General features: G+C 63.2%; 55 protein-coding genes and 2 pseudogenes (2 of these 57 only partly in view). 30 read left to right on the top strand and 27 right to left on the bottom strand.

What is annotated here, in order from left to right:
• The 11 genes from KIO74_RS27605 to KIO74_RS27555 all read right to left on the bottom strand — a co-directional run.
• On the bottom strand, positions 1-89 hold the start of the coding sequence (locus KIO74_RS27605) for an aspartate/glutamate racemase family protein (RefSeq protein WP_213338412.1). 625 nt of this gene lie to the left of the window's left edge; the window shows 89 of its 714 coding nt (coding positions 1-89); the start codon lies at positions 87-89; the stop codon falls past the left edge of the window.
• A gap of 8 nt (positions 90-97) precedes the next feature.
• Entirely contained in the window at positions 98-1,402 is a 1,305-nt protein-coding gene (locus tag KIO74_RS27600; protein ID WP_213338411.1) for a TRAP transporter large permease, read from the bottom strand.
• Positions 1,399-2,019 (bottom strand): TRAP transporter small permease subunit, encoded by a 621-nt coding sequence (locus KIO74_RS27595; RefSeq protein WP_213338409.1) that lies wholly within the window; start codon positions 2,017-2,019, stop codon positions 1,399-1,401. Before KIO74_RS27595 ends, KIO74_RS27600 begins: the two co-directional genes overlap by 4 nt.
• A 24-nt stretch (positions 2,020-2,043) precedes the next feature.
• Positions 2,044-3,075, bottom strand: a complete 1,032-nt coding sequence (locus KIO74_RS27590; RefSeq protein ID WP_213338407.1) for a TRAP transporter substrate-binding protein — start codon at positions 3,073-3,075, stop codon at positions 2,044-2,046.
• 251 nt (positions 3,076-3,326) lie between these two features.
• Positions 3,327-4,169, bottom strand: coding sequence for a MurR/RpiR family transcriptional regulator (locus tag KIO74_RS27585; RefSeq protein WP_213338406.1), 843 nt, complete (start codon positions 4,167-4,169; stop codon positions 3,327-3,329).
• Positions 4,170-4,527: 358 nt separating this feature from the next.
• Entirely contained in the window at positions 4,528-4,887 is a 360-nt protein-coding gene (locus KIO74_RS27580; protein ID WP_213338404.1) for a cupin domain-containing protein, read from the bottom strand.
• An 11-nt stretch (positions 4,888-4,898) separates the two neighbouring features.
• Entirely contained in the window at positions 4,899-5,669 is a 771-nt protein-coding gene (gene kduD, locus KIO74_RS27575; protein WP_213338401.1) for a 2-dehydro-3-deoxy-D-gluconate 5-dehydrogenase KduD, read from the bottom strand.
• Positions 5,669-6,505, bottom strand: a complete 837-nt coding sequence (kduI, locus tag KIO74_RS27570) for a 5-dehydro-4-deoxy-D-glucuronate isomerase (RefSeq protein WP_213338400.1) — start codon at positions 6,503-6,505, stop codon at positions 5,669-5,671. The genes kduD and kduI overlap by 1 nt, the downstream gene beginning before the upstream one ends.
• Before the next feature lie 10 nt (positions 6,506-6,515).
• Entirely contained in the window at positions 6,516-7,796 is a 1,281-nt protein-coding gene (locus KIO74_RS27565) for a TRAP transporter large permease (protein ID WP_213338392.1), read from the bottom strand.
• 3 nt (positions 7,797-7,799) lie between these two features.
• Positions 7,800-8,333, bottom strand: a complete 534-nt coding sequence (locus KIO74_RS27560; RefSeq protein ID WP_213338391.1) for a TRAP transporter small permease — start codon at positions 8,331-8,333, stop codon at positions 7,800-7,802.
• A gap of 69 nt (positions 8,334-8,402) precedes the next feature.
• A complete protein-coding gene (locus KIO74_RS27555; protein WP_213338390.1) occupies positions 8,403-9,389 on the bottom strand; it encodes a TRAP transporter substrate-binding protein in 987 nt (328 codons plus the stop codon).
• A gap of 157 nt (positions 9,390-9,546) precedes the next feature.
• Between KIO74_RS27555 and KIO74_RS27550 the strand changes: the two genes are divergently transcribed.
• The 20 genes from KIO74_RS27550 (at position 9,547) to KIO74_RS27455 (ending at position 35,289) form a co-directional block, all read left to right on the top strand.
• Positions 9,547-10,236: a GntR family transcriptional regulator gene (locus tag KIO74_RS27550; RefSeq protein ID WP_249731498.1), complete on the top strand. Its 690-nt coding sequence runs from the start codon at positions 9,547-9,549 to the stop codon at positions 10,234-10,236.
• Positions 10,237-10,771: 535 nt separating this feature from the next.
• Positions 10,772-11,749 carry a phosphate acetyltransferase gene (locus tag KIO74_RS27545; protein WP_213338388.1) on the top strand — a complete coding sequence of 326 codons (978 nt, stop codon included), beginning with the start codon at positions 10,772-10,774 and terminating at the stop codon, positions 11,747-11,749.
• Position 11,750: 1 nt separating this feature from the next.
• Positions 11,751-12,953 (top strand): acetate/propionate family kinase, encoded by a 1,203-nt coding sequence (locus KIO74_RS27540; protein WP_213338387.1) that lies wholly within the window; start codon positions 11,751-11,753, stop codon positions 12,951-12,953.
• Positions 12,954-13,136: 183 nt separating this feature from the next.
• Positions 13,137-15,494 (top strand): DUF3141 domain-containing protein, encoded by a 2,358-nt coding sequence (locus KIO74_RS27535; protein WP_249731497.1) that lies wholly within the window; start codon positions 13,137-13,139, stop codon positions 15,492-15,494.
• A gap of 8 nt (positions 15,495-15,502) precedes the next feature.
• Complete coding sequence (gene fabI, locus KIO74_RS27530; RefSeq protein WP_213338385.1) at positions 15,503-16,297, top strand: enoyl-ACP reductase FabI; 795 nt, start codon at positions 15,503-15,505, stop codon at positions 16,295-16,297.
• A gap of 576 nt (positions 16,298-16,873) precedes the next feature.
• On the top strand, positions 16,874-17,779 hold the full coding sequence (locus tag KIO74_RS27525) for a LysR substrate-binding domain-containing protein (protein WP_213338383.1): 906 nt from the start codon (positions 16,874-16,876) through the stop codon (positions 17,777-17,779).
• A 198-nt stretch (positions 17,780-17,977) separates the two neighbouring features.
• Positions 17,978-18,919 (top strand): dihydrodipicolinate synthase family protein, encoded by a 942-nt coding sequence (locus KIO74_RS27520; protein WP_213338381.1) that lies wholly within the window; start codon positions 17,978-17,980, stop codon positions 18,917-18,919.
• A 4-nt stretch (positions 18,920-18,923) separates the two neighbouring features.
• Entirely contained in the window at positions 18,924-21,185 is a 2,262-nt protein-coding gene (locus KIO74_RS27515; protein WP_213338379.1) for a molybdopterin-dependent oxidoreductase, read from the top strand.
• Positions 21,186-21,234: 49 nt separating this feature from the next.
• The gene (locus KIO74_RS27510; protein WP_213338377.1) at positions 21,235-22,236 is read left to right on the top strand and encodes a substrate-binding domain-containing protein; all 1,002 of its coding nucleotides are present in this window, start codon (positions 21,235-21,237) and stop codon (positions 22,234-22,236) included.
• A 42-nt stretch (positions 22,237-22,278) separates the two neighbouring features.
• Positions 22,279-23,907, top strand: coding sequence for an ABC transporter substrate-binding protein (locus KIO74_RS27505; protein ID WP_213338375.1), 1,629 nt, complete (start codon positions 22,279-22,281; stop codon positions 23,905-23,907).
• Between the two features lie 109 nt (positions 23,908-24,016).
• Complete coding sequence (locus KIO74_RS27500; RefSeq protein WP_213338373.1) at positions 24,017-24,994, top strand: ABC transporter permease; 978 nt, start codon at positions 24,017-24,019, stop codon at positions 24,992-24,994.
• A 1-nt stretch (position 24,995) separates the two neighbouring features.
• A complete protein-coding gene (locus tag KIO74_RS27495) occupies positions 24,996-25,841 on the top strand; it encodes an ABC transporter permease (RefSeq protein ID WP_213338372.1) in 846 nt (281 codons plus the stop codon).
• A gap of 123 nt (positions 25,842-25,964) precedes the next feature.
• Positions 25,965-28,307, top strand: a complete 2,343-nt coding sequence (locus KIO74_RS27490) for a xanthine dehydrogenase family protein molybdopterin-binding subunit (RefSeq protein ID WP_213338370.1) — start codon at positions 25,965-25,967, stop codon at positions 28,305-28,307.
• Positions 28,304-30,088, top strand: a complete 1,785-nt coding sequence (locus KIO74_RS27485; protein ID WP_213338368.1) for a thiamine pyrophosphate-binding protein — start codon at positions 28,304-28,306, stop codon at positions 30,086-30,088. Before KIO74_RS27490 ends, KIO74_RS27485 begins: the two co-directional genes overlap by 4 nt.
• A gap of 87 nt (positions 30,089-30,175) precedes the next feature.
• Complete coding sequence (locus KIO74_RS27480) at positions 30,176-30,646, top strand: (2Fe-2S)-binding protein (RefSeq protein ID WP_213339285.1); 471 nt, start codon at positions 30,176-30,178, stop codon at positions 30,644-30,646.
• Positions 30,643-31,401, top strand: coding sequence for an SDR family NAD(P)-dependent oxidoreductase (locus tag KIO74_RS27475; protein WP_213338366.1), 759 nt, complete (start codon positions 30,643-30,645; stop codon positions 31,399-31,401). Before KIO74_RS27480 ends, KIO74_RS27475 begins: the two co-directional genes overlap by 4 nt.
• Positions 31,402-31,513: 112 nt before the next feature.
• Positions 31,514-31,828, top strand: a complete 315-nt coding sequence (locus KIO74_RS27470; RefSeq protein WP_213338364.1) for a carboxymuconolactone decarboxylase family protein — start codon at positions 31,514-31,516, stop codon at positions 31,826-31,828.
• 4 nt (positions 31,829-31,832) lie between these two features.
• Positions 31,833-32,639: an FAD binding domain-containing protein gene (locus KIO74_RS27465; protein WP_213338360.1), complete on the top strand. Its 807-nt coding sequence runs from the start codon at positions 31,833-31,835 to the stop codon at positions 32,637-32,639.
• Between the two features lie 250 nt (positions 32,640-32,889).
• A complete protein-coding gene (locus KIO74_RS27460) occupies positions 32,890-33,966 on the top strand; it encodes a helix-turn-helix transcriptional regulator (RefSeq protein WP_213338359.1) in 1,077 nt (358 codons plus the stop codon).
• Positions 33,967-34,323: 357 nt separating this feature from the next.
• Positions 34,324-35,289 carry a DMT family transporter gene (locus KIO74_RS27455; protein ID WP_213338358.1) on the top strand — a complete coding sequence of 322 codons (966 nt, stop codon included), beginning with the start codon at positions 34,324-34,326 and terminating at the stop codon, positions 35,287-35,289.
• Positions 35,290-35,403: 114 nt separating this feature from the next.
• On the opposite strand, the gene KIO74_RS27450 is transcribed toward KIO74_RS27455, so the two are convergent.
• A complete protein-coding gene (locus KIO74_RS27450; RefSeq protein ID WP_213338356.1) occupies positions 35,404-36,345 on the bottom strand; it encodes a LysR family transcriptional regulator in 942 nt (313 codons plus the stop codon).
• Positions 36,346-36,447: 102 nt separating this feature from the next.
• Between KIO74_RS27450 and KIO74_RS27445 the strand changes: the two genes are divergently transcribed.
• Together KIO74_RS27445 and KIO74_RS27440 are read left to right on the top strand one after the other, a co-directional pair.
• Entirely contained in the window at positions 36,448-37,119 is a 672-nt protein-coding gene (locus tag KIO74_RS27445) for a L,D-transpeptidase (protein WP_213339284.1), read from the top strand.
• 230 nt (positions 37,120-37,349) lie between these two features.
• Positions 37,350-37,742 carry a RidA family protein gene (locus KIO74_RS27440; RefSeq protein ID WP_213338354.1) on the top strand — a complete coding sequence of 131 codons (393 nt, stop codon included), beginning with the start codon at positions 37,350-37,352 and terminating at the stop codon, positions 37,740-37,742.
• A gap of 174 nt (positions 37,743-37,916) precedes the next feature.
• On the opposite strand, the gene KIO74_RS27435 is transcribed toward KIO74_RS27440, so the two are convergent.
• Together KIO74_RS27435 and KIO74_RS32010 are read right to left on the bottom strand one after the other, a co-directional pair.
• Positions 37,917-38,678 (bottom strand): AraC family transcriptional regulator, encoded by a 762-nt coding sequence (locus KIO74_RS27435; protein WP_249731620.1) that lies wholly within the window; start codon positions 38,676-38,678, stop codon positions 37,917-37,919.
• A gap of 5 nt (positions 38,679-38,683) precedes the next feature.
• Complete coding sequence (locus KIO74_RS32010) at positions 38,684-38,860, bottom strand: AraC family transcriptional regulator (protein WP_249731652.1); 177 nt, start codon at positions 38,858-38,860, stop codon at positions 38,684-38,686.
• Between KIO74_RS32010 and KIO74_RS32335 the strand changes: the two genes are divergently transcribed.
• Positions 38,859-38,984, top strand: a complete 126-nt coding sequence (locus KIO74_RS32335) for a hypothetical protein (protein ID WP_283772225.1) — start codon at positions 38,859-38,861, stop codon at positions 38,982-38,984. The genes KIO74_RS32010 and KIO74_RS32335 overlap by 2 nt on opposite strands.
• 28 nt (positions 38,985-39,012) lie before the next feature.
• Here the strand turns inward: KIO74_RS32335 and KIO74_RS32560 are convergent.
• Positions 39,013-39,315: pseudogene (locus KIO74_RS32560) on the bottom strand (2Fe-2S iron-sulfur cluster-binding protein); the annotation flags it as partial.
• 225 nt (positions 39,316-39,540) lie between these two features.
• On the opposite strand from KIO74_RS32560, the pseudogene KIO74_RS32000 reads away from it, so the two are divergent.
• Positions 39,541-39,660 (top strand): annotated as a pseudogene (locus tag KIO74_RS32000) (NADP oxidoreductase); the annotation flags it as partial.
• A gap of 192 nt (positions 39,661-39,852) precedes the next feature.
• On the opposite strand, the gene KIO74_RS27425 reads toward KIO74_RS32000, so the two are convergent.
• On the bottom strand, positions 39,853-40,638 hold the full coding sequence (locus KIO74_RS27425; RefSeq protein ID WP_213338352.1) for a GGDEF domain-containing protein: 786 nt from the start codon (positions 40,636-40,638) through the stop codon (positions 39,853-39,855).
• Positions 40,639-41,305: 667 nt separating this feature from the next.
• Between KIO74_RS27425 and KIO74_RS27420 the strand changes: the two genes are divergently transcribed.
• Positions 41,306-41,515 carry a cold-shock protein gene (locus tag KIO74_RS27420; protein WP_213338351.1) on the top strand — a complete coding sequence of 70 codons (210 nt, stop codon included), beginning with the start codon at positions 41,306-41,308 and terminating at the stop codon, positions 41,513-41,515.
• Positions 41,516-41,620: 105 nt separating this feature from the next.
• Positions 41,621-41,866 (top strand): hypothetical protein, encoded by a 246-nt coding sequence (locus KIO74_RS27415; RefSeq protein ID WP_213338350.1) that lies wholly within the window; start codon positions 41,621-41,623, stop codon positions 41,864-41,866.
• A gap of 46 nt (positions 41,867-41,912) precedes the next feature.
• Here the strand turns inward: KIO74_RS27415 and rpsU are convergent, their stop codons facing one another.
• The 5 genes from rpsU to KIO74_RS27390 form a co-directional block, all read right to left on the bottom strand.
• Positions 41,913-42,170, bottom strand: a complete 258-nt coding sequence (rpsU, locus tag KIO74_RS27410; protein ID WP_213338349.1) for a 30S ribosomal protein S21 — start codon at positions 42,168-42,170, stop codon at positions 41,913-41,915.
• Positions 42,171-42,417: 247 nt separating this feature from the next.
• Positions 42,418-43,191, bottom strand: coding sequence for an enoyl-CoA hydratase (locus KIO74_RS27405; protein ID WP_213338347.1), 774 nt, complete (start codon positions 43,189-43,191; stop codon positions 42,418-42,420).
• A gap of 1 nt (position 43,192) precedes the next feature.
• The gene (gene mmsB / locus KIO74_RS27400; protein WP_213338345.1) at positions 43,193-44,095 is read right to left on the bottom strand and encodes a 3-hydroxyisobutyrate dehydrogenase; all 903 of its coding nucleotides are present in this window, start codon (positions 44,093-44,095) and stop codon (positions 43,193-43,195) included.
• A gap of 150 nt (positions 44,096-44,245) precedes the next feature.
• Entirely contained in the window at positions 44,246-45,322 is a 1,077-nt protein-coding gene (locus KIO74_RS27395) for an enoyl-CoA hydratase/isomerase family protein (RefSeq protein ID WP_213338334.1), read from the bottom strand.
• Complete coding sequence (locus KIO74_RS27390) at positions 45,319-46,464, bottom strand: isobutyryl-CoA dehydrogenase (protein WP_213338333.1); 1,146 nt, start codon at positions 46,462-46,464, stop codon at positions 45,319-45,321. The genes KIO74_RS27395 and KIO74_RS27390 overlap by 4 nt, the downstream gene beginning before the upstream one ends.
• A 137-nt stretch (positions 46,465-46,601) precedes the next feature.
• Between KIO74_RS27390 and KIO74_RS27385 the strand changes: the two genes are divergently transcribed.
• The 4 genes from KIO74_RS27385 (at position 46,602) to KIO74_RS27370 (ending at position 51,163) form a co-directional block, all read left to right on the top strand.
• Entirely contained in the window at positions 46,602-47,522 is a 921-nt protein-coding gene (locus KIO74_RS27385) for a LysR family transcriptional regulator (RefSeq protein WP_213338331.1), read from the top strand.
• 193 nt (positions 47,523-47,715) lie between these two features.
• Positions 47,716-48,957, top strand: coding sequence for an ABC transporter substrate-binding protein (locus KIO74_RS27380; RefSeq protein WP_213338329.1), 1,242 nt, complete (start codon positions 47,716-47,718; stop codon positions 48,955-48,957).
• 70 nt (positions 48,958-49,027) lie between these two features.
• Complete coding sequence (locus KIO74_RS27375; protein WP_213338327.1) at positions 49,028-50,206, top strand: epoxide hydrolase family protein; 1,179 nt, start codon at positions 49,028-49,030, stop codon at positions 50,204-50,206.
• 204 nt (positions 50,207-50,410) lie between these two features.
• Positions 50,411-51,163 (top strand): SDR family NAD(P)-dependent oxidoreductase, encoded by a 753-nt coding sequence (locus tag KIO74_RS27370; RefSeq protein WP_213338325.1) that lies wholly within the window; start codon positions 50,411-50,413, stop codon positions 51,161-51,163.
• A gap of 27 nt (positions 51,164-51,190) precedes the next feature.
• Here KIO74_RS27370 and KIO74_RS27365 read toward each other — a convergent pair whose 3' ends face one another.
• The 6 genes from KIO74_RS27365 to KIO74_RS27340 form a co-directional block, all read right to left on the bottom strand.
• Positions 51,191-52,087 carry an alpha/beta fold hydrolase gene (locus KIO74_RS27365; RefSeq protein WP_213338323.1) on the bottom strand — a complete coding sequence of 299 codons (897 nt, stop codon included), beginning with the start codon at positions 52,085-52,087 and terminating at the stop codon, positions 51,191-51,193.
• 160 nt (positions 52,088-52,247) lie between these two features.
• A complete protein-coding gene (locus KIO74_RS27360) occupies positions 52,248-52,727 on the bottom strand; it encodes a VOC family protein (protein ID WP_213338321.1) in 480 nt (159 codons plus the stop codon).
• A gap of 41 nt (positions 52,728-52,768) precedes the next feature.
• Entirely contained in the window at positions 52,769-53,176 is a 408-nt protein-coding gene (locus KIO74_RS27355; protein ID WP_213338319.1) for a MaoC family dehydratase, read from the bottom strand.
• The gene (locus KIO74_RS27350; RefSeq protein ID WP_213338318.1) at positions 53,173-53,616 is read right to left on the bottom strand and encodes a hypothetical protein; all 444 of its coding nucleotides are present in this window, start codon (positions 53,614-53,616) and stop codon (positions 53,173-53,175) included. Before KIO74_RS27350 ends, KIO74_RS27355 begins: the two co-directional genes overlap by 4 nt.
• A gap of 139 nt (positions 53,617-53,755) precedes the next feature.
• The gene (locus tag KIO74_RS27345) at positions 53,756-54,757 is read right to left on the bottom strand and encodes a zinc-dependent alcohol dehydrogenase family protein (RefSeq protein ID WP_213338316.1); all 1,002 of its coding nucleotides are present in this window, start codon (positions 54,755-54,757) and stop codon (positions 53,756-53,758) included.
• A 123-nt stretch (positions 54,758-54,880) separates the two neighbouring features.
• Positions 54,881-56,917: the 3' portion of a 3-hydroxyacyl-CoA dehydrogenase NAD-binding domain-containing protein gene (locus KIO74_RS27340; protein ID WP_213338314.1), read on the bottom strand. Its footprint extends 93 nt past the window's final position; the window shows 2,037 of its 2,130 coding nt (coding positions 94-2,130); its start codon lies beyond the right edge, outside the window; the stop codon is at positions 54,881-54,883.

Below are 56,917 nucleotides of genomic sequence, written 5' to 3'. Positions count from 1 at the left end.
GCGCGTATGTTGTCCGTCACCCGCACGTTGGTGTTCGGGTTGATGATCAGGAGGCTCGTCGCGCGAGCCGCCTGCCCGACTGTCCCCATATCACCCATCATCGCCCCGCCAGCATGTCGGGCAACCACATGACGAGCTGCGGGAAGGCGATGAGGAGAATGGTGAACAGCATCATCACCGCGACATAAGGCCAGGAGCCGCGCGTCACATCCGAATAGCTGCCGCCATCGGTGCGCACGCCGTGCACGACGAACAGATTCATGCCCACGGGCGGCGTGATGAGCGCGATCTCGCACATGATGACGATGAAGATGCCGAACCAGATGGGGTCAATGCCAGCCGCCACTACGACTGGAATGACGATCGGCACGGTGAGCACCAGCATGGACATGGCATCCATGAAAGTCCCCAGCAGCACATAGAACACCAGCAGCACCAGCAACAGCGAGAACTGTGTCAGGTCAAATGCGGCGATCCATTGCGTCATCGCCTGCGCCGCGCCTGTCATGGAGATCGTCACGTTGAGCAGCAGTGAGCACACCAGCACGATGATCACCATGCCGCTCGTCTTGGCGGACTGGATTGAGCAGTTGATCAACAGGTCCCAGGTCAACCTGCCGTTCAGCGCGACGAAACCCAGCGCCATCATGACGCCGATGGCAGCCGACTCCGTCGGCGTGGCGAGGCCGCCATAGATCGACCCCATCACCACGCCGAAGATCACGAGCGGCGGAATGAGGTATTTGCCGAGCGCCAGCTTCTGGCGCAATGGCATGTCTATGAGTTCGGTTGCCTGTGCGCCGGCCTTGCCGTGGAAGATGAAGATGTAGATCGAGAAGCTGAGCGCCAGCAGAAGGCCGGGTATAACGCCGCCCGCGAAGAGCTGGCCGACAGAGGTGTTCGCCAGCGAGCCATAGACCAGGAGATTCACGCTGGGCGGAATGAGAATGCCGAGCGTACCGCCCGCCGCCAGCGAGCCGAGGGCAGGCGACATCGGGTATTTGTACTGCTGCAATGCCGGAAGGGCGATGGTGCCGACGGTAGCGGCGGTCGCCACAGACGAGCCGGATGTCGCCGAGAAGAGCGTGCAGGTGGCAATGTTCGTGTGCAGCAGCCCGCCCGGCAGACGCGCCAGCCACACCGCCATGGCATCATACATCCGGTCGGCGATGCCCCCGCGCAGGAGGAGTTCGCCGAGCAGCATGAACAGGGGAATGGCTAGGATCGCGGGGCTGTTGACGCTGGACCAGATCACCCCGCCCATCATGTCGACGAGCGGCATGCCGTACATCAGGTAACCACCATAGGCCCCTACGGCGATGATGGTGACGGCCACCGGAATGCTGAGGAACATCAGCAGCAGCATGACCGCGAAACCGGCCCCTACAATGGCGATGCTCATCGTGTTGCTCCTTCCTGAACGAGAGGCTCGTCGGAAGCGAGCATCTCCCGATGGGCGGCCTTCTCGCGTTTCTTCAGATCGTCCAGCTCGGCCTGCAACTCCTCCTCGGGCGTTGCCGGACCAAAGCGGCGCATCAGGGAGCGCCAGTCGCCGCGCATCATGAGGCGTAGCGCCTGGACGGTCAGGATAATCGCCGCGATCGGAAAGGTCACACTGGCGAGTAGCCAGACCATCTGCGGGTAGATCAGCGGCGTCGCCCAGGGTGTCGGCGCGATCGACTGATACTGATAGGTATCGATCACTGTCTCTATGGTAAAAAAGAAGAAATAGCCCGCCAGAACGGCCATCGAGACCACGGACAACGCGTCAAGCACTGCCTGGACCGGTTTGGAAAACAGCGTCGTCAGCTGATTGATGCGGATATGCGCATTTTCGACGAGTGCGACGGTGAAGGCGAGCGGGGCGGCGACCGCGATTGCGTAGCCGCCCAATTCGTCAATACCTCCCAGCGTGAAGGAGAAGAACTTACGCAACAACGTCTCGGCCGTGATCGCCACGGAGAGAACTATCATCAAGGCCCCGAACAGGATGCCGAGGAAGCGTGAATAGGTTTGCATGGCTCTTCTCCGGGCAAGGCGGGATCAGAGGCCGAGCTGCGAGCCGACGGCCGCGCGCCAGGTTTCCTCGCATTTGGGAGCGACAGTGTTGCACTGCTTGGCCCAGATCGGCAGTGACACCTCGCCGACCGCGGCAGCGACCGCCTTGAGGTCGCTTTCAGAGGGGTCTGCTTGCTTCAGCTTGTAGGAAACACCGCGCTCGCAAGGCTTCGCGCCCGTATTGCAGCGCATGGCGTCCTCATAGAGCGCCTCGGAGAATGCCCAGATGTCCGTCGTGAGTTCGCCGATGGCGGCCGCGAGTTTCTCCTGCTGCTCGGGCGTGAATTTCCTCAGGCTGTTCTTGTTGATGGCGTAGCCGTTGACGGCGAGCTGGAGCGCAACCGGCAGAACAGTCGTCGTGGCCTCGGGCCAGCCGCCTGAATTGGCGGAAGCGGGACCGGTTATGGCGCAGTCAACGACGCCGCGCGCCAGCGACTGCTGCACCTCGCCGAACGGCATGGAAATGCCGGTGGCGCCGAGCTTGGTCACGAAATTGGCGGCGCTCTGGTCGCCCACGCGGACCTTCAGACCCTTGAGGCCGGCAAGGCTCGCCACCTCCGGCTTGCAGAAGATGACCTGGGGCCCCGCGGGCCAGACCCCGAGCAGCTTGGCGTTGAACTGCGCCTGAAGCCGGCTGTCGACAAAAGGCATGAAGGCGGCGATATGCTTCTTGCCCGCGTCGTAGGATGTGTTCAGGCCGACGAGATCAAGGCCGAGCACGGAGGGTTCATCACGGCTGACCTGCGGGCCGCGGATGGACACGATGTCGAACAGACCTGATTTGAGGATACGTAACCCGTCTGTGTCCGGGATGCCGGCGACATCGACGGGCAGATACTCGACCTTGATGTCGAGCCCGGTCTTACTCGCGAGTTTTTCGAAGAAGGGCTGTTCCTTCTGCTGCGCGATGAGGCCGGAGCCTGAGGGCTGGCCGAGCACACGTAACGTAATGGTTTCCGCGCTCGCGGGGGCAATCATGAGAGCGGACAAGGCGGCGAAAATGAACATCCTGGGCATGCGGGTAGCCTTTCGTGGCAATTGAGCGTGTGAAGGGTTCCTGCGTACGCTGTGGAAGCGCCGTCGAGGGCAAAGCCCGCCGCACTTCCTCGACAAAGGGAATACAGATTTCATGCCAGTTTATATGAAACTATGATTTCATATCATTTATCAGTTATTTAGTTAAAAATCTACACTTTGGAGGCCTGTGAAATCCAAGCTCGCGTGACTGAATAATGGCGCCCGGTTTCGGGCAAATGCTCAAAGATCAGTCACAGCTCGTCGAGGGCATCGTTCAGCGTCTCGATCCCTCGCAGTCGCGTGCGGCCGGCGGAAGCCGCTCGTTCTATGCAGCGCGTGGCGAGCAGGTGGCACAGCGCCATCACGGACACATGGCTGAACAGCGGGCCTGGCGCCAACGTCTGGCAGCGCAGGTGCCAGTTCGCGCTGGACAGGAAGTTCTCCCCTTCATCGGTCACGTAGAGCAGCTTGGCCCCACTTTTCTGGATTTGCTCAAGGATCAGCGGCAGCCGCGCGATCCGCCGCCGCAGGCCAAATACGATCACCACATCCTCGGGCCCTATGCTGACCATGTGCTCGCCCAATGTCTGCCCGGCCCCGGGAATGGCGACGATGTTTTCGACCACCTGGGTGAGTTGCCATTGCAGATAACTCGCGAACGAAGCATTCGCGCGAAACCCGACCACCCAGCTCTTGCGCGCGCCGAGGATGGCGTCGGCGATGGCACTGACCTGCGCATCCGTGATGGCGAGAAACGTTGCTTCCAGATTGGCGACGGCCTGAGCCGTATGGGCGGCAACCGATTGCTCAGCGGCGGAATCGACATTTGCGGAGAGGAACAGTCGCGAGCCGGTCTGCTTCTCGGCACGGGCATGGCGCCGTGCCGCCTCATAGTTCTCGTAGCCGAGGCGCTGGACGAAGCGTGAGACCGTCGCCTTCGAAACATGGGCGAGCGCGGCAAGCTCCTGCGCCGAATAGCTGGCAAGTTCGCCTGGAAAATCGCACACGAAGTCCCCAAGCCGGCGTTCGGCCGGATGGAGTGACGGGAGAGCTTGTCGCACACGGGTAAGGAAGGAACGGTCTCTCGACTTCATAGTGACTCGCATGAAACTTCAGTTTCACGAGAGTCATGCAATCCTCCATGGAACACAATAGTCTATCGTTACCTGGAACACGGTAATGCCGTTGGTGATACCTCATGGGGTGGGCGAACGATTCCCCCGCCACCATTCTGCTCAAGCCACACTTCCGACGTTACGGCTCCCCGCGAACGACAGGGTAATGATAGCAGGAGGGGCAAATCGGGGACGTTGCAGCGTTCGTCCGGGGTCTGGTGACGAAGGCGATTAGGGACATTCTCGCCCTGTCCGGATCTGAGGCGAAATCTGATTGTGGCGTTATGTTTTACCCGGGGCATTTCCGGGACAATGCCGAGCGCAACGGATCGGTTAATCAGCCGCGATCATCAGGGAGCATCACGAAATCCCGCCGCATGGGCGTGAAGACATCGACAAGGGTGCCGGCTTGGACATTCACGGCGCCGTGGATCGCATCGGGCGGCACGGTGAAGCTATCGCCGGCGACAAGCCGTTCGGTGTGGCCGGCGATGGTGATGTCGAAGACGCCGGTTTCGACAAGCGAGCACTGGATATGCGGATGGCTGTGCGCGGGGCCGATGGCGCCCGCCTCGAACCGCACGCGCACCATCATGACCTCGTCGCGATAGGTCAGAATCTTGCGCGTCACGCCTTCGCCGGCGGGCTCCCAGGCGAGATCTGCATCACGGGCGAAAGGTTCGTTCTTGCGGTCCATGTTGCTCCCCTTCAGCGTGCGAGCCAGCCACCGTCGACCGGCAGGACGACGCCGTGGACATAGGCGGCGGCATCGGACGCGAGAAAAACGGCCGCCCCGCCGAGCTCCTGCGGCTGGCCCCAATGCCCGGCCGGAATTCGCGCGAGGATCGCGTCATTGCGCTCGGGATCAGCGCGAAGGGCGGCCGTGTTGTTCGTGACGAAATACCCCGGCGCGATCGCGTTGACGTTGATTCCCTTCCCCGCCCATTCACAGGCGAGCAACCGCGTGAGCCCGGCCAGCCCACTCTTCGAGGCTGTGTAGGAGGGGATGCGGATGCCGCCCTGGAAGGATAGCAGCGAGGCGATATTGATGATCTTGCCACCCTTGCCGTCGGCGAGCATGCGCTTCGCAACGCTCTGCGTCAGGAAGAAGGTGGACTTCAGGTTGACGTCCATGACCGCGTCCCAATCGGCCTCGGTGAAGTCGATGGCGTCGGCCCGGCGGATGATGCCGGCATTGTTGACGAGAATGTCGAGCCGCGAGCCATCGGCGTTTGCAGCGGTTTCGGCCTCCTCGACGATACGGCTTATCGGCGCCAACGTAGCGAGGTCGGCCTTGATCTCATGGAAGGGGCGGCCTGTCTCTGCAACCAGCGCCTTCGTCTCGGCCATGCCCGAACGGCCGACCGCGGCGATCCCCGCCCCCGCGGCAGCCAGCGCCACCGCGATAGCCTGACCGAGCCCGGTGTTGGCGCCGGTGACGATGGCGGTGCGCCCACTCAGATCAAACGGTGTTCGCATCAGCGCAGATCTCCCGTCGCAACCATGTCCATGTCGGTATAGTCAACATTGTCGCCGCCCATGCCCCAGATGAAAGAATAGGCCTTGGTGCCGACGCCGGAATGGATCGACCAGCCCGGCGAAAGGATCGCCTGCTCATTGGTGACGACAAGATGGCGGGTCTCCTGCGGCTCGCCCATCAGATGGAAGACGCGGGCATCGGCGGGAAGATCGAAATAGAGGTAGATCTCACAGCGACGGTCATGTGTGTGGGAGGGCATGGTGTTCCATATGCTGCCCTCTTCCAGTGTGGTCACGCCCATGACGAGCTGACAGGTCTCGCAGATGCCGGGGATGATGTACTGGCGGATCGTGCGCCTGTTGGCGGTTTCCTGCTCGCCAAGCGCGAGCGTCTTGGCGTCGGCTTCCCGGATCACGCTGGTCGGATGCACGGCATGCGCGGGCGTCGAGAGCAGGTAGAACTTAGCCGGTTCCGCCGCATCGTCGCTGGCAAACGAGACATCGCCAGCTTCCTTGCCGACGTAAAGCGCGTCGCGCTTGGCGAGCGCGTAATCCTTGCCGTCGACCGAAACCTTGCCGGGAGCGCCGACATTGACGATGCCGAGTTCGCGGCGTTTGAGGAATGCATCGGTGCCGACCGCCTTAGGCGTCGGCAGAACGACCGGCTCAGCCGTCGGCATGGCACCGCCGACCACGACGCGGTCGAGATGGCTGTATGTCAGCTTCACCTCTCCGGGGACGAAGAGCGCCTCGATCAGGAAGTGGCGCCGCAGCTCCGCCGTGTCGAAGCCCCTTACGGTCTCAGGGTGCGAAACCTGGCGAATCTCGATGGTCATGATGTGTCCTTTAGTGGAACAGGCGCGGTAGCCAGAGCGACAGGCCGGGCACATAGGTGACGAGCAGGAGCACCGCGACGCTGGCGCCGTAGAAAGGCCAGATTGTGCGCATGGACTCGCCGATGGAAATCCGGCCGATAGCGCAGGCAACGAACTGCACCGAGCCCACCGGCGGAGTGTTGAGGCCGATGCCGGCGTTAAGGATCAGGATCACGCCGAAATGGATCGGATCGACGCCAAAGGCTTTCACCACCGGCAGGAAGATCGGCGTGCAGATGATGATCATCGGCGCCATGTCCATGAAGGTGCCGAGCACCAGGAGGATCAGGTTGATCATCAGCAGGATGACAATCGGGTTGTCGGAGACCGCCTTCATGGCCGCGATGGTCGCCTGCGGCACCTGCAGGAAGGCCATCAGCCAGCCAAAGGCGCCGGCCGTGCCGATCACCAGCAGCACCATCGCCGTGGTGCGCACCGCACCGAGCGTCGCCTCGACGAAGGCGGTCCAGGTGAGCTGACGGTAGACGATGATGGTGACAAGGATGGCGTAGACCACGGCGACACAGGAGGATTCAGTCGCCGTAAAGACGCCGGAACGGACGCCGCCGAAGATGATACCGATCAGCAGGATGCCGGGGAGCGCCAGCACGACGTAGCGGCCGACGGTGGCGAAGCCGGGGAAGGGCTCGCGCGGATAGCCGCGCTTCACCGCGACCGCCCAGGCGGCAACCATCAGCGCGGCGCAGAGCAACAGGCCAGGCACGACGCCGGCCGTGAACAGATCCGCGATCGAGAGATTGCCCCCTGCCGAGAGCGAGTAGATGATCATGTTGTGCGAGGGCGGGATCAGCAGCGCGATGATCGCCGCGTTCGCTGTGACATTGACAGCGTAGTCGGCGTCGTAGCCGCGCTTCTTCATCTGCGGGATCATCAGCCCGCCAACCGCAGAGGCGTCGGCCACCGCGGAGCCGGAGATGCCGCCGAAGAGCGTGCAGGTCACGACATTGACCTGGCCGAGCCCCCCGCGCAGATGGCCGACAAGGCTCGCCGCCATCTGGATGAGGCGCTCGGCGATGCCGCCACGGATCATCAGGTCGCCAGCATAGATGAAGAACGGGATCGCCATCATGGCGAAGGCGTTCATGCCGGAATTCATCTGCTGGAAGACGACGACGGGCGGCAGGCCCATATAGACGACGGTCGCGACCGAAGCGATGCCGAGGCAGAAGGCGACGGGGACGCCAATGAGCAGCAGAACCGCGAAGACGCCGAACAGAATCCAGAGTTCCATGGATCAGGCCTCCTGGCTTTCGCCGAAATGGACGAAGCCGAGCGGCGCCTGCTGCTGGCTGGTGACGAAGAGCAGGATCTTTTCGAGCGCGAACAGCGCGATCAGCGCGCCGCCCGCCGCAATCGGCACATAGTCCCAGCCACGCGAAATACCGATGATCGGCATCCGGTCGGCCCAGGTGCCGGCCGCGAGCTGCCAGCCATAGCCGAGCATGGCGAGGCCGAAGGCGCAGACGAGGGCCTCGCCCAGCACGATCAGAGCCGCGCGCAAAGGCGGTGGCGACATCACGAGCCCGACCTCGAAACCGAGATGATCGCTCTCACGGACGCCGACGGCTGCGCCAAGCAAGATGAACCAGGACATCAGGAAAAGCGAGCCGGCCTCGACCCAGATCGGTGTGTCGTTGAGGACATAACGGCCGAACACGCCCCAGGCGACCATCATGGTCATCAGGACGAGGCCGATCCCGGCGGCGATCAGCGCGATAAGGCTGAGCTTGGCGTCGAGGCGTGTTAGGAAGGCGGTGAAGGCATGCATGTCATTTGCCCGGGCTGGCAAGGGGCCGAAGGCGCGGCGGCCACCCGGGCCGCCTTGCCTGATCGAGGCTCAGTTCACCGCCTGGATGGCGGCGACCATCTCCTTCAGCTTCGGATCGGTGACAAACTTGTCGTAGACCGGCTTCATCGCGTCGATGAACGGCTTCTTGTCGACCTGATTGATCTGCGCGCCGCCGGCCTTGACCTTGGCCTCGGACGCTTTCTCGCGCGCATCCCAGAGCTCGCGCATCTTGAGCACGGACTCCTTCGCCGCAGCCTTGATCAGCGCTTGGTCGGCGGCGTTGAACTTGTCGAAGCTTTTCTTCGACATTACCAACGCTTCCGGCGAAAGCGAGTGTTCGGTCACCGAATAGAACTTGGCGACCTCGAAATGGCGGGTCGACTCATAGGACGGCCAGTTGTTCTCGGCGCCGTCGATCACGCCGGTCTGAAGTGCGGAATAGACCTCGCCGAAAGGCATAGGAGTGGCATTCGCGCCGAGCGCCGAGACAAGCGCGACGAACATGTCGGACTGCTGGACGCGGATCTTCATGCCTTTCATGTCGGCCGGACTATTGATCGGACGCTTGGAATTGTAGAAGGAGCGCGATCCGGAATCGTAAAGCGCGAGGCCGATCAGGTCGTGTTTCTCAAACTCTTTCAGCAGGTTGTCGCCGATCTGCCCATCCATCGCCTTCCGCATGTGATCGACTGAGCGGAAAATAAACGGAAGGGACGGGACGTTGGTCGCCGGTATCAGATTGTTGAACGGCGCCATGTTGATGCGATTGATGTCGATGACGCCGAAGCGGGTTTGGTCGATCGTGTCTTTCTCCTGGCCGAGTTGGGCGGAGTGAAAGACGTTGATCTTGATACGGCCCTGGCTGCGCTCCTCGAGAAGCTTGCCCATGTAGCGGACAGCCTCGACGGTGGGGTAATCGCTCGGATGGATATCAGCCGAGCGTAGTGTCACGCTCTGGGCGGAGGCTGAGGGCGCGACAGCGACCGAGAATGCGAGCGCTGCCGCGTAGGCAAGGAATGTTCGACGTGTGGTCATGTGGTGTGTCCTCCCATGGATTCGAGCGCCATGCTGCTTCCGGCTTGTTTGCTGGCGCGCCGAACGTAAGCTTGGTGTCCGCGCCCATCGGTTGCGGCATGAATTGTATGGTAGTATGTTGTCGTATGGTAGGCAACAGGCCTTGGAGGTTTTTGATTTGAGCCTTTCGTTGGCGTCTCACGCCCTCGCTCCGGGTGCTTCGGCAGCCGGCCGCGTCGAAGCCGAACTACGCCGGGCGATCGTCGCGCTCGAACTGCCGCCGGGCACACGCCTCTCGGAGCAGGAGATCGCGCTAAAATATGGCGTCTCACGCCAGCCGGTGCGCGAGGCGCTCATCGCGCTTGCGCGGACGCGGCTCGTCGATGTGCAGCCGCAGCGCGGCACGGTCGTCGTCAAATTCTCTGTCCGTAAGATGATGGAGGCTCGCTTCGTGCGCGAGGCGGTCGAGGTCGCGATCGTGCGCGAGGCCTGCGCGGCGTTCTCGCCCCAGAGCCGGCAGCGGATATCCGACCTGCTCGAAGTCCAGGAGAACGCGGCGCGGCGCGACGACCATGACACCTTCCAACGCTATGACGAACTCTTCCATGTCGAGCTGACGGAAGGGGTCGGCATGCCTCTCGCATGGGAAGCCATCCGGGACATCAAGGCTCATATGGATCGTGTCTGCCAACTGACCCTGCCCGGGGCCGAGGTGATGCTGCCGTTGGTGGAGCAGCACCGGAGGATCATGGCCGCGATCGATGCGCAAGATCCGGCACAGGCCGAAAACGCCATGCGCCACCACCTCACAGAGATCCTTCGCGCCCTGCCGAAGACGGAAGCAAATCATCCGGATTTGTTCGAATGAGCGTGTGAGGGCGCCGGGGAATTTCTCGCCCCCTATCCAAAGGACTTGACGCGCGTCCCCTCGCCGCGCGGCGATCACGTGCGAGCTGGCATTGGGTCCATATCGAAACCCATGGCGGCCTCCCATCGATCAAGAGCTTGACATCGCGCGCGGGGTCTTCGAGACCGGACTGACACCAGCCTGGACACGGTTTTGAGGCTGGCTATGCGCGACGACCCTTTGAATCCGCGCGATGTCATCACCGCGGGTCGCTGCGCTTGTCGATATCCCGATTGCCGGGACGATACATCCCACGCACGGCAGCCCACTCACTTGGCGCACGAGGTCGCGCGCCTGCTCGAGCGCAAAGCCCGCCATCACCTCCCGATGGCATCACGCCAGAACTGTCAAATCGATGGCTCAAACGGTCAAGCAACGTGGCCGTCCGAAACTATATCCTCAAGGTGTTAAGCCTTGTTTTATGCTGGTCTTGTGAGCACCGAGCCACTCTGTCTGCCGTCGATGGCAGGCCGTCGTTCATAACGCGGAGGGGAGAATGAGGAATGCCGGTTCCTCGTCAGACGCAGCCTCGCAAGCGCGTTCGCATGAAAGATACGACCGACTTCTGACATCCGCCCGTTCCCTTCCGCCTTTGCGTGTTGCGGTAGCCCATCCCTGCGATGATGCCTCGCTCGGAGCCGTTTTCGAGGCGGCGGAACTCGGCCTGATCGAGCCGCTGCTCGTCGGCCCGACGGCCAGGATCGAAGCGGTGGCGGAGAAGCTCGGGACAAGGGCAAAAGGCCTCGCCATCATCGACGCGCCCCACAGTCATGCATCCGCTGAAAATGCCGTCGAACTGGTCCGCACCGGCAAAGCCCATGCGCTCATGAAAGGGAGCCTGCACACGGACGAGCTCATGGCAGCCGTGGTGCGGCGAGAAACGGGGCTGCGAACATCGCGCAGGATAAGCCATTGCTTCGTGATGGACGTTCCTGGCCACGATCGGGCTTTGATCATCACCGACGCGGCGATCAATATCGCTCCAACGCTCGAGGACAAGGTTCATATCATCCAGAATGCTATTGATCTTGCCCGAGCTCTCGGAGCGGACCCCGTACGCGTGGCCATCCTGTCCGCGATGGAAACCGTCAATCCGAAAGTTCCATCCACAATCGACGCGGCCGCCTTGTGCAAGATGTCTGATCGTGGACAGATCCAGGGCGGTATCCTCGATGGCCCCCTCGCTCTCGACAATGCTATCGATATCGATGCGGCGAAGATCAAGAAAATCGTGTCTCCCGTCGCCGGCCAGGCCAATGTGCTTGTGGTCCCGGACCTCGAGGCAGGCAATATGCTGGCCAAGAGCCTGACCTTCCTGGCCAACGCTGATGGCGCCGGTATCGTGCTTGGAGCCCGCGTCCCAATCATCCTGACAAGTCGGGCGGACACCACGATCGCCCGTCTGGCCTCTTGCGCCGTGGCCTCGCTTTTCGCCAACGCGCAGGGCAATCGCGTGACGATGGGTGAGATCTGACATGATACCCACGCTTGTCGTTCTCAACGCGGGATCGTCGAGCCTGAAGTTCCAGGTTTTCGACATGGTCGACCGCGCGGATCCGGAGCTCGTCTGGAGGGGCCAATACGAAGGGCTCGGTCGCGCTGCCCGGTTCCGCGTGACGCAGAAGTCTGGTGCCCTGCTGGACCAGGCGGAGTGGGCTGCGGAGAGAGGCATAGACCACGAAGGAGCATTGATGCACCTGGTCGCCTGGCTCCAGCAATACCGCAACGAACGCAGTCTGGTGGCGATTGGCCACCGCGTTGTGCATGGTGGCGATGCTTTTGCCGCTCCGGTGCTGGTCAGCGATGAGGTTGTCGCGAAACTCGCGAAGCTCGCTCCCCTTGCCCCCCTGCACCAGCCGCATAATCTGAAGCCCATGGAAGTCGCGCACCGCCGCCTTCCGACGCTACCGCAAGTGGCCTGCTTCGATACCGCTTTCCATCACAGCCAATCCGAGATCGCGACGATGTTCGCTTTACCGAGGACCATGCGTGATCGCGGGGTAAGGCGTTATGGCTTCCATGGCCTTTCGTATGACTACATCGCGTCAGTGTTGAAAGACCACGACCCACGGCTGGCTGCCGGGAAGGTGATCGTGGCGCACCTGGGCAATGGTGCAAGCCTTTGCGCCCTCTCAGGGGGCACGAGCGTCGCCACCACAATGGGCTTCTCAGCTCTTGATGGATTGCCCATGGGAACGCGCTGTGGCGCCATCGACGCCAGCATTGTCTTTTATATGCTTCGCGAGATGGGTTGCACGGCCGATGAGGCCGAGCGAATTCTTTACACGCAGTCTGGGTTGCTCGGCGTCTCCAGCCTGTCGAACGACATGCGCACCTTACGGACCCACGCGCCCTCGAATACAGAGGCGCGGAAAGCAATTGATCTGTTTGTCTATCGTATTCTTCGCGAAACCGGGTCTCTCATCGCGGCGCTCGGCGGTCTCGACGGGCTGGTTTTCACGGCGGGCATTGGCGAGAACGACGCGGCTACGCGTGCCGCCGTCGTCGCCGGCCTCACGTGGGCTGGATTGGAGCTCGACGAGGCAGCTAATTCGACCGGTGGCCCAAAGATCTCGTCAAGCTCATCGGCCTCAGCCTGGGTCATCCCGACCAATGAGGAGCTGGTTATCGCACGACAGACGAGAGATGTAATCAGCGCAGCCACACTCCCACACTAGACCAGGAGAACAATGTCATGGATGCGCCGAACCTGGGCACCCCCGAACTCAACGCATGGCGGGAATTCCGCGCGAGGCAACCATGCCCGCAGCCGGATGGTATGGTGGCCTGCCCGGCGATGTCGGCTTTTCCCGAAACAGGGAGACAGCAAGTTCCTGCCGGCAATTTTGGTGGAGGGTGTCATGTCACGAGATCCCGCTCCTATTGAAAGGGGGGCATCGCCCGATGGTGGCGCGCCTTCGGAGATTGTCAGACTGCACATGACTGTCGCCCATGTGCTTCAGACCCGATATTTCGACGCCTGGACAAGCTACCTCGATGCGATACAGACCGCTGTGCGGCCACGCTCGGAGCGGCGGCCGGACACTGAGGACTTCTGGCGCGATGCCAGTGACTATTGGCTGGACTTTACCCAGCGCTCGATCCTCTTCTGGGATACATTGCGCCAGCGGGGCAACAACTGGCTGGAGCATGAAAAGGCCGGCAAGCCGCCTTTGCTGCACTTCCAGTGGGAAATGGTGGCGGACGCGCGCAGCTTCGCACGCCCGGTGAACTACGCTCTGGTGCGCATTATCGCGCCTGCGGGCGTGAAGACAGATCCTGAACGGCGCCCGTTCGTCATCATCGACCCCCGTGCCGGCCATGGCCCCGGGATAGGTGGCTTCAAGGAGGATTCGCAGGTCGGAATGGCATTGAAGGCCGGGCATCCCGTCTATTTCGTCATCTTTTTTCCCGAACCGATCCCTGGCCAAACTCTGGCGGACGTATCCCGCGCAGAGGCCGACTTCCTGCATATTGTGGCGGAGCGGCATCCCGCGACGCGAAAGCCTGTCGTGATCGGGAACTGCCAGGGCGGTTGGGCTTCCATGCTTGTCGGCGCGCTTGAACCAGATGCCGTCGGTCCCATCGTGATCAATGGGGCTCCCATGTCCTACTGGGCTGGAAACGACGGCGAGAATCCCATGCGCTATTCCGGCGGCCTTTTGGGAGGCGTCTGGCCCGCGCTTTTCGCGAGTGACCTGGGGGCCGGAAAATTCGATGGCGCCCATCTCGTACAGAACTTCGAGAACCTCAATCCAGCCAATACTTATTTCAGTAAATATTATAATCTATTTTCAAAAATCGACACCGAGCCTGAGCGATTTCTTGAATTCGAGCGATGGTGGGGCGGCTTCTTCATGATGGACCGCCAGGAAATCAAATGGATCGTCGAAAATCTGTTCGTCGGCAACGATCTCGTCGACGGCGCGGCGGAATGGTCGGAGGGGCGGGCGTTTGATCTGCGCGCAATCCAATCGCCCATCATCCTTTTCGCTTCACTGGGCGACAACATCACGCCTCCCCAGCAAGCCTTCAACTGGGTCGCCGACCTTTATCCGACAACGGAAGCCTTGAAGGCCAACGGACAGGTCATCGTCGGCCTCATGCATCAGAGCGTCGGTCATCTCGGCATTTTCGTCTCCGGCCAGATCGCCAAACGGGAGCACAAGCAGATTGTGGATCTCGTTGACTATATCGAGCATCTTCCCCCTGGATTATATGGCATGCAGATCGAGGAGAAGCTGAGCGACGGCAAGGTCCAATACGATGTTCTACTGTCCGAGCGCTCCATCGAGGATTTGCACGCGCTGCAAAAATATCGCCGCAAGGATGAGGTCCCTTTTGAAGCTGTGAAATCAACATCCGACGTCTTCGCATCTGCTTATGAAGCCTATGTGCATCCCCTGTTTGCGGCTTTTATTTCGCCCTCCGGCGCCACCATGCGTAGAGCCCTTCACCCTCAGCGCATGCAGCGCTGGGTACTCTCGGACCTCAATCCCTTCCTGCTGCCGCTAAAGGGGCTAGCGGATTGGACGAGGGCCAATCGCCTGCCGCGCGATGAGGAGGGCCTCTTGGCTCAACTGGAAAAAAGAGGGGCTGCCTTGACGACCGCGACATGGGATTTCTATCGCGATCTGCGCGATGCCTCGCTTGAGAACCTGTTCTACAGAGCCTACGGAACCGCGGCCATTTGCGCACCAGCGGAACAGGAGGCGCCTGCCGATGTCGCCAGCCCAGGACCGTCCGCGAAGGACGTTCTCGCCCGGCTAAAGGAAGGCAATCGGACGACGGCGATGGTCCGCACCGCGCTTTTATTGATGAAAGCCGGCACAGGGAGGCGAAGGCTCTCCGCAATGAAGCGGGTGAGAGAGCTCGCGGGTAAGGATGTCGGCCTCCTCGATCTCCCGACGGAGCAGGCCCGCGCGATCATCAGGGAGCAGGCATCCATTGTCGAGCTTGCGCCGAAGCAGGCACTGGCCGCGCTGCCTGATCTGCTATCGACATTCGCGGAGCGGCGCGCGCTCCTCGATCTTCTCGACCGTCTGGAAAAACTGTTTGATGCCAATGCTGACCAGATGGCCTTGCTGTCCACGCTCCGTAGCCTGCTGAGCGGCACATCCGCGCAACTCTATCGCTTTCCGGATAGTCGCGGCAGCGCTGACATACAGAATGACAGCAGAGCGATCTATAGGTCGACTGACGTTGCACCCGGCATCTGAGGCCTGTCATGTCCGAAACGACCGAAACTCTTGTCCAGTCCGGCGCGCTGCAAGGCAAGCGCGCCCTTGTCATCGGTATCGCCAACGATCAATCCATCGCCTATGGCTGCGCGAGGGTTTTTCGGCAACTGGGAGCCGAGCTGGCCATAACCTACCTCAACGACAAGGCCAAACCCCATGTCGAACCTCTTGCCCAGAGCCTTGGCGCGGAAATTTTCGCGCCCTGCGACGTCGGCGTGGACGGCGAGCTCGAGGAGGTCTTCGCACAGGTCCATAGGCATTGGGGGCGACTGGACATCGCGCTCCATTCGGTAGCCTATGCCCCAAAAGACGATCTGCGCGGGCGGCTCGTCGACAGCTCCGCCGAAGGCTTCAAGGTGGCCATGGATATTTCATGCCATTCCTTCGTCCGAATGGCCCGGTTGGCGGAACCTCTCATGACGGATGGGGGCACCTTGCTCGCGATGAGCTACCACGGCGCTAACAAGGTCGTCCCCAACTATAATCTGATGGGGCCGGTCAAAGCCGCGCTCGAGAGCGCCGTGCGCTATCTCGCTTACGAACTCGGCCCCCGGAATATCCGCGTGCATGCGGTATCCCCCGGCCCCCTCAAGACGAGGGCAGCCTCCGGCATCAAGGATTTCGATGTTCTCCTGAGCGAGGCCACGGAACGCAGCCCTATCAACGAACTCATCGATATCGACGACGTCGGCCTCACAACGGCCTTTCTGGCGACGCCGTTTGCGCGCCGGCTCACCGGGACAACCACCTATGTCGATGGCGGCCTGAGTATCATGGCCTGACGCCTGAGTTCTCCCTTGCGAACGAACGACCGCGGCGCCCAACCCATGGCAAGCATTTGAGCCTTCGATTCATATACAGAGCCTCGCCACAGCCGCGTGTAGCCACAAACCCTGGCTTGGGGGAACCGCCAACCTGAGCGGGCAGCGGTTGAACGCGCCGGTCGTGCCTTGGCAGTTACTGAAAATCGTGATCAGCCACCGGTGGCGGACGCGGCCCGGTGGTGATGACCGAGGGCTCCGATATGACGCCCGCGCCAGAACCAATTTTTTGAGGCTTCAGCGTTGGTCGCGATAACCCACGATACGCGCCTCATTCCCCATACGCGTCCGGAATCCCGCAAAGGCCCAATCAGAATGGCTAAATTTCGGTCTGCTTCGGCCGACGCGGACTGATACAAAGCTCCAGCATCATTGGACCACGGTTAATCCGCGTCATCACGGGAATTTTGAATTTTCCCATCCGAATGATGTCCTATAGATTATATAGACGTTGATTCGTGGAGATCTGGACGGGGCGTGCGGACGACCTCGACGCGGGGCGGAAGCCAAACGTAGCGCGCTTAGTGGACGATGGGAATGAATGAGCGACAGATACGGGCTTTCAAGCTTGTCATGCAACACGGCTCCGTTACCGCCGCTTCGCAGGCCCTGAATATTTCCCAACCCGCCGTCAGTCGTCTCGTCTCGGAGTTGGAACACAGCGTCGGCTTCCCCGTCTTCCTGCGCAAGGGCGGCAAGATCGAGCCCACGGTCGAAGGCCGCCAGTTCATGCAGGAAGTGGCGCGCATGTTCTATGGCCTGGACCGCCTCGAGCAGGTGGCGCGCGAGATCAGGGATCTGAGGCGCGCGGTGCTGAACGTGGCGGCCATGCCGATGATAAGTCTGGAGATCATGCCGAAGGCCATTGCGCGCCTTCTGGCGGAAGTCGGCAGCATGAAAATTGCCCACGATGTGTACGGGTCGCCCCAGATCCTCGATCTCGTATCGACCCGGCAGATTGATCTTGGCATAGGGCAGTTTCTCGGTCTGCAGCACAATATCGATGTGATCGCGTCCTATCGAACCTGCTGTGTCTGCGCGATGCTGCCGGACCATCCTCTCAGCGGACACGACGTGCTCACCCCGCGTGACCTGAAAGGCCATCCGCTGGTGGCCCTGTCTTACCATACGGCCGTCGCGAGCTATGTTACGCAGAGCTTCGCCGAAGCGAACGTCCAGCCGCAGATCGCGGTTGAAAGTCAGCCATCATTCACGGCATGTGGGCTGGCCGCCGCCGGTGTCGGCATTGCGATCGTCGATCCGCTGACGCCGCGCGCGTTTCGCGCCAACTTGCGCCTGGTGCCGTTCAAGCCCGATATTCCGTTCGATTTTCACATCTTCAAACCGACTGATACCCCGCTCAGCCGGCCGGCAGAAACCTTTTGCCAGCATCTGTCCGACGTGCTCGCCGATTTCGGCGAGGTGACGCGCCTCGGCCCATGACTCCTCGACATAGCACCGTCAGGAAATTGTATTTGATCTTTCGCCCACAGCCGACACGATGGACGGCGGATCGGGATGATGAGACGTGGGGTTGTGTCTGGCCTGAATCTCAGCCGGCAGCCGTGTCCAGGTCGATAAAAGCTTTGGTCGGCCGCGCCACGTTTCCTTCCTCAGCTTTGTCTAGAGCGAGGTGATGGGATGGCACATATTAAGCCGAAGGGCTCCTTCGTAGCCCTTATTACGCCGATGAATGCCGACGGCTCGATTGATTATGACGGCTTTCAGACGCTGCTTTCGTGGCATGAAAGCAACGGAACGGAAGCCGTCCTCATCATGGGGTCGACCGGTGAGGTATCGATGCTTTCGCCGGACGAACGCCGCGAAATCATCTCGCGCACGGCGAAGATGAAGACCGGCAAGATGCTGTTCTATTACGGCTGCACCGGCAACAACACCCAGACCACCATCGACTATGTCCGCTACGCCAAGGCCGAGGGCGGCGATGGCGCGATCATCGCGGCTCCCGCCTATATCTGCGCCGACAATGCAGCGATCACCGACTATGCGTGGGAAGTCTGCGATGCGGTGGATTTTCCCATCGGCTTCTACAACAATCCGCCGCGCGTTACGACGGATCTGCACTGGACCAACATTCTCAAGTTGGCCAAGCATCCGAACATGGTGGTTCTGAAGGAATCCACCACCCGCGTCGGCCAAGTGGCGCAGGTATGCGCGGCAAAACCCGACATGGCCATCATGTGCTGCTGCTCGCCGAACCTCGGCCTCGTTATTCCGACGATGGCGCTGGGCGGTCACGGCACCGCGAACATGACCGGCAACATCATCCCGCAGGAGATGGCGATCATCTCGAAGGAGTGGAAGAACGGCGACGACGCATTCGCTTGCCGCGAGGCGTGGCTGCGCAACCTGCCGATGCTGCATTTCGCCTATTCGGCGATCAATCCCGTGGCGATCAAGTCCCTGATGCGCGTCATCGGTCTGCCCGCAGGCCCCCTGCGCAAGCCGCTGCAGCCCGTGCCCGCCGATCATCTGCAGATCGGCCTGAACGCCGTCCGCGACCTCGGCCTGGAAGAGCGCTACGGCTTCCGGATCAAGCCGTCTGCCATCGCGGCCGAGTAGCCGGATGCAGGGATCGAGCACCATCAGCCTCTGCCATTGGGGCGCGTTCGAAGCCGAGGTGGCCGATGGCCGCCTCGTTGCGGCGCGGCCCTGGGCGAATGGGCTGGCCGATCCCGATATGATCGGCGCGCTGCCGGGCCTGGTTCATTCGCCCCTGCGGATCGACCGCCCCTATGTGCGCGAGGGCTTCCTGCGCCATCGCCACGCCGCCGGCGGCAAGGGCCGTGGCGTGGACCCGATGGTTCCCGTCGACTGGGATACTGCGCTGGATATCGTGTCCTCGGAAGTGGCGCGGGTCAGGGACCTGCACGGTCCGGCTTCTATCCTTGGTGGATCCTACGGCTGGTCGAGCGCAGGGCGCCTGCACCACGCACGAAGCCTCGTTCGCCGCTTTCTCGCGGCGGCGGGGGGCTTCACCGATCAGCTGGGCAACTACAGCTGGGGCGCCGCTAACGCGATCCTGCCGCATGTGCTCGGCACGGCAGATGCCGTGGCCTTCGCCGCGACGGAATGGAGCACGATCGCCGAAGAAACGGATGTGCTGGTCGCGTTTGGCGGCCTTAATGCCAAGAATTGGCGCGTGACGTCGGGCGGCGCCGGCCACCACCACATGGCACGCTATGTTGACGCTGCGGTGCGACGTGGCACCAAATTCGTGATTGTTTCGCCGCTGGGCGAGGATGCCCCGCCCGGTCTGAATGCGGTACACATCGCGCCGAGGCCGAACACCGATACGTCCTTGATTCTCGCGCTTGCTCACCGCGCCTTCATCGAGGGCCGCGCCGACCTGCCTTTCCTCGAAAAGCATGTGGTCGGACACGACCAATTGGCCGCCTATCTGCGCGGGGACACCGACGGCGTAGAAAAGACCTTCGCCTGGGCCGCCGGTATCGCCGGCATCGACATCACGGAACTTGAGGCCCTGTGGGGATTGATCCGCCGTGGTCGCGTGATGTTGACGGCCGCATGGTCTCTCCAGCGCGCCGATCATGGCGAGCAGCCGTTCTGGGCATTGATCGCCCTGGCCGCGATACTCGGCCAGATCGGGCTTCCGGGTGGCGGGTTCTGTTTCGGCTATGGCTCGATGAATGCCGTCGGCGCTCCGGCCCGGCGCGGTTACGTGCCGGCCCTGGATGGACTTACGAATCCGGCGCAAAGCGCGGTACCGGTGGCGACCTTGATCGACGCGCTGTCCCGGCCGGGCGAGACGATCGATTTCAACGGACGCGAGATCACTTTTCCCGATATCCGCATGGTGTACTGGGCCGGCGGGAATCCGTTCCACCACGCGCAAGACCTGTTTGCGCTGGAGAAAGCCTGGCAGAGGCCGGACACCATCATCGTGCACGAGCCGTGGTGGACGCCGGCCGCGCGCCGCGCGGATATCGTTCTGCCGGCAACGACCACCGTCGAGCGGAACGATTTCGGCGGCTCCTCCCGCGATCCCTTCGTCTTCGCAATGCCAAGACTGATTGACCCGCTCGCGCAGGCGCGCGACGACTTCCTGATTTTCGGAGAACTCGCGGAACGCCTCGATTGTGGCGAGGCTTTCTCCGAAGGTCTTGACGAGTTCGGCTGGCTGCGCCGGCTGTGGAGAAAAACCGAGGCCAGGGGCAAGCGCGAGAATGTACCCGTGCCCGACTTCGACACATTCTGGCGGGAGGGTTTCTTCGCTGTACCCGCGCCGGAAAGGCCGGAAGTGCTCCTGGAAGACTTCCGCAAGGATCCGGTCTCCAGCCCTCTGTCTACCCCGTCTGGCCGCATCGAACTCTATTCGAAGCGAATTGAGGGTTTCGGCTACCGTGATTGCCCAGCACATCCAGCTTGGCTTGAACCCCATGAATGGCTCGGCAATGCGGACCCGGACCAATTGCATCTGGTGACCAACCAACCCCCCAAGCGGCTGCACAGCCAGCTTTTCCAGGTGCAGCAGGCCGGCGACCGGGAGCCAGTGGCGATCCACCCCACCGATGCGGGGCAGCGCGGGATCTGTGACGGCGACATCGTCCGCGTCGAGAACGGGCGCGGCGCCTGCCTCGCCCGCGCGAAGCTGACGGAGAGCGTACGCGAAGGCGTCGTCGTCATGGCGACCGGGGCATGGTTCGCGCCCGCTGAAACGGAGCCGCGGCTTGAATTCAACGGCAATCCCAACGCGGTCACCGCGAACCGCCAAACGTCGTCACTGGGGCAGGCCTGCGCGGCTCTCAGCGCCCTCGTGCGCCTGCGGCGGTTTGACGACGACCAAGACCAAAAGTCCCGCCGTTGAATGACCGTGAACCACATTCGCCACCATGCGGCACAGCAAGGATAGTATGATGACCGACCCGGTTCTCCTGTCACTCGCAATAGGCGAATACGACCATGTCCAGGCGCTGTGCGCCGGTGCGGTGAAGGTCAAGGGCGCGCGGCTGAACGTTCAGAACCTGCCGGTTCCGGATATCTTTGCTCGCTTCACCCGGTTTCGCGAATGGGATATCTCCGAGATGTCGCTGGCGATGTATGTCTCGCTGCTGTCGCAGGGGGATAAATCGCTGACCGCGATCCCGGTGTTTCCATCACGCATGTTCCGGCAGTCCGCCTTTTTCGTGCGCAGGGACGGCTCGGTCAAATCAGCCTCGGACCTGAAGGGTGGCCGCATCGGTTTTCCGGACTGGTCCCATACGGCGGGGGTCTATGCGCGCGGGTTCCTCGCCCATGAATGCGGCGTCGCTCTCGACACGGTCGAATGGGTGGAGGGCAGTGTCAATGCCACCGGCCATGCGCCCCATATCGCGATTGCATGGCCGGCAGGTCTAAAAGTGACGAAGGCGAAGGACAAGTCGCTCAACAACATGCTGATCGCGGGCGAACTCGACGCAATCATCTCATCGCATACACCCGATGGCGCGCTCGGCGCCGCCCCATCGCTCGTGCGCCTGTTTCCCGGCGGGATGGCCGACGAGGCCGATTATTACCGCCAGACCGGCATCTTCCCGATCATGCATGTCGTCGCCATTCGCTCCGATGTCTACGAAGCAAATCGCTGGCTTGCGGCGAACTTGTGCCACGCGTTCGAAGCCGCCAAGCAGGACAGTCTGCGTCGCATGGCCGACAGCATGGTCTCGCGCTATCCCTTTCCATGGATGTATGAGCAGGCCGAGGCGGCGCGTGCTCTTTTCGGCCAGGATTTCTGGCCCTATGGCGTGGCGCGCAACCGGATCACGCTCACGAAATTCCTCGAATACTGCCAGGAGCAGGGCGTCTCGCATCGCCCGGTTGGCCTTGATGAGCTCTTCGCGCCTGAAACCGCCGGCCTGTTCGCCGGCGCGCACCAATAACAACGGCAACTTCGTTTGATCCGATAACCAGAGGGCCTGCCAATGACACCGTTTGACCTCATGAAAGCCAAGTTGACCCGCCGCGCGTTCGCGCGCAGCGCGCTCATTCCGGTTGCCGCGCTGGCGCTCGCGCCGATGATGACCCCCGCGATGAGCCAGCCCAAGCAGGGCGGGGTCATGACGATGAGCCTCGACCCTGAGCCGTCGATCCTCGTCTCGGCGCTGAACAGCGCGTCGCCTGTCTATGTGGTGTCGTCGAAAATGTTCGACGGTCTTGTCACCTACGACAAGGACTTCAACCTGATCCCCCGTCTGGCCACCGCGTGGACGGTGTCCGACGATGGCCTGACCGTCGAGTTCAAGCTGCGGGACGGGGTGACATGGCATGACGGCAAACCCTTCACCTCCGAGGACGTCCAGTTCACCTTCATGGAGATCCTCAAGAAACTGCACCCGCGCGGCAAGGGTACATTCGCCAATCTCCAGTCCGTCGAGACCCCGGACGCGCATACGGCTGTTTTCAAGCTGGCCGCTCCGACGCCTTACCTGATGCGCGCGCTCGCCGGCGCTGAATCGCCCATCATGCCGAAGCACATCTACAAAGACGGCGATCCGATGCGGAACCCGGCCAACACCGCCCCCGTCGGCACGGGTCCGTTCAAGTTCGGTGAGTTCGTGCGCGGCAGCCATTTGTTGCTGCAACGCAACGAGAATTATTGGGATAAAGGCAAGCCCTATCTGGACCAGTTGATCATCCGCTTCATCGCGGACAGCGCCTCGCGCGCGGCCGCGCTTGAAAGCGGCGAGGTGCAATATGGCGCGCAGTATGTGGTTCCCCTGTCGGACGTCGCGCGGCTGGGCAAGAACCCGACGCTTGAGGTCAGCACCGATGGCTGGGAATACAACACCTCGGTGAACTACTTCGAGTTCAATCTTCGCAAGCCGCAATGGCAGGATGTCCGCGTGCGTCAGGCCATCGCGCATGCCATCGACAAGGACTTCATCGTCAAGAATATCTGGCATGACTTCGCCACGGCTGCGAAGGGCGGCCCGGTAACCATCAAGCAGTCCGATTTCTATACGGATGACGTGCCGCAATACGAGTTCGACCTCAAGAAGGCGGCTCAGCTTCTCGACGAGGCAGGCTATAAGGCCGGTCCCGACGGCAAACGCTTCTCCGCCACGATCGACTACTCGCCGAGCGGCGACACCTTCCGGCAGACAGCCGAAATCCTGCGCCAGAACCTTGCCAAGATCGGCATCACCCTGACGCTTCGCGCACAGGACGGACCGACCTATGTCCGCCGTGTATGGACCGACAATGATTTCGACCTGAACATCTATTCGGTGTCGAACATCGCGGATCCGGTCATCGGCATCCAGCGCCTCTTCTGGTCGAAGGCGATCCAGAAGGGCGTGGCCTATTCGAACGGCTCGAGCTACTCCAATCCCGAGATGGACCGCCTGCTCGAAGCCGGCATGGTTGAGAACGATCCGGAAAAGCGTCGCCAGATCTACAAGCAGATGCAACAGATCGCGATGACCGACCTGCCGACGTTCCCGATCGTCTACATCGACTGGTTCTCGATCTACAACAAGAAGGTCAAGGGCCTGAACACAACGGCGCTCGGCCTCTACGAGAACTTCTCGGACGTTTCCATCGAAGAGTGATGTCAGGCGTGCCCGGCCGGCCCAAGCGGCCGGGCACTTGCTGACGAGCCACATCCGTTGCGCGCCCGACGGCGCGCCGGTGCGACCCCCGGACCGAGGCCGCAATAGCATGAAATCACTCGCCCCCTATGTTATGCGTCGGTTGGGGCACGGTGTCATAACCGTCGCCGCGATCATTGTGCTGAATTTCATTATCCTGCACTTGGCACCGGGTGATACGGTCGATCTGCTTGCCGGTGAATTCGGCGCGGCCGATCCCCAGTATCTGGCCGATCTTCGCGCCCGCTTCGGCCTCGATCAGCCGATCTATATTCAACTTGGCCAGTACTTCTGGAATGTTTTGCAGCTCGACCTCGGGTATTCATTCCGCAACGCCACGCCAGTGCTGAACCTGATCCTGGCGCGGCTGCCGGCGACACTGATCCTGATGCTCACGGCAATCCTCGTCGCCTTCACCGCCGGTCTTCTCCTCGGTGTTGTCTCGGCGCGGCGCGTCAATACGCTGACTGACGACGTGATCTCCGTGCTCGCGCTGCTGTTCTACGCCACACCGCTTTTCTGGCTCGGCCTGATGGGCATCGTGCTGTTTTCCGTCAAGCTCGGCTGGCTGCCCACTGGCGGCATGTACACCATCGGCGGGCGATTTAACTGGCTCCAAAGCATTCTCGACGTTGGCCGTCACCTTATCCTGCCTGCGATGACCCTCGCGCTCTATCACATGGCGATCTACACGCGGCTGATGCGCGCCTCGATGCTGGAGGTCTACAACCTCGACTATATCCGCACGGCGCGATCCAAGGGGGTGATGCCGCGCCGCATCGCATTCCGCCACGTGCTGCCCAACGCCGTCCTGCCCATGGTCACGATGGTCGGCATCCAGATCGGTACGCTTCTGGGCGGCGCCGTCATGATCGAGACCGTCTTCAACTGGCCGGGATTGGGACGACTGGCTTTCGATGCCGTCTTCCAGCGTGATTACAATCTTCTCCTCGGCACAATGCTGTTCGCCTCATCGCTGGTCGTGGTCATTAACATCTTCACAGACCTGATCTATGCGGTGCTTGATCCGCGCATCGGGATCAAATGACATGAGAAATTTCCGCGAGTTCTGGCGCCTTTACACGCGCCGCGCCTCTGCCGTAATCGGCGTCACGATGCTGGGTTTCATTGTCATCTTGGCCATCATCGGGCCGATCCTCGTGCCGGGGGATCCTTGGGATACCGTCGGCACGGCGTTCATCTGGCCGGGACAGTCGCTGGCGACGCCGCTCGGAACCGACCCGCTTGGGCGCGATATTCTTCGCGGTGTGCTGGTCGGCGCGCGCGTCTCGCTGACGATCGGCCTCGCAGCTGCGGCAACAGCCCTCACGATCGGTATTCTCTTCGGCGCTATTGCCGGCTATTTCCGCGGATGGATGGAAGACGTCCTGATGCGCATCACCGACGTGTTCCAGACCATTCCGAATTTTCTGTTCGCCTTCGCTCTGGTCGCGATGTTCGGCGCCTCGCTGGTCAACGTCATCCTCGCCATTGGGCTCGTCACATGGCCGCCGATCGCGCGGCTCGTCCGTGCCGAGTTCCTATCCCTGCGCGAGCGGGAATATGTGCAATCCTGTATCGTGCTGGGCATGAGCCGATCGGCCATCATCTTTCGCCAGATCTTGCCGAACGCGCTGCCGCCGATCATCGTGATGTCGTCGATCATGGTCGCGGGCGCGATCCTGACCGAGGCGGGGCTGTCGTTTCTCGGTCTCGGCGATCCCAATCTGATGAGCTGGGGCACGATGATCGGCATCGGCCGGCCGGCGATCCGCACGGCATGGTATATCGCCGCCATTCCGGGCGTACTCATCCTGCTCACCGTGCTGGCGCTCAATCTTGTCGGCGAAGGTCTCAACGACGCGCTCAATCCGCGGCTCAAGGCACAGCAGTAGACATGGCAAGAGTAGTTCGGGCAACAGTAGTTCTGGCGAGAGCCGATATGGCGAGCATTCCGGACATGAAAAGGCCAGCGACGATCTTCGACAACGCGGTCGATGCCATTGGAGCGCGCTGCCATGGATAAGTTCGGGGGACACGGCCACACCGGCCGCGTCGAGGATGAACGGCTGGTGTCCGGCAAGGGCTGCTACGTCGACGATATCCATCTCGCCGGCATGCTTTACATGGCGGTGGTGCGTTCCCCCTACGGCCATGCGGACATCGCCGCCCTGGACGTGTCGGCCGCGCTGGACATGCCGGGCGTGCGCGCAGTGCTGACTGGTGTGGACATGGAGGCGGACGGCATCGGCACGATCCCGTGCGTAAGCCGCCCCCGCCGCGCGGATTTCACGACACAGGCCATCATCGAGCCGCCGCATCGCGCGATGGCGCTGGGTCGGGTTCGCATGGTAGGCGAAGCTGTTGCCATCGTCATTGCCGACAGCATCGCGCTCGCCAAGGATGCCGCCGAAGCGGTTCAGGTCGAGTACGAACCGCTGACAGCCGTGACCGACCTTCGCGCTGCCGTCGCTCCCGGTGCCCCCCAATTGTGGGACGAGGCGCCGGGCAACGTCTCCTTTGTCTATGAGATCGGCGACCGGACAGGCGTTGACGCGGCCATGGAGGCGGCGGCCCATGTCACCCGGCTGACCATCGACATCAATCGCGTCACCGCCAGTCCGATAGAGCCACGTGTCGCCATCGGTGACTACGATCGCCGCTCGGGACGCTACACGCTGCATGTGGGACAGCAGACGCCGCATCAGATCCGCCATGTGCTGGCAACCCGCGTCCTCCATGTGCCCGAACACCAGGTGCGGGTCGTCGCGCCCGATGTGGGCGGCGGTTTCGGCCTCAAGGCCGGCATGTTCGCCGAGGATATCCTGGTCCTGTGGGCATCCAGGCGGGTGGGGCGGCCGGTGAAGTGGCTCTGCGAGCGCAGCGAGGCCTTCATCAGCGATGATCACGCGCGCGAGAACCATGTCGAGATTGCGCTAGCCCTATCTGCGGACGGCCGCTTTCTCGGGCTCTCCTATAGGGCTCTGGCTAACCTTGGGTCCTGCGTCGCATTGCGTGGCGCGCACCCGCCCGTGAACAATCTCGGCTCGCTGTCTGGTCCCTATACAACACCGGCCATCCATGCCGAGGTGAAGGGCGTTTTCACCAACACGCGCGCCACCGCCTCCTATCGCGGCGCAGGGCGCCCCGAGGCGACCTATGTACTGGAGAGGGTGATCGATGCGGCTGCACGCGAGACGGGCCTTGATCCGTTCGAACTGCGGCGCAGGAATTTGATCCCCGCCGAGGCGATGCCCTACCGCACCAACCTCTTGTTCGAGTACGACAGCGGCAATTTCGAACGCAACATGCTGTCGGCGGCGGAGATGGCGGATCTCGCCGGCTTTGCCGAGCGACGGGAGGTCTCGCGCAAAGCCGGCAAGCTGCGTGGCATCGGCATCGCGAATGCCATCGAGCAGGCGGGCGGCCCGGCGGGCTCGCCCTGGGAAGAAAGGGTGGAGATCCGCTTCGACCTGTCCGGCGGCATACGCGTGCTCGTGGGCACGATGTCGAATGGGCAGGGCCACGAGACGATCTACCAGCGCCTCGTCAGCCAGCGCCTCGGCGTGGCGTCGCAGCGGGTGACCGTCATGCAGGGCGACACCGACGTCTCAGCCTTCGGACGCGGCTCCTTCGGCTCGCGCTCGATGATGAGCGGCGGCGGCGCGCTCGATCGGGCCTGCGACAAGGTGATCGACAAGGGAAAGCGCATCGCCGCTTTCCTGCTGCAGGCGGCGGAAGCCGACATCGTTTTCGCGGATGGGCGGTTTGCCGTCGCGAGCGGCGGCTCCCTCACCATCGACGAGGTCATGAAGGCTGGTTTCAGCGTCGCGACACTGCCGAGTGAGATCGAGGGCGGGCTCGACGCGATCGCCGTGTTTGCGCCACCGGCGCCGACCTACCCCAACGCCTGCCATATCTGTGAGGTCGAGATCGATCCCGATACCGGCACGGTCGTGTTCGACCGCTATGTCGTCGTCGACGATGTCGGCAATGTGCTCGATCACCAGATGGTGGAGGGGCAGGTGCAGGGCGGGATGGCGCAGGGGCTTGGCCAGGCGCTCCTGGAAACCATTCGTTACGACGAAGATGGGCAGATCCTCACCGCCTCCTTCATGGACTACGGCATGCCACGCGCCAGTGATGTGCCCGATTGCGAATTGCTGACGCAAGGTACTCCGACCGCCAACAACCCGCTCGGCGTCAAGGGCGCCGGAGAGGCCGGCACTATCGGCGCCCTGCCCTCCATCATGAATGCCATCATCGACGCACTCTCGCCTCTGGGCGTGCGCCACATCGACATGCCTGCGACGCCGGAGCGCGTCTGGCGGGCCATTCGCAACGCGGAGACCTCTGCATGAACGACATCGATAACGAGATCGAGAAACCGGTCGGCATCAACAATCCCCGCATCGAATGGTCGAGCGACCTGATGGCCGAGGTCGTGCGCAGGCTTGACCTCAAATATCTCGCGATGAACCCCGGCGCGAGCTATCGCGGCTTTCACGACAGCCTCGTCAACTATCTCGGCAACCGCGACCCGCAGATGCTGCTGACGCTGAATGAGGACCACGCGGTCGCCATCGCGCACGGCTATGCCCGTGTCACCGGCGAGCCGATGGGCTGCGTCCTGCACAGCAATGTCGGTCTGATGCACGGATTGATGCAGGTGTTCAACGCGTGGTGCGCCCGCGTGCCGATGGTGATCGTCGGCGCGACCGGGCCGGTCGCCGCCGACAAGCGCCGACCGTGGGTCGACTGGGTCCATACCGCCAAGGATCAGGGCGCGTTGCTGCGCAACTATACCAAATGGGACGACCAGCCGACCTCTGCGGTAGCCGCCGTGGAATCCTTCCTGCGCGCCAACCAGATTGCGCGGACCGCGCCGCGCGGCCCCACCTATGTCTGCCTGGAAGCTGATCTTCAGGAGGAGCCATTCGACGCCGACGGCTTCGAGCTGCCAGAGGTTTCGCGCTATGCGCCGGGCCCCTCCCCGCATCCGTCCGCGGAAACACTGGCTGAGATCGCCGATCGCCTGCTGAAGGCCGAGCGGCCCATCATCCTGTCAGGCCGCGTCTCGCGCGATCCCGAGGCGTGGGAGCAGCGTATCAGGCTGGCCGAGGCTGTCGGCGCCCGCGTTTTGTCAGATCTGCGCACGGGCGCCTCGTTCCCCACCGAGCACCCGCTGCACGGGCCCATCCCGCGCAGCCATTACTCACCGGAAGCCGCCGAACTCGTGCGTCAGGCCGATGTCATTCTCGTGCTCGACTCCATCGATCTCGCCGGTGCACTGCAACTGATCGAACAGAAGGGCAAGGTTCGCGGCACGATCATCAACTGCACGGTGGATTCCTACATCCACAACGGCTGGAGCATGGACTATCAGGGACTTCCGCCAGCGGATATTCGCGTGCTGGCCGAACCCGACGCCCTCGTCGCCGGGCTTCTTCCCTATCTGACGAAGGCGCAGAAGCCGGGTTCAGCATGGAGCACACCGCAAGCTCCGGCGAAGGTCGCACCGCCCGATCTGAGCGATCCGCAGCGGGCTATCGTGCAGGACGACCTCGCATGGCTGCTCAATGAGCGTCGCGAAGGCCGCAAGTTCACCATCATGCGCGTCGGCCTCGGCTTTTCCAGCGAACACTACCCGTTCCGCGACCCGCTGGACTATCTCGGCTTCGACGGTGGCGGCGGGCTTGGCGCGGGACCGGGCATGGCCGTTGGTGTCGGGCTGGCGCTCAAGGGCACGGGCCGGATCCCGATGAGCATCGTCGGAGACGGCGACTTCCTGCAAGGCGCAACAGCGCTATGGACGGCCGCGCACTACGACATTCCGGTGCTCGTCATCGTCGCCAACAATCGCTCCAACTACAATGACGAGGTGCATCAGGAAGCGGTCGCCCGCGAGCGCAACCGGCCTGTCGAGAACAAATGGATCGGGATGCGTCTGGCTGAGCCCCATGTCGACATCGCCGGTCTCGCGCGGTCTCAGGGCGTCGCCGCGGAAACCGTTTCGGCGGTTGGGGAGCTTGCCGATGCGCTCGAGCGAGCCATCCGCACAGTGGAGGCAGGCAAGCCCTATCTGCTCGATCTGGTGATCGAGCCGTCCCAGCGCGGGCCGCTGTTGAAGAGAGGACATTGACCCGTTGGATATCCCGGGAAGCTATCGGCTCTCTTTGCATCGTTTGCCGGCAGGTCCGGCGTGATGGAAACCAGCGAGACCTTGCCCATGCGGCGGATCACCTTGAACGTGAACGGCAGCGAGATGACTGCGGAAGCGGATGACCGCACGCTGCTCGTCACCTTTCTGCGCGAGAACCTGCGCCTGACTGGAACCCATGTCGGCTGCGACACCAGCCAGTGCGGCGCGTGCACGGTTCACATGGACGGAAAGTCGGTCAAGTCGTGCAGCATTCTCGCCGTTCAGGCGGAAGGGTCCCGGGTCGTCACCATCGAGGGTATCGCCGCTGATGGAGAGCTCCACCCGATGCAGCAGGCCTTCCGCGAGCATCACGGCCTGCAATGCGGCTACTGCACGCCCGGCATGATCATGGCGGCGCTGGACCTTGTGCGCCGCATCCCTGATGCGGACGAACACACAATTCGTGAAAACCTCGAAGGCAATCTGTGCCGCTGTACCGGTTATTCCGGCATCGTGCGCGCGATCGCCTCGCAGACCCGACCGGAACAGCAATCATGAGCGAGCGTCCCCGCATCATTCTCGTCACGGGATCGGCCAGCGGTATCGGCGCCGCGATCTGCCGCCGGCTCGCCGCACCCGGCACCGCCTTCATGGTGCACGCGCGCAAGAACGCCGAAGGCGCCGCTGCAGTGGCCGATGAATTGCGCGCGCTGGGCGCGGTGGCGCAGACTCATCTGTGCGATCTGCGCGAGGCGGGCGCCGCCGCAGGGCTGGTGGAGCGCACCGTGGAGACTTTCGGCGGGCTCGACGTGCTGGTGTCGAATGCCGGTTCAGCCAACAAGAAGCCGCTGCTCGAGGTGCCGGAAGATGATCTCTCCGCCGCCACGGACACGATACTGACGGCCTTCTTCCAGCTGGCGCGTGCCGCGGCGCCGCATCTCAAGCAGGGCCGTGATCCGCGCGTCGTCGCCGTCAGCTCCTTCGTCGCCCACATCTTCCGCAAGGACGTAACGCTTTTCCCGGTCACCGCCGCGGCCAAGGCGGGGCTGGAAGCACTGGCGCGCGCGTTTGCCATTGAACTCGCGCCCTTCGGCGTGACGAGCAACGTGGTCGTCCCGGGTTATACGGAAAAGGATCCAGGTGCCCATTCGGCCTTCACGCCCGAGGGCTGGCGTAGGGTTGCCGAGCAGGTTCCGCTGGGGCGCATCGCGAAGCCTCGCGACATTGCCAATGCGGTCGCCTTCTTCGCTGATCCCGCTTCGGATTTCGTCACGGGCCAGACGCTGCACGTCAACGGCGGCCTGCACATCTAAAGCATTTCCGGTGAACTCCGGTTCACCGGAAATGCTTTAGGCTTTTGTTTCTACGCATTTTCTTCGCGCGAACCAGTTTCCACTTCGCGCGAAAATGCTCCAGGGGACGACCATGGCCAATCCGACCTATCTGCGTTTCATCGACAACAATCCCGACAGCGCAGCTGCGTTCAAGGCGCTTGTGGCGGAAGTGACCAAGGCGGGTGCCCTGGACGCCAAGACCAAGCAGCTGATCTTTCTCGCCTGCACCGCCGTCAGCGGCTATGGCGACGGGCTGATCGCCCATATCGACAAGATACTGGCGGCAGGTGGCACCCCCGATGAGATAAGGGAAACGCTCGCGGTCACCATTCCCGTCGCCGGGGTGATGCCGGTGCTCAAGGTCTACGACGCCGTCGAGGACCATCTCGCCAAACTGCAAGCCTGAAAAAATGTACCAGACCCGCTATCACCGCGCTTCCTCGATCGCCGAGGCCGTCGCGCTCGTTCAGCGAGCCCAGGAGGGCAAGTTCCTCTCCGGTGGCATGACCTTGATCCCCGCCATGAAGACGCGCCTCGCCGCGCCGTCCGATCTGGTGGATCTGCGTCACGTTCCGGGTCTTTCTGGTATTGCCGTGTCAGGTCGCCAGGTCTCGATAGGCGCGGCGACGACCCATTTCGAGGTGGCCTCGCATGGCGAACTGGCGGCAGCGTGCCCCGCCATCTGTCATCTGGCCGCCCATATCGGCGATCCGCATGTTCGGCATATGGGCACGATAGGCGGGTCGATAGCCAACAACGATCCCGCGGCCGACTACCCGGCCGCGATGATCGCGCTCGATGTCACGATCGTGACCAGCACAAGGGAAATCGCCGCGGAAGATTTCTTCACCGGGCTGTTCGAAACGGCTCTGGATGACGACGAGATGGTGACGGCGGTGCGTTTCACAGCTCCGTTGGACGCAGGATACATGAAATTTCCCAATCCGGCGTCCCGGTACGCCCTTGCTGGCGTGTTCATCTCGCGGAGCGAGGCCGGTGTACGGGTCGGCGTGACCGGCGCCGGGGCGGACGGCGTCTTCCGTTCCACCGAGATCGAGCAGGCCCTTTCCGCCCGTTTTGACGCCACCGCCCTCGACGGGATGACAGTATCTCCCGACGCTCTGATGAGCGATATCCACGCAAGCGCCGAGTACCGTGCCAATCTCGTCGTCGTGATGGCGAGGCGAGCCATGGCTGGCATCGCAAAATCGTCCTAAGGACGAGAACGGACAAATCCCCGCCGACCACGGGGATATGCGCCGTCGCGCTGGATCGGCAACCCCGTCGGCAAGGTCCAACATGGTGCGGCGTTGATCGAGTAGAAGGCCTGTCGGCCATATCAGGCTGGAGGGAACCGGGACGCCTTCATCGCGGACTGCCCGCAGGATGCCGGGCGCGGATCTTATGGCTTGCGCTCGATCGAACTGCTAAGACATAGATTCATGGTGGTTTCCGGCGAGGATTGCCTTGTCTCTTCAAGACCGCGGTGAAGCGCCGCAGGACGAGTCCAGCCTCGCAACGAGGCCTTACCACTTCTCGACACGCGACCTCGCGCCCCAACACCAGTTCGATGCCTGGCGCAGCTTTATGGCTTCATCGATCGAGTTATCGCAGCCCGAGGGGCAGGACGTCGGCTTTGCCGCAGATCTTTATGCCTGGGATCTAGGCAGCCTCGCCTTCACGGAAATGGCAATGCCGGGCAACGGGGCGACCCGTTCCTTTCGGCACCGCAAAGCGCCGCCGACCGACCATTGGTGCCTTGTGCTGCCATTTTCGGAAGCTGAGCATGCCGTAGCAATCAATCGGCCCGGCAACAGGTTGGCGTCGCGCCGGCTGAGCTTCCGCTCGATCGCTCGGCCCTATGCCGCCAGCGGCACTGACAGCCACGTCATCAGCCTGTTCATCCCCCGCGACCATTTCGGTGAGATCGCCAACCTGCTCGACGCGACGCCGCACGCGATCCCGGATCAGGGGCTTGGTAGTATCCTCGCCGATTTCATGCAGAGCGTTGAACGCCAGTTGCCGCATATATCGGCGGACAACTTGCCGCGGCTGGTGGATGCCATTCTGGCGATGATCCGCGGTTGTCTTGTCCCCACCCCCGACAACCTTGAAATGGCCGATATCCCGCTTTCAGCCATGCTGCTGGAGCGAGCGCGCCAGACCATTCGTCGTAACGTCCACGCGCCTGATCTCAGCCCGGACCAGCTCTGTCGGCAGTTGGGCGTATCACGCTCAAGGCTTTATCGGCTGTTCGAGAATTTGGGTGGCGTATCCAGCTATATCCGCCGGCAGCGCCTACTGGCGGCCCATGCCGTGCTCTCCGATGTCAGCCAGACCCGGCAGATCCGGCAGATCGCCGAGAGCGTGGGTTTTACCGATGCGTCAGCCTTTACCCGCGCCTTCAACACCGAATTCGGCTGCAGCCCCGGAGACGTGCGCGCAGCGGCGCTCGCCGGGCACAGGTTGTCGCCATTCGCTTCACCGCGCGCCACGAACACGGAAGCGGACTTCAACAGATTGCTCGTACGGCTCCATGCCTGAACGGACGCCCGGAAGAAGCTCAGCTTTCGTGTCTTTCTCGCCACCCCGCCCGCCCCCTTAATCTGTTGCCCGCAATCCCACGGGAGTTGAGAAGCAATATCCGGCACGAGATCACCGTGCTCCATCTTCATGTGGGAAGAGCAGCTATAGAGGGCTCGCATAGTCTTGATCGCCGAGCTCGCGGCAACGGATCTGGCGACGACCGACGCGGAGAGATTGTTCGAGGGTTTTTGAACCTCGGGACAGAGGACAAGAAACGCCTGGCAAAGCTCCCCCAAGGAGGAGGAAACGTCCCGGTTGAATCCTATCTCAAGCGATCTAATCACGTCGTCGGTATCGTCGCCCTGAGGAGTTCCCTTGCAATCCGCTTTACATCCGCAACGCTCTGTCGCGCCGCCACGCCAAAGCGAACCCCTCGGAATCACGCTGCTCATGGCGGCCGAGGCTTGTTTCGCCGTTTCGGGCGGCGTTTCCAAGTATCTGACTGGCGCGCTGCCCCCCCTGCAGATTGCATGGATCCGGTTTGCCGTTTTTGCGGCGGTCGTCATGGGGGTTATCGTATCGCGACGAGATTGGTCTGCTCTCAGGTCGCAATGCCTTGGTCCGCAAATCGTCCGCTGCCTCGGTATCGTCGGTGCGACGGTCTTTTTCATTCTCGCCCTGAAACGACTGCCGCTGGCCGAGACATCGGCTCTGTTCTTCGTCTCACCGCTGCTCATTGTCCTCGCCGCGCGGGTCGTCCTCGGCGAGGCGATGAACGCCACGCGCTATATCGCGGTGGGTAGCGGTTTCGCAGGAGCGCTTCTGGTCATCAAGCCCGGCTCCCACGGGCTCGGCCTCGACGCCATCCTCCCCCTGCTGGCGGCGGTGTCGTGGGCCGTCGCGATTATCGCGACACGCTGGACGGGCAGCCGGGAGCGGCCACTGACCGGCGTCCTGTATGCTGCTCTCGTCGGCTTGGCGGTGACGACAGCCTTCCTGCCCACCGCTTGGGTACCGCCTGACACGCCACAGCTGATGTTCGGCATCGCCACTGGGCTGGCAGCCGCCGCGGGACAATGGTTCATCGTCCTCGCGTACCAGCGCGCCAGCGCCTCGTCGCTCGCGCCCCTCAACTACGTGCAGCTGATATGGTCGGCGCTGGTCGGCTACGTGTTCTTCGCCAGCGTGCCCGACAATTGGGCTATCGTCGGCGCGGTCGTGATCGTCCTCAGCGGTTTTTTTGCTATCCGCAAGGGAAGGAGCCTCACTTTCGGGGAGGGGCGAGACAATGAGCATGTCGCCATCCGCGCCAAGCCACACCATCCACCAGCTGGAAACTAGCCTCGCTGTGCGGGTTCTGACGCGAACGACACGGGCATTTCCCAATCACGGTTCACCTGGCGATCGTATCTTTATGCTAGGCAAATCTTCACGGTTTCAGATTCTCATCTGCGACTACACGGCCATCAATTCGTTCGCGGAAAAATTGTTGGCCGCGACACCATCAATCGCGCGGAGCGCAGGAATGGCAAAGTCGGTGAAGGCGCGAACGACCGGGCGCATAAAGCGTACCGAGGGATAAGCGAGAAACGCCTCGGTCGGCTTGACCTCATACTCGGGCAGGACGCGCACGAGGCGGCCGTCCGCCAGTTCGTCGGCGACAAGCAGCCTCTGAACCGGGCCCAGGGCATGGCCGGAGACCAGCGTGGAAGCAATGACATCCGCGCTGTTGGTGCGTAGAACGGCATTGACCGGTACATCCACAGTCTCTCCGGTGTGGTGACGAAGAGAGATGAGATCACGGGGCACCGGCAGTCTAGCGCTGACGATAACGCCGGCCTCAGAAAGCTTGTCGGTTGTCGCGATCGGACCGAACCGCTCGAGATAGTGCGGGGAAGCGACGAGGATGCGCTCAATCCAGCCGAGTTGGCGGATTATGAGGTTCTGGCCTGAGGGGCGACCATACCGGATTGCCAGATCGAAATTATCATAGATCAGATCGATGTCCCTGTTCTCAAGGATCAGGTCCGCCATCACACCCGGATGCTGCCGCTGGAACGCCATGACGATACCATGCAGATGCTTGGCTCCGAGGCAAGTGGGCGCATGGATGCGAATATTGCCTTCGATGGCGCCCATGTCACGCCGCACGCCCTCGAGCGCGGCTTCGATCGCCGTCAACGCCTCGTGGCTGCCTTCATAGAGAGCCTGCCCTTGAGAGGTCGGCCGGACGACGCGCGACGACCGCTCCAGGAGTCGCGCGCCGACGTGGCGTTCCAGGTTGCGCAAATGCTTCGTCACGGCCGGTTGGGAAATCCCCAGATCGCGGGCGGCGGCGGTGACGGAACCGCGCTCCACGGTGCGAACGAAGGCGCGTAGGGCTGCCGCAAGGTCCATTCTCATATCCAACAGCTATGATGATTATTCCATCATAACTCATAGACGCAGCTTGAGCTACATGCCTTGATAAATCGACGTTTTGCAGAGTTCGGAAGGCAAATGAGCATTAGTAGGCGTGTCGTATTAGGATCGATGCCGCTTATCCTGGCGGCCTGTGCGAGCAAAGATCGTCAGCTTCCGCTGAGTTCTGCATCAGAAGGCTGGTCACCGTTTCAGTCGATGTATGCGTCTATCGACACCGAGCCGTTTCCTGTTCCGGCAATTGACCTTGAACAAATCGCGCCGGAGTTCCTGCGTCGCGAGATACCCTATCAGACACGTGAACAGCCGGGCACAATCGTCGTAAACCCGGCCGCACGCTATGCCTATCTCGTCCTGGAGAACGGTCGCGCGCTGCGATACGGGATCGGCGTCGGCAAACAAGAAGGGTTTAATTTCCGTGGCGAGGCGATCATCGCGCGAAAAGCGGAATGGCCGGGCTGGCGACCGACACCTGAAATGATCAAGCGAGAGCCCGATCGCTATGGACCGTTGCGAGACGGTCTTCCCGGCGGCAGCGACAGTCCACTCGGCCCGCGCGCCCTCTATCTCTATCGTAATGGACGCGACACCTACTACAGGCTTCACGGAACGGTTGAACCGTGGACCATTGGGACCATGGTTTCTTCTGGTTGTGTCCGCCTGCTCAACCAGGACATCATGGACCTTTACAGGCGTGTGCCTATTGGCACGCGTGTCGTGGTGCTTCCTGCGACTTCGGCCAAAGCTTGATACGGGGTGACGGCGGCGGCACCCAAAGGCCGCTCCAGGACCGACGATAAATTGAATAGGCGACCGGGCGGTTTGACATCTATTCCCGTGGCGCAATCGGGATAATCATCGGAGGATGATTGTTGCTACGCTCGCGTGCACGCATTCCATGTCAGGCGCATGAATAAATTTGCGCGACAAACAAGAATTCGCGCCGCCGCTATCCAGCGTTTTACACAGGAGAATTCCACATGGCCCAGCGTGAAACCATTGTCCCGGCCGGTCGGCATGACCTGTACACGTTACAGACCTATTCCGCGGCCATCAGATCACATAACCTCCTGTTCGTGTCCGGCCACGTCGGTAGTCGCAGCGATGGTTCTCCCGAACCCGACTTTGAGGCCCAGGTCCGCCTGGCATTCGCCAATCTCAAGGCGACTCTACAAGCGGGTGGATGCGGATTTGATGATATCGTCGACGTGACAACCTTCCACACTGATCCTGACAATCAATTCGGCACGATCATGGCCATTAAAAGCGAAGTCTTCCCCGAAGCGCCCTATCCGAATTGGACGGCGATCGGCGTCAACTGGCTCGCAGGTTTTGACTTCGAGATCAAGGTCATAGCCCGCATTCCAGGCTGAACATCATCCGGTGACAGTCTGGGGGCCGGACAGGCTGTAGCAACCACGTGATGGCCGCCGCGCGGAGCAATTCCCATCAGCACACGACCAAGTCCGCACGTGGTGCCGGCGGCAGGTCTGACTTTTGTCATGGAATGTTCGAGAGCGGGTAGCGGCGTCGGTTGCCCGGGCCCGTCAGTCGGGCGACGATGCCGACGCGGCAGCTTTCTGGGGATGGCCGAGCTCACGCTTGAGCGTGGCGCGGAGGGCCGCGGTATCGTCGCTCGGCGTCAGGTTGAAAAGACGTCGATAGTCCCGGTTGAACTGGGATATGCTTTCGTAGCCAACGTCGTAGGCGACCGAAGAGATCGTACCGGCCCCCGACAGTATCCTGCGCGCCTCCTGCAACCTGACCCTCTTCTGAAACTGGCCGGGCGTCATGCACGTGACAGCTTTGAAATGCCGGTGGAAGCTCGGAACACTCATGTTCGCCTCTGCCGCCAGATCGGCGATGCTCAGCGGCGCGGAGAAATTGTCCCTGATCCACGCCGTGGTCCGCCCGATCCTCGCGGCGTGGCCGTTGGCGAAGGCGAGCTGGCTCAGGAGCGGGCCGTGTTCGCTGTGCAGCAGCCGCCAGACGATCTCGCGCCGTATCAGCGGCGCCAGAACCGGAATGTCGCGTGGCCGCTCCAGCAGCGAAAGCAATCGGATAAGTGGATCGAACAGGTCCGGATCGAGCCTGTATTTGACGGCGATCAGATTGTCCGGCGCCTTCGGGCGGAACCCGGACTGAGCCCGCAGAAGATCGGATACAACCGTCGGCTCGATCTCGAGATGGATGGCGAGATAGGGAGCGGATGGACTAGCCTCGGTAACCTGCGACGTCACCGGAATGTCCACAGCGCAAAGCAGCGACTCGCCGACCGAATAGTGAAAGGGTGTCTCGCCGATCATCATTTCCTTCACGCCGCCGCCACCACGCCGAATGACGGCTGGTAGATGGAGTGCGTCACCTCGGAGGGAAAATCAGCCCGGCCCACCTTGAGCCCGTCGATCGGCGTTGCGTAGTCGTATCGCGCATGGCGCGCGATGACGTCCAGCAAGTCTGAAAAGTTTGGCTTCTCCATCGGATCAACCATGCTCCATCAAATGCTCGATCCGCAACGGAAGATCGCGCAGCCGCCTGCCGGTGGCATGGAACACGGCATTCGCTATGGCGGCGGCCATGCCGACCGTCCCGATCTCCCCTACCCCCTAGGGTGAGGCATGAAAGTTCGCGCTTCCCGTCGATCAGCACGGTGCAGGCGCTGCATTGCCCATGGTCGCAGCCCTTCTTGGCGCCAGTGAGCCCGATTTCCTCGCGCAACGCATCAAGCAATGTCATGCGCGTATCGAACGCGAGACGATATGACTTCTCGTTGACCCTGAGGTCCACGGCGATAGGCAAACGCGGGTCGGCCTGCGATACGCCTTCCTCGGCTCGCGCGTGACCTATTCGGCCAAAGGCCGGCGCGGCTCCGCTGAGCGCCGAACCGATCAGAAACCGTCGCCGCGCCTTCGACAAAGGCTCGTTCAATGCCTGCCGATCTTCCATGTCAAATCCCACTTCACATGCGCTGCCATGAGATGGTTTCGGGAAATCGCGCGCAAATTGCGCCTCGACATCCGGTGGGCAGCAAATTTGCTGGCATGCTGCGTAACCCATACTCAAGGATGGCAACCATTGGGGCTATTCACATCCTATCAATGGCGCACACGATTCTCTCAAAGCGCGCCCTTCCGGCTACCTGCCAGTTCGGTCATCGATCACGCCTCCGCAGCAATCATTGAACAGCTAGGCTTCTTCGGAATCGACCTTGGCTTGACCTTGGTCGGCAGCAAGCTTGCGCGGTTTCCTGGTGGGCCCTTGCCATCACTCGATCTCGTGAGATTCGACTGAATGAAACGGCAGCGACGCTTCTCGCCAAAGACTTGACGGCGTGGATGGGGGTTGTGGCCGATGCACCACCTTGAGCCCACCGATACCGTCCCTGTGCTCGGGCATCGGGAAGCGTCGGCTCCATTTTTCACGCTGGGCGCCGGGTTCGGACAGGTATCCTGTGGGAATTTGAAGCTCTTATCGCGGGGCCTGTCACTCGGACTTGCACTCTTCGGCCATGGCGCTCCTGAGCGGGGGATCGCTCATCACAGTCGTGTTGCGACCGGACCTTTTGGCAACATAGAGGCGCCGATCCGCGAGTTGCCACAAGTCATCGGATGTGCCGCCTTCCCAACAACTCGCCCCGCCGATACTGACGCTGAGAGAAACCACTTTCCCCTCGACGGGCTCGAAACGGATTTCAGCGACCTTGGCCAGAATCCGCTCAGCGATCGCGGCCAACTCATTGGCGGTTACCCGGGAGAGCAGGATCGCGAATTCCTCGCCGCCGACGCGGCCCCTTGTATCCCTTTCACGCACTCCCTCCTTGATGGCAGCGGCGATCAGGGTCAGCGCCAAGTCACCGGCCAGATGGCCGAAGCGGTCATTGATCATCTTGAAATTGTCTGCGTCGATGATCAGCAACGCATAGTTCCCGCTCTCGCGCTGAGCTTGGTCGAGCGCGGCGAAGAAACTCTCACGGTTGAGCATACCGGTCATGTGGTCGCGGCTGGCCTTCTCCGCCAGCTGGCGGTGGGCGTCGAGGAGCTCGGCATGGGCCTTGGCAAGCTGCTGGTTCGCGGCTCGAAAGCGGGCGCTCTGCCAGAACATGACGGCGCTCGCGGGCCAGGCTATGACAACAGGCAGGACGGTGCTCATCAACCATGCGTTACCGTCGACCACGCCTCCAATCGCCGGTACAATCGTGGCCGCTAGCAGCAGAGATGCTGCGGCAGACCCAGCTGCGACAGCGGCGGACTTGAAGATAACGCCGCGCATGTCACCAGTCCCTCTCGGATGACACGTGAAGCTTTCGGCCCCTGCCCGCAATCACTACCCGACTCCCCTGCGCCGTTCTGCTCCATCCTGCCAGCCTGGTTGGAGGCGTTCTCCTCATATCGGCCAGGAGAGCTGTCGTCATCCCTATGCACGATCCAGGCCACGCGAAAGCGCGATTTGGGATGGGTGTATTGCCGTTTACGCTTCACCCATTGGTGAAGCCTTGGATCATGCAGATCCCCCTCACCAACCTCGCCGTGAAGGAAAGATGCGGTATGACTTTGTTGCTGGCCGCAGAGCGGCCGAGCGCGTTTTGTGCCTGATCGCCGGCCGCCCAGGCGTGAGCTTGGCTCCGATCGCACCTAGAATGGGTAGTCGCTCAGGTTGTCAGAGAGCGGCGACACGCTGCGCTGTGCGCCAAGCGGCCTCGGGAAAGTTTTCCTCACCGCGCCTGGGCTTCCCATAAAACGGCAGCCTCTCCGTAGCGGTTCCAAAGCTTGCGCTGGCCTCTGACGTCTTTAGATGATAACAAGCTTTATCGATCTTGTTGCCGAACTTTGTTTTTTGCGCCAACGGCGTTTCCGGCGATCTTCCCATCAAAATCGATGCAGTAAGCGCGCGGTCATGCTTCCGCGCGTACCTTTATGCATGCGGCAAGGAGCTCGCTATGACTGATGGCACCGTAAAATTCTTCAACGTCGACAAAGGCTTTGGTTTTATTCAGCCGGACAACGGCGGGCCAGATGTCTTCGTTCATATCACTGCGCTTGAGCGGGCAGGAATGCGCACGCTCACTGAAGGCCAGAAGGTGAGTTTTGATGCAGTCACCGATCCTCGCAGGGGCAAGGTCGCAGCGGAAAATCTCCAGGCTTTATAGGGAACGGCCTAGAATCCAACGACATGTTGCGTTGGGCTGGAGCTGAAGAGCTAAAGCGAGGGGCGAGTTTGCTCGGCCCTTGTCTCAGGACGGAAGGAGGCTATCATGGAAGATACTCCCGATAATCTGGCTTTACGAAAGACCGCCACCGCCCGCAGAAAGGCGGATGCCGAAGCCGAGGCTTCCAAGGCATGGGCGGATCACCTCGCCACGCAAGACGAGGTGCTCGCGCGAACTGAACGCTTACGCGCTCTTCGGAAGGCGAAGGAAGATGCAACTTCCAGGGTCGCACCAGAGAAATTGACCGCAACGGCCAAGCGCCGTTCCAAGCGCCCAGTTTTGGCAATTTAGCACCGAAGTAGGCGCGCGCTCGATGCGCGCGCCTCTGGGTCTTGCCTTATGCCGGCCTGGGTGGCTGGCGCGGATCAGTTACTTTTTTCTTCGGCGCTGGAAGTAGACCTTCCCGCTGTGCCTGCTTTCGTGCGGCTTTGCGACTACGGCGGATAGCTTCGGCCTTTTCCCGGGTTCGTTTTTCCGAAGGTTTTTCGTAGGCTCTGCGGGCCTTCATCTCGCGGAAAATTCCCTCGCGTTGCATCTTTCTCTTCAGAGCGCGAAGGGCCTGATCGACATTGTTGTCGCGGACAAGAACCTGCAATGAGTCTCCTAACATGTGCCGGCGTCACGTGCGCCAGCTATGCGGCTAGGCAGAATGCCCAACCCGTGCCCTGAAGAGCATAGCCATATTTCCGCTAAGTGCACCCCCAAGTTCGATAAAATGCAAATGCCGCGCTCTGGCGCGACCACGGAACGGACGATCGTCCCCCGTGATCTGACGCGGCTGCGGAAGGATTGTCCGCAGCGGAGCGCGCCCCGACGAACGCCTGCCTGCCGAGAATGGCCCGTTATGTCCGGTGGAACTGCGCGGGGCGCTTTTCCACGAAGGCGGCCATGCCCTCCTTCTGGTCGGCGGTGGAGAACATCGCGTGAAACACGCGGCGTTCGAAGCGGATGCCCTCGGCCAGCGTGGTCTCATAGGCGCGGTTCACCGTCTCCTTCGTCATCATGGCGATCGGCAAGGCCATGCCGGCGATGGTCTCGGCGGTTTTCAACGCCTCGGCGACGAGATCCGCCGCCGGCACGATACGCGCGACAAGCCCGCTGCGCTCCGCCTCCACGGCATCCATCATGCGGCCTGTCAGGCACATCTCCATGGCTTTCGCCTTGCCGACGACGCGGGTCAGCCGCTGGCTGCCGCCCATGCCCGGCATGACGCCGAGCTTGATCTCCGGCTGGCCGAACTGCGCGTTATCGGCGGCCAGGATGAAGTCGCACATCATGGCGAGCTCGCAGCCGCCGCCGAGCGCATAGCCGGCAACCGCCGCGATCACCGGCTTGCGCGTTGCCGCGAAGCGCTCCCACTGCGCGAACCAGTCGGCGGCATACATCTCGTCGTAGGACTGGCTCTGCATCTCCTTGATATCGGCGCCGGCGGCGAAGGCGCGCTCCGAGCCGGTCACCACAAGGCAGCCGATACCCGGGTCGCGATCGGCCGCGCTGGCGGCGTCGATGAGTTCCGCGGCAACCTGGGCATTGAGCGCGTTCAGCGCCTTCGGCCGGTTGAGCGTGATAAGCAGGACGCGGCCGTGCTGCGCGGTGATGATGGTCTCGTAGCCCATGTCAGGCGGCTCCCTTTTCCGAATGGCCACGCAGCATCTTGATGATGGCCGAGAAGTCCTCACCGGCCGATCCAAGGCCAGCGAACAGGCTGTAGAGTTGCGCCGCTTCCGCGCCGAGCGGCGTGCTGACGCCGGCAGAATTCGCCGCCTCCTGCGCCAGCCGCAGGTCCTTCAGCATCAGGGCGGCGGCAAAGCCCGGCTTATAGTCGTTGTTGGCTGGCGAAGTCGGCACCGGGCCGGGCACCGGACAATAGGTGGTCAGCGACCAGCACTGGCCGGATGACACCGAGGCGACATCGAACAGGGCCTGGCGCGACAGCCCGAGCTTCTCGCCGAGCACGAAAGCCTCGCTGACGCCGATCATCGAGATGCCGAGGATCATGTTGTTGCAGATCTTGGCGACCTGCCCCGCGCCTGCCTCGCCGCAATGGAAGATGTTTTTGCCCATGCGCGCGAGAATGGCCTGGCCGCGCGCGAAGCTGTCCGCCGCGCCACCCACCATGAAGGTGAGCGTTCCCGCCTTGGCGCCGCCGATGCCGCCCGATACCGGCGCGTCCAGGGAAGCATGGCCTTGCGCGGCCGCCAGGGCGTGCGCCTTGCGCGCGCTGTCGACATCGACGGTCGAACAGTCGATCAGCAGCGCGCCAGGCGCCACCACTGTCACAAGCTCCGACCAGACCGCGATCACATGCCGGCCCGCCGGCAGCATGGTGATGACGATGGACGCGCCGGCGACGGCCTCGGCGGCGGAGGCGGCGATGACGACGCCCGCCTGGGCGGCCGCCTCGCGCGCCTCCGCCACCAGGTCGAAGCCGCGCACGCTGTGGCCGGCGGCCAGCAAATTAGCCGCCATGGGGCCGCCCATGTTACCGAGGCCGATGAACGCGATCGTCTCGCCGGTCATGATATCTGTCTCCTCTGCATCGCAGGTGGCCTCGGCCACACGGCGGTCGTTTCTGGACCATTCTGTTTCTCGACACCGGCCCGTTTCGCCCGGTGTCCGGGATAGCGCGGAACCCGCGGCGTCTGGGGCCGCGAGCAGCGATGGCCGGCCCTACGCGTCGCGCCCGAACACAGGTTCGGAAGCCGGCGCAAGGAAGCCCTCGACGACCTCCGGATCGACCTCGTCCAGGGCGGCCGGCGACCAGCGCGGATTGCGATCCTTGTCGATGACCGCCGCCCGCACGCCCTCGTAGAAATCGGGGCCGCGCGTCATGGAGACAGCGGCGGCGAATTCACGCTCCAGGCAGGTCTCCAGCGACGGGCTGGCGCGCCCCAGGCGCAGCAACCGCAGCGTCAGCGCAAGGCTCGTCGGGGATTTTTCGGTGATCGTCTTGCGGGTGGCCATCGCGAAGGGCGAGCCGTCGTCTTCAAGGGCCGCGAGGATCGCCTGCACGTCATCGGCTGCCATCGCGTGTGTTACGACGGCGACATTGTCCTGCAGCGGCGTCGCCGCGACGCTGCGACCGAAGCCCGCGACGACCGCGCCCACCGCGGCCTGGCCCGTGCCGGCCGGCAGCTCCGCGAGGGCAGCGACAAGGCGCGGATAGTCCTCGAAGGGCATGAAGATGTCGGCGAGGCCCGCAAAGATCGCGTCCGACGCGCCGATAGCCTCGCCGGTCAGCGCCAAGTAAGTGCCCACCTCATTCGCCTGCCGCGACAGCAGCCACGTGCCGCCGATGTCCGGCAGGAAACCGATGCCGGTTTCCGGCATGGCGACACGGGTGCGTTCGGTGACGATGCGGTGCGCGCCATGCGCCGAGATCCCGACGCCGCCGCCCATGGTGATGCCGTCCATCAGCGCGACATAGGGTTTCGGGAAATGGGAGATGCGCGCGTTGAGACGGTATTCTTCCCGCCAGAAGGTCGCGGCGCGGTCGTCGCCGTTGCGCACACTCTCCGCCAGGGCGCGGATGTCGCCGCCGGCACAAAGGCCACGTTCCCCTTCGCCGGTGACAAGCACGGCGGCAACAGCCGGATCCGCCTCGAAATCGTCGAGCGCCGCCTCGATCCTGCGTACCATGGGCAGGGTGAGGCTGTTCAGGGCTTTCGGCCGGTTCAGCCGGATGCGGCCCAGCGTGCCCTGCCTCTCGACAATGACTTCGGAGATTGCGGATTGACTGTCGGTCATGAGCGTCCACCAAGAAGGGATCGGGCGATGATGACCTGCATGATCTCGTTCGTTCCCTCGAGAATCTGATGCACACGCAGGTCGCGTACGATCTTCTCGATGCCATATTCGGCGAGATAACCGTAGCCACCATGCAACTGAAGCGCCTGATTAGCGACCTCGAACGCGGCGTCGGTGACGAAACGCTTGGCCATCGCGCAGAGTTTCGTCGCGTCGGGCGACTTGGCATCGAGCGCCGACGCGGCGCGCCAGAGGAAGGTGCGGGCGACCTCAAGTTCCGTCGCCATGTCGGCCACGCGAAACTGCAACGCCTGGAATGCGGCAAGCGCCTGGCCGAAGGCGTGGCGCTCGCGCAGATAGACGAGCGTCTTGTCCAGCGCCGCCTGGGCTCCACCAAGCGAGCAGGCGGCGATATTGAGGCGACCTCCGTCAAGCCCCGCCATGGCGATGCGAAAACCGTCCCCTTCCGCACCGAGCCGGTTGGCGACCGGCACACGCACCCCTTCGAACACGACAGTGCGGGTGGGCTGGGCGTTCCAGCCCATCTTCCGCTCATTGGCGCCGAAGGACAGACCCGGCGTGTCGCCGGGCGCCACCAGCGCCGAGATACCGCGCGGCCCCTCCCCGCCCGTGCGGGCCATCACCACATAAAGGTCGCTGACGCCGGCTCCTGAAATGAACTGCTTCTGTCCATCGATCACATAGTGGTCGCCGTCGCGCACCGCGCGTGTTCGCAGGGCCGATGCATCGGAACCGGCGCCGGGCTCCGTGAGACAATAGCTCGCGAGCGACGCCATCGATGTGAGCCCCGGCAGGAAGCGCTGGCGCTGATCTTCGTCGCCGAAAGCGTCGATCATCCAGGCGCACATGTTGTGGATGGAGATATAGGCGGCGATCGTTGGACAGCCTGTAGCCAGCGCCTCGAAAATAACGGCCGCGTCCAGCCGCGTGAGACCAGATCCGCCGACCTCGTCGCGCACGTAAATGCCGGCGAAGCCGAGCTCAGCGGCCTGGCGCAGGGTCTCCACGGGAAAGTGCTTGCGTTCGTCCCAGTCGAGCGCGTGAGGAGCCAACTGCTCGTCGGCGAAGCGGGCCGCCATCGCGCGGATCGCCGCCTGCTCCTCGTTCAGTCCGAAATCCATCCAGCGCCTCCCATACGAACGCTGGCGCATGACGGAGGCGCCGCGATCCCTTTGCCACGACGTTATCAGCATTTTCAAAGGAGCAAATGCTGCTATTTTCACACCCATCGTGCATTTCTGCACAACAAGGATAAGCCGTGGACGCGCGCAAGCCGCAGCCGAGTTGGGATGACCTGCGCCACTTCCTCGCCGTCGCGCGCAGCGGCACTGTGTCGGCGGCGGCCGCCCAGGTCGGGATAGAGCACACGACGGTCTCGCGCCACATTCGCGCCCTTGAGCGTGAGCTCGGCGAAACCCTCTTCCACAAGAGCAACACCGGCTACGAGCTGACGACGGCCGGACAGCGGTTGGTCGCGGCCGCGGAAGATATGGAGAGCGCCTATCTCGCGGCCCGCTCGATGGCGGGGCGTGAAAGCCAGTCGGTCGCCGGCGTGGTGCGCATCGGCGCTCCCGATGGCCTCGGCGCGATCTTCCTGGCGCCACGGCTGAAGGCCCTGACGGAGCGTCATCCGCGCCTGGCGATCGAACTGATGGCGACGGCGCGCCTCTTTTCCCTGTCGAAGCGCGAGGCCGATATCGCGATCAGCCTGTCGATGCCGCGGCAGATGCGGGTGGTGTCGCGGCGTCTCACCGACTACCGCCTGCATGTCTACGGCACGCGATCCTATCTCGACGGCGCCCCGCCCATCCGCGCGGTCGATGACCTCAAGCACCATCCCTTCGTCAGCTATATCGAGGACCTGTTGTTCGCGCCGGAGCTGAACTACCTCAGCGCCGTGCGCACCACGATCACGCCGCGCATCCGTAGCACCAACCTGCTGGCACAGCTCCACGCGACGCTCGCCGGCAGCGGCCTGTGCATCATGCCGACCTTCGTGGTCTCGGATTTTCCGGATCTCGTGCCAGTGCTTCCCGACCGCATCGCCCTCACCCGCTCGTTCTACATGCATATCCATGAGGATAACCGGAAGGTCCGTCATATCGACGAGGTGGCGAGCTTCATCGCCGCCGAGATCGCCCGTTCGCAAGCCCTGTTCAATCCGCCGGCCGCGACGTGAGCGCCCCTCGGGGGATCGGGATCGGCGTCCACCTGTTCCAGTTGCTGCAACGAACCTCAATCGATCCGTTGCGCCGACCGGAAACCGGCGGATGTTCTGTTACACGGCCTATCCTTGGATAGGGGCCACGGGACCCGCTGCCTCCAATCCTCAATGAAACCGGTGCGAATGTCTCCGGAACGGGGAGGACATCATGAAGCTCAACCGAAGGACAGTCATCGCAACAGCCGCGACGGCGACGGGAGTAGCCATGCTAGGCCGGCGTGGTGCTCGTGCGGCAGAACCCATCCGCATCGGTGTTCTGATGCCTTTGAGCGGTACCGCCGAACTCGTCGGCAACCGGCAGAAAATCGGCGTGGAGATCGCCCGGGACCAGATCAACGCCGCGGGCGGGGTTCTCGGCCGGCCGCTCGAACTTGTGATCCGCGACGACAAGGGCGATCCGAACCAGGCGGTAGCCAACGCCCGCGAGCTGTCGTCGTCCGGCGTCAACCTGATCATCGGCGCGTCGTTGAGCGCCCAGAACATCGCCGTCATCCAGGTGATCCAGTCGCTCAACCTGGTGCAGATGACGGCCAGCGCGCCGCTCGACAGCCTCACCCACGAGTTGTTCAACCGCAACTTCTTCCGCCTGGCCGACAACAACTACATGCGTTGCCGCTCGCTCGCCCGGGTAATGGCGCAGCGTTTCCCGGAGGTCACCACCTGGGGCGGCTTCATCTCCGACATTTCGGTCGGCCATGATTCCTGGAAGCAGTTTTCGTCGGCACTCAAAGAATTCTATCCCGTCTACGCCAAGAAAGACGTGGTCCTCACCGATGTCATCGCCTCCAAGTTCGGCACCACCGACTACAAGACCCAGATCTTCCGGATGATGCAGACGCCGGCGCAGGGCGTGTTCAACCTGACCTATGGCGCCGACATGATCACGCTTTGGAAACAGGCCAAGACCCTAGGGCTGAGCAACAAGATCAAGGTCGCCTGCGACGGCAGCGGCGAGCTCGACCTGCCGGTCGTCCTCGGCAAGGATGGCCCGCCCGAACTCTGGTCGAACCTGCATTGGTACTTCGGCAACCCGAACGCCAACAAGGTGCACCAGGATCTGGTCGCCGAGGTGAAGGCGCGGACGAAGAACGATCCCTATCCGTCCAGCCTGATCGGACCGGCGCACGGCGCGGTGCTCTGCTACGCCGCCGCCATCCAGGCCGCCAACAGCACCGAGACCAATGCCATCATCCAGGCCCTTGAGAACGTCGAGGTGGAGACGGCAAAGGGCAAGATCCGCTTCCGCAAGGAGGACCACCAGCAGATCGGCCCCGTAAACCTCGCGGGTGCCGTGCCGACCGCCGATGGCTTTACCTTCAAGGCGAGCGTCGAGGTTCCGGGTGCGGAGATCGTCGAGCCGCCGACCCCAGGGGTTGCGCTCAAGATCTGAGCGCTATCCTGACTATCCCATGCCGCCGGTCGGTATCGGCAATTGACGAGAGCAGCTGGAAGGAGAAGCGATGGCGGACACCGAGAACACGGCGGCGGCGGTGCGGCCATTCAGCCTCTCCGTACCCGATGCCGACCTCGCCGACCTCCGGCACCGGTTGCAGATGACCCGCCTGCCGGACGAGGCGCCGGGCAGCGGCTGGACGCACGGCACGAGTCTCGACTGGCTCCGGCCAGTGCTCGCCTATTGGCGGGACGAATTTGATTGGCGCGTCCAGGAGGCTCTCCTCAATGCCATGCCGAACTACAAGGTTCGCATGGACGGCATAGATCTGCATTTCGTCCATATGCCAGGGCGCGGTCCGCGTCCCTGCCCGCTGTTGCTGTCGCATGGCTGGCCGGGTTCGCTGTTCGAGTTCACCGACCTCATCCCGCGGCTGACCGATCCTGCCCGTTTCGGCGGCGCCGCCGAGGACGCCTTCACCGTGGTCGCGCCATCGCTGCCAGGCTATGGCCTGTCGTTCGAGCCCGGTCAGCCGCGGTTCGGGATCGCGGCCATCGCCGATTGCTTCGCGCGGCTGATGACGGACGTGCTCGGCTATTCCCGCTTCGCCGCGCAGGGTGGCGACTGGGGTTCGCTGATCACCACGACGCTGGCCGCCACGGTGCCCGACCGGCTCATCGGCATCCATCTCAACCTCCTGCTCATTCCGCGCGAGATTGTCGCCAGGGCCGGCGGCACGCCGGAGGAGCAAGCCTTCCTGCGCGCGCATGCGCGCTGGCGCCGGGAGGAGACGGGCTATCTGTGGATGCAAGGTACACGGCCACAGACCCTGGCCTACGCCCTGACGGATTCCCCGGCCGGCCTCGCCGCCTGGATCCTCGAGAAGTTTCACGCCTGGTCGGGCGGTCAGGCGCCGCCGGACGTGACGTTCGATCTCGATACGCTCCTCGCCAATATCAGCCTCTACTGGTTTTCCGGCGCGATCGGATCGTCGTTCTGGCCCTACTACGACCGCCTGCATGCGCCATGGCCCGTGCCGGGCGGGCGCGTCTCGGTTCCCACCGCCTATGCGGCTTTCCCCGCCGAGCACCTGCATCCGCCACGCTCATTGGCCGAACAGACTTTCACCGATCTGCGCCGCTGGACACCGATGGCGAAGGGTGGCCATTTCGCGGCACTCGAATGCCCTGATGCCTTGGCAGAGGACATCCGCGCCTTCTTCCGGCCGCTGCGCGCCAGCCTCTGATAGGCCCTAGCGCCAATGCCGATATCAGGCATTAGCGCTGGGCCGCTATGCCTTCGGGCCGAGGCGCATGCTTCTCCGTAATTGCCTATCCCAAGAATTGCCTATCCCAAGACAGGTGGCGGCGCGCCATGCGCCGGGCCTATCCTGTCCCCGACAGGCAAAGGCTGACGGTGCTTTGGCGTTGAGTTTGACGGGGAGACGGTGATGCAGGACGGCGCGGTACTCGTGATTGGCGGAAGCGGCGGCCTCGGTGAGGCCATCTGCCGGCGCATGCCGCTGGACTGGCCGGCCATGGCCTTCACCTATTTCGGCAATGCCGCAAAGGCTGACGCCCTGAAGGTCGAGTTGCCAACCAACTGCCGCGTCGCTGCCATGCGCATGGACACGCGAAGCGAGAGCGATGTCGCGGAGGCGATCGCCCGTGCCGATGCGCTGCCGGGCGGCCTGAGAAGTATCGTCTATGCCAGCGGCGCCCCGATCCTGCAGCCCTATGTCTCGCAGATCGAGCAGGGCCAGTGGCTGCGGGTCGTCGAGATCGAGCTGCTCGGCTTCACGCGTCTCGTGCGGCTCGCGATCCCCGTCCTGCGCAGGAACGGCGGCGGCAGCTTCGTGAGCGTCGTCTCCTTCGCCAACTACTGGTTCCCGCCCGGCGACGCCATCTCGGCGGTTCCGAAGGCGGGCATCGAGGTATTGACGCGCGCCGTCGCCAAGGAGGAAGGCCGCTACGGCATTCGCGGCAACTCCGTGGCGCCCGGCATCATCGACGCCGGCCTCGGGCACAGCCTGCAGGACCAGGTGCATACGCCGGAGGTGTGGGCACAGCAGAAGAAGCGAGTACCGCTGCGCCGCTTCGGTGAGGGCGCCGAGATCGCCGAGGCAGTGGCGTTCCTCGCCTCCGACCGGGCGTCCTACATCACAGGCCAGACGATCATCGTCGATGGGGGCCTGCGGCTGTAGCGGAAGGCGCGTGTTTCAGCGGAGCCTTCAACCGATGGGCTCATGCCGTCGTCGCAGGAACGCGATGACGGCCGGCAGGAAGGCCGCGTTGCTGTCGCCGGTGATCATGTGCGGGATGCCGGGAACCTCCTCGACCTCCAGCGTCGGCAGCAAGGCGCGGAAATGCTCGACATCCTGCGCGCGGACGAGCTCACTCATCCCGGCGCGGACGAGGAGCACCGGAACGCCGACCTCGCGCGCCGCTTCCTCCATCAGGATCTGCTCCGAGGGTGGCCGCACAAACCGGCTGTCGGCCATGCGCGGGTCCCAGCGCCAGAACCAGCGACCATCGGCATCCTGCCGCAAAATGCGGGCGAGACCGGACACGTTGGAACGTCGCGGCCTCTTCATGAAATCGGCGACGGCGTCGGCGCATTCCCGCACGCTGTCAAAACCCTGGGCGCTGCGCTGCATGAAGGCCCTGATGAGAGCGATGCCCGATTCATCATTCTGCGGGGTAACGTCGATGAGCACGGCGCAGGACACCAGCGCCGGCAGGTCAACGGCCGTGAGCAAGACGCTCTGCCCGCCTCGGGAGGCGCCGACCAGCGCGATGGGTCGTGGATCATCCTGCGCCAGCGCAGTGACGACCTGCCTGAGGTCTTCCGCCCAATGCTCCAGCGCGTAGTTGCCGTCGGGCGCCCAGTCGCTGTCGCCATGGCCGCGCATGTCGATGGCGACCGAGCGATAGCCTGCCCGGCTCAGCAAGCCGACGCCGACATCCCAGGCACGGCGGCTCTGGGCGCCACCATGAACCAGCACGACACGCGGGCCGTCCGGCGGTCCCGCCAGCTCGGCGGTGAGCGCGAAGCCCTCGCGCAGCTGAAAGCGGATCATGGGAGCAGCCTGCGGCGCCAGCGCGGGAGACTGGGGGCTCGGTGCCATCAACTGCCGGTCTCCTCCGGTTCGGCAAGGCGGAACACGCGATCAACGGACACGCAGCGCCGCTGGCGTGGGCTATCCGCCTGCCTGAAAAACAACGCAGTCATCGGGACGCCCGGGATGAGCCGGCCATGAGAGACGAGAACGCTGTATATCGAAGAACCTAACGCGGCGTCGCGGGATGCCACTTGCCGTCGTCGTGGGTCTCGTAAGGCTTGGCGACTTCGACAAGGACGCCATGGGCGCTGCGATGCGACACCCAGCCCCATTTCTGCCAGCTCATGCCGGGGTCGCTCGATACCTCGCCCACGGTCTCGATGCCCTGGCCACGCAGGGTCTCGAGCGAGCCGTCGACATCGTTGGTGGTGAGGCAGATATGATGGACATGCTCGCCATGCTTCTCCAGGCGCTTGAACAGCGGCGTGCCGGGCGCGGGCTCGATCATCTGGATCTCGGCGCCGTGGTCGGAGACGAAGGTCGCCCAGCGCATCTTGTCGGCGCCGCCCTCGAAATCCTCGTAGCGCACGAGCTTCCTGTCCAATTGCCTCGGGTCGAGAACACCCAGGATCTTGGTCCAGTCCTCGATAGCCTTGTCGAGATCTTTGACGAGCAGGCAGATATGGGCGAAGGGGCCGCTTGGCATACGAAAACTCCGGTTGCGGCGCGCCGGTGGCGCGCGGGATCTCAGCTGGCGGGCTGCGTGACAACGGCCGGGCCGCTGATCACCGCGCCCCGGTCGGCCGCCTTCAGCCACATGTCACAGGTCGTGATGCGCAGGTCGCCTTCGATCGCGACGGCGGTGACGGTCCCTCCCGCCTCGACGATCTCGCCGCCATAGACGTTGTCGAGAAAGCGCATCGCGAGGGATTTGACCGTGCAGCCGGGAAAGGCAGCGGCAAGGGCGTTGATGATATAGGCGACATTGGCCGGCCCCTGGTTGATCACCCGGTCACCAAGCCCCTTGGCGCGGACGATCTCAGCGTCGAGATGGATCGGGTTCGGGTCCTTGAGGAAGATCGCCCAGCTTTGCATGGCGGCCGGGGATACCTCGATCACGAACGGCGGGATGGCGGCGCCGACTGGCAGGGTCATGCAAGTTCCTTCCGGGGCAGCACCCAGACGTTGGTCGTTTCGAGCGCGGTGCCGCCGCCGGGGTCGATCAGGCGCAGCCGATACTCGAGCACGTCCATCACACCGAGCTTGCGGCTCGCCTTGCGGTTCAGGTTGACGATCTCGCCGCTCACCCGATAGGGCAGACCCGTGCGGAGCGCGCCGGCGAATTCCACCTGCGACGACCCCATCATCGGGCCGTCCTCGACGTCGAAATCGCAGGCGGCGCATAGTCCCGCCACCGTCTTGCCCATGCCGACCTGGGTGGCGATGTAGTAGTAGATCGGGTGGGCGTCGCCGCCCGGGTCCGGCACGGCATTCACCGAGGCGCAGAGCCTGCGGTTTTCGTCTGCATCGATGACATAGGGCTCCGTGCCATCAAGGCTGGTGCCCGCCACATCGGGCGGAGGCGGGAAGCTCATACGCAAATCCCCAATCACAACGGATCCGTGCCATCGAAGGGTTTCATCGAAGGATTCCCTGGAAGCCTTCCATGGCGCGCCACGCGCCACACCTATCCCACGATAGGGCCGTGTCGTTCCGGCAGCCTGCCGCCGGCGTTCAGATGGCGATCACCACCTTGCCAAACGCATGGCCCCTCTCGAGATAGAGAAGAGCCTCGCGCGACTGGTCGATGGCGAAGGTTCTGTCGATGACCGGCTCCAGCCGGTGCGCGGTGATAAAGGCGAGCATGGCCGCGAAATCGACGAGATCGCCCATCGCCGTTCCCGATATCGTGGCATGGCGCAGAAACAGATCCGGCGCCGCCATGGTCATCACCGGGCCGCCCGTCGAGCCGTAGATCACGACGCGCGCGCCTGCGCGCAACGCGCGGGTGTATTCGGAGAGGCCAGCCGCAGGCGCGCCGTCGAACACCACATCGAGGCCCCGCGAGGCCTCCTGCAACGCCTTGCGCCAACCAGGCTCGCGGTAATTAAAACCTCCCGCCGCGCCGAGCGCGCCCGCCCGTGCCAGCGTCGTGTCGGACCCGCTGGTGACATAGACCTCGGCGCCCAGCGCCCGCCCGAAGATGAGCGCGAAAGTCGCGACACCACCACCGACGCCCGTCACCAGCAGGATCTCCCCGCTCTGGAGCGCAGCCTTCTCCGTGAGCCCCCGCCAAGCGGTGATGCCGGCGGTCGGCAGGGCTGCGGCCTGCTCGAAGGACAGGTGAGCCGGCTTCGCGAAGACAGTGGTGGCCGGCACGCAGATCTCCTCAGCGATGGTGCCGGGAAGGGGCATGCCAAGCATCGCGAAGCCGCGCGCCGGAAAGCGGCGATTGTCGCCCCACCCGTCACCGGGATAGAGGACGACCTCCCGCCCGACCAGAGCCTGATCGACGCCGTCCCCCACCTCCGTCACCACTCCTGCCCCGTCGGCTCCCATGACGCAGGGCAGTTTCATGCCGGGATAGAGCCCGCGCGAGATCCAGAGCTCACGATGATTGAGCGAGGCCGCTTTCAGCGCCACGCGCACGCTGCCGGCGGCGAGCTCGGGCCGCGGCTCGTTGCGCACCACGGCACTCTCCGGCCCTGCCGTCTCTGTGAGGACAAAGGCTTTCATGGGCTTCTCCATTCGACGGCCGGGCGCGCTCGTGTCCCGCGTCAAGGCTGGCATGGGATGGGCAGCGCGCCCAACCGGTGGCAACTCCAAGGCACGAAAGCCGTGCCAGGCCGTCATGGACATTCAGGCCGGGTAGAACGGCTCATTCTCCTCAGCCCGCCGGCGCAATGCCGGCGTCGGCTCGAAACGGCTGCCGTAACGCTGGGCAAAGCTGTCGCACTGGGCGACGAAAGCCTTGAGGCCGATCATGTCGATGTAGGAGAGCGTGCCGCCCGTCCAGCTGGGGAAACCCCAGGCCAGAAGCGATCCGAGGTCGGCGTCCGTGGCGGTGGTCAGCACACCCTCCTCCAGGCAGCGGGCCGTGTCGAGAGCCTGGATTGCGAGCAGCCTTTGGCGGACCTCGGTGATGTCAGGCTGGTCGGCACGTTCCGGGAACATTTCGGCCAGCCCCGGCCAGAGGCGCTTGGGGCCGTCCTGCGGATAGTCGTAGAAGCCACCGCCGGACTTCCGCCCACCGCGCCCCGCCGCGAGCATCTTCTCGAGGATCGGCGTGCCGCAAGGCTTCTCGAAGGCGTCGCCAACTTCGGCCTCGGCCTGATGGATGATCTTCAAGGGCAATTCGAGTGTCACCTCATCGGTTACCGCCAACGGACCCACGGGGAAGCCGGCGAAGCGAGCGGCATTCTCGATCAGCGCCGGGGCAATGCCCTCGCCGAGCATTGCCATTCCTTCATGGATGAAGGTCTGGAAGACGCGGCTGGTATAGAAACCGCGGCTGTCGTGGACCACGATCGGTGTCTTGCGCAGGAAGGCCACGAAATCGAGCGCGTGAGCGAGCGTCTCCCGGCTGGTCTGGCGGCCAAGGATGACCTCGACGAGCGCCATGCGATCGACCGGCGAGAAGAAATGCAGGCCGATGAAGCCCTCGGGACGTTGCGACGCCTCGGCGAGCCCGCTGATCGGAAGCGTCGACGTATTGGAAGCAAAGATCACGTCTGGGCCGGCCACCGCCTGCGCGCGCCGCGTCACGTCGGCCTTCACGGCAGTGTCCTCGAACACAGCCTCGACAATCAGCGACACGCCGGCCAGCGCCGCGAAATCCTCGCCTGGCCTGATACGCGCGAGGATGGCGTCGGCCTGGGCCTCATTGCGCCGGCCGCGCTCGACCTCGCGCGCAAGCGTTTTCTCTGCGAAGGCCTTGCCTTTGTCGGCTTCCGCCTGGCTGCGATCCAGCAACACCACTTCGGCGCCCGCCACCGCCGCCACATAGGCAATGCCGGCACCCATCATGCCGGCGCCGAGCACGCCGATCCTGGCGAAGCTCGCCTTCGGCACGCCGGCTGGGCGGCCGGCCAGCTTCTCCGCCTCCCCCTTGCTGACGAAGGTGGTGCGGATGATGTTGCGCGCCACCGGGCCGGAGAGCAGCTTCGCGAAATATTTGCTCTCCACCGCCAGCGCCTTGTCGAACGGCAGCTGGATGCCCTCGAACACCACGGAAGCGATGGCCGCCGGCGCGGGATCGTTGTGGAAGGTTCTGGCTGCTATCGCCGCCGGTTGCATGGAGAACAGGGTCGCCATCCCCGGGTTGAGGAGACCGCCCGCTTCCGGCGGCGTGTAGCCTTTCCTGTCCCATGCACGGACGGGATCGGGCGCGTCCATCAGCCAGGCCTTGGCCGCCGTGATGAGCTCACCGGGCGGCACAACCGCGTCGACGAGCCCGGCCTTCAGGGCCTCGGCCGGGCCGAGCGTCGCGCCGGAGAGCAGCAGCTCGAGGCCTTTCTGCACGCCAATCAGGCGGATGAGCCTCTGGGTTCCGCCGGAACCGGGCAGAAGCCCGACCTTGACTTCCGGCAATCCGACGACGGCCTTCGGATCATCGGCGAGCAGACGGTGGTGGCAGGCGAGCGCCAGCTCGAAGCCGCCGCCCAAGGCGAGACCGTTCAGCGCCGCCACGAAGGGCTTGCCGCAGGTTTCCAGGCGGCGGTGCATGCGCGTGGGCGCCTCGCTGAAGGCGAGCGCCTCAGCCTTGCTGAAGCCCCTCGACAGCAGTTTAAGATCGGCCCCCGCCATGAAGGCCTTCTTGCCCGAGGTGACGATCGCGCCTTTCACCGCCGGGTCCGTGGCCACCGTCTCCACGGCCGCCGCGAATTCCGCCAGCCA

The organism is Chelatococcus sp. HY11 (assembly GCF_018398335.1).
Lineage (GTDB): Bacteria > Pseudomonadota > Alphaproteobacteria > Rhizobiales > Beijerinckiaceae > Chelatococcus.
This window is presented reverse-complemented; position numbering and strand designations above follow the sequence as displayed.

Excerpts from the sequence above, each read along its gene's own strand:
- KIO74_RS27425 (WP_213338352.1), bottom strand. The coding sequence starts at position 40,638 with ATGCGCGGCGTTATCTTCAAGTCCGCCGCTGTCGCAGCTGGGTCTGCC.
- KIO74_RS27600 (WP_213338411.1), bottom strand. The coding sequence starts at position 1,402 with ATGAGCATCGCCATTGTAGGGGCCGGTTTCGCGGTCATGCTGCTGCTG.
- KIO74_RS27395 (WP_213338334.1), bottom strand. The coding sequence starts at position 45,322 with ATGACCGACAGTCAATCCGCAATCTCCGAAGTCATTGTCGAGAGGCAG.
- kduD (WP_213338401.1), bottom strand. The coding sequence starts at position 5,669 with ATGCGAACACCGTTTGATCTGAGTGGGCGCACCGCCATCGTCACCGGC.
- KIO74_RS27545 (WP_213338388.1), top strand. The coding sequence starts at position 10,772 with ATGAGGAATGCCGGTTCCTCGTCAGACGCAGCCTCGCAAGCGCGTTCG.
- KIO74_RS27345 (WP_213338316.1), bottom strand. The coding sequence starts at position 54,757 with ATGAAAGCCTTTGTCCTCACAGAGACGGCAGGGCCGGAGAGTGCCGTG.
- KIO74_RS27540 (WP_213338387.1), top strand. The coding sequence starts at position 11,751 with ATGATACCCACGCTTGTCGTTCTCAACGCGGGATCGTCGAGCCTGAAG.
- KIO74_RS27405 (WP_213338347.1), bottom strand. The coding sequence starts at position 43,191 with ATGGGCTACGAGACCATCATCACCGCGCAGCACGGCCGCGTCCTGCTT.
- KIO74_RS27475 (WP_213338366.1), top strand. The coding sequence starts at position 30,643 with ATGAGCGAGCGTCCCCGCATCATTCTCGTCACGGGATCGGCCAGCGGT.
- fabI (WP_213338385.1), top strand. The coding sequence starts at position 15,503 with ATGTCCGAAACGACCGAAACTCTTGTCCAGTCCGGCGCGCTGCAAGGC.
- KIO74_RS27480 (WP_213339285.1), top strand. The coding sequence starts at position 30,176 with ATGCGGCGGATCACCTTGAACGTGAACGGCAGCGAGATGACTGCGGAA.
- KIO74_RS27415 (WP_213338350.1), top strand. The coding sequence starts at position 41,621 with ATGGAAGATACTCCCGATAATCTGGCTTTACGAAAGACCGCCACCGCC.
- KIO74_RS27505 (WP_213338375.1), top strand. The coding sequence starts at position 22,279 with ATGACACCGTTTGACCTCATGAAAGCCAAGTTGACCCGCCGCGCGTTC.
- KIO74_RS27500 (WP_213338373.1), top strand. The coding sequence starts at position 24,017 with ATGAAATCACTCGCCCCCTATGTTATGCGTCGGTTGGGGCACGGTGTC.
- KIO74_RS27360 (WP_213338321.1), bottom strand. The coding sequence starts at position 52,727 with ATGCCAAGCGGCCCCTTCGCCCATATCTGCCTGCTCGTCAAAGATCTC.
- KIO74_RS27445 (WP_213339284.1), top strand. The coding sequence starts at position 36,448 with ATGAGCATTAGTAGGCGTGTCGTATTAGGATCGATGCCGCTTATCCTG.
- mmsB (WP_213338345.1), bottom strand. The coding sequence starts at position 44,095 with ATGACCGGCGAGACGATCGCGTTCATCGGCCTCGGTAACATGGGCGGC.
- KIO74_RS27485 (WP_213338368.1), top strand. The coding sequence starts at position 28,304 with ATGAACGACATCGATAACGAGATCGAGAAACCGGTCGGCATCAACAAT.
- KIO74_RS27520 (WP_213338381.1), top strand. The coding sequence starts at position 17,978 with ATGGCACATATTAAGCCGAAGGGCTCCTTCGTAGCCCTTATTACGCCG.
- KIO74_RS27370 (WP_213338325.1), top strand. The coding sequence starts at position 50,411 with ATGCAGGACGGCGCGGTACTCGTGATTGGCGGAAGCGGCGGCCTCGGT.
- KIO74_RS27590 (WP_213338407.1), bottom strand. The coding sequence starts at position 3,075 with ATGCCCAGGATGTTCATTTTCGCCGCCTTGTCCGCTCTCATGATTGCC.
- KIO74_RS27560 (WP_213338391.1), bottom strand. The coding sequence starts at position 8,333 with ATGCATGCCTTCACCGCCTTCCTAACACGCCTCGACGCCAAGCTCAGC.
- KIO74_RS27375 (WP_213338327.1), top strand. The coding sequence starts at position 49,028 with ATGGCGGACACCGAGAACACGGCGGCGGCGGTGCGGCCATTCAGCCTC.
- KIO74_RS27495 (WP_213338372.1), top strand. The coding sequence starts at position 24,996 with ATGAGAAATTTCCGCGAGTTCTGGCGCCTTTACACGCGCCGCGCCTCT.
- KIO74_RS27440 (WP_213338354.1), top strand. The coding sequence starts at position 37,350 with ATGGCCCAGCGTGAAACCATTGTCCCGGCCGGTCGGCATGACCTGTAC.
- KIO74_RS32010 (WP_249731652.1), bottom strand. The coding sequence starts at position 38,860 with ATGGTTGATCCGATGGAGAAGCCAAACTTTTCAGACTTGCTGGACGTC.
- KIO74_RS27390 (WP_213338333.1), bottom strand. The coding sequence starts at position 46,464 with ATGGATTTCGGACTGAACGAGGAGCAGGCGGCGATCCGCGCGATGGCG.
- KIO74_RS27420 (WP_213338351.1), top strand. The coding sequence starts at position 41,306 with ATGACTGATGGCACCGTAAAATTCTTCAACGTCGACAAAGGCTTTGGT.
- KIO74_RS27380 (WP_213338329.1), top strand. The coding sequence starts at position 47,716 with ATGAAGCTCAACCGAAGGACAGTCATCGCAACAGCCGCGACGGCGACG.
- KIO74_RS27510 (WP_213338377.1), top strand. The coding sequence starts at position 21,235 with ATGACCGACCCGGTTCTCCTGTCACTCGCAATAGGCGAATACGACCAT.
- KIO74_RS27595 (WP_213338409.1), bottom strand. The coding sequence starts at position 2,019 with ATGCAAACCTATTCACGCTTCCTCGGCATCCTGTTCGGGGCCTTGATG.
- KIO74_RS27450 (WP_213338356.1), bottom strand. The coding sequence starts at position 36,345 with ATGGACCTTGCGGCAGCCCTACGCGCCTTCGTTCGCACCGTGGAGCGC.
- KIO74_RS27470 (WP_213338364.1), top strand. The coding sequence starts at position 31,514 with ATGGCCAATCCGACCTATCTGCGTTTCATCGACAACAATCCCGACAGC.
- KIO74_RS32335 (WP_283772225.1), top strand. The coding sequence starts at position 38,859 with ATGCTCCATCAAATGCTCGATCCGCAACGGAAGATCGCGCAGCCGCCT.
- KIO74_RS27465 (WP_213338360.1), top strand. The coding sequence starts at position 31,833 with ATGTACCAGACCCGCTATCACCGCGCTTCCTCGATCGCCGAGGCCGTC.
- KIO74_RS27585 (WP_213338406.1), bottom strand. The coding sequence starts at position 4,169 with ATGAAGTCGAGAGACCGTTCCTTCCTTACCCGTGTGCGACAAGCTCTC.
- kduI (WP_213338400.1), bottom strand. The coding sequence starts at position 6,505 with ATGACCATCGAGATTCGCCAGGTTTCGCACCCTGAGACCGTAAGGGGC.
- KIO74_RS27555 (WP_213338390.1), bottom strand. The coding sequence starts at position 9,389 with ATGACCACACGTCGAACATTCCTTGCCTACGCGGCAGCGCTCGCATTC.
- KIO74_RS27565 (WP_213338392.1), bottom strand. The coding sequence starts at position 7,796 with ATGGAACTCTGGATTCTGTTCGGCGTCTTCGCGGTTCTGCTGCTCATT.
- KIO74_RS27355 (WP_213338319.1), bottom strand. The coding sequence starts at position 53,176 with ATGACCCTGCCAGTCGGCGCCGCCATCCCGCCGTTCGTGATCGAGGTA.
- KIO74_RS27515 (WP_213338379.1), top strand. The coding sequence starts at position 18,924 with ATGCAGGGATCGAGCACCATCAGCCTCTGCCATTGGGGCGCGTTCGAA.
- KIO74_RS27490 (WP_213338370.1), top strand. The coding sequence starts at position 25,965 with ATGGATAAGTTCGGGGGACACGGCCACACCGGCCGCGTCGAGGATGAA.
- KIO74_RS27350 (WP_213338318.1), bottom strand. The coding sequence starts at position 53,616 with ATGAGCTTCCCGCCTCCGCCCGATGTGGCGGGCACCAGCCTTGATGGC.
- KIO74_RS27525 (WP_213338383.1), top strand. The coding sequence starts at position 16,874 with ATGAATGAGCGACAGATACGGGCTTTCAAGCTTGTCATGCAACACGGC.
- KIO74_RS27365 (WP_213338323.1), bottom strand. The coding sequence starts at position 52,087 with ATGGCACCGAGCCCCCAGTCTCCCGCGCTGGCGCCGCAGGCTGCTCCC.
- KIO74_RS27535 (WP_249731497.1), top strand. The coding sequence starts at position 13,137 with ATGTCACGAGATCCCGCTCCTATTGAAAGGGGGGCATCGCCCGATGGT.
- KIO74_RS27435 (WP_249731620.1), bottom strand. The coding sequence starts at position 38,678 with ATGATGATCGGCGAGACACCCTTTCACTATTCGGTCGGCGAGTCGCTG.
- KIO74_RS27580 (WP_213338404.1), bottom strand. The coding sequence starts at position 4,887 with ATGGACCGCAAGAACGAACCTTTCGCCCGTGATGCAGATCTCGCCTGG.